Annotated in this window: 56 protein-coding genes and 1 other RNA gene (1 of these 57 only partly in view); 42 read left to right on the forward strand and 15 right to left on the reverse strand. The window is 65.7% G+C overall.

Annotated features, from left to right (window positions below):
• Positions 1–293: 293 nt before the first annotated feature.
• The 3 genes from DK874_RS06805 to csaB all read left to right on the forward strand — a co-directional run bounded on the left by DK874_RS06805 (position 294) and on the right by csaB (position 4,275).
• Positions 294–1,424: an ABC transporter ATP-binding protein gene (locus DK874_RS06805; RefSeq protein ID WP_114313276.1), complete on the forward strand. Its 1,131-nt coding sequence runs from the start codon at positions 294–296 to the stop codon at positions 1,422–1,424.
• 173 nt (positions 1,425–1,597) lie between these two features.
• Entirely contained in the window at positions 1,598–3,298 is a 1,701-nt protein-coding gene (locus DK874_RS06810; RefSeq protein ID WP_114313277.1) for a DUF5693 family protein, read from the forward strand.
• The gene (csaB, locus tag DK874_RS06815) at positions 3,283–4,275 is read left to right on the forward strand and encodes a polysaccharide pyruvyl transferase CsaB (protein WP_114313278.1); all 993 of its coding nucleotides are present in this window, start codon (positions 3,283–3,285) and stop codon (positions 4,273–4,275) included. The genes DK874_RS06810 and csaB overlap by 16 nt, the downstream gene beginning before the upstream one ends.
• On the opposite strand, the gene DK874_RS06820 is transcribed toward csaB, so the two are convergent.
• From DK874_RS06820 to miaA, 4 genes are read right to left on the reverse strand one after another with little or no spacing between them, the layout of a single operon-like run.
• Positions 4,250–5,359, reverse strand: coding sequence for a hypothetical protein (locus tag DK874_RS06820; protein WP_114313279.1), 1,110 nt, complete (start codon positions 5,357–5,359; stop codon positions 4,250–4,252). The genes csaB and DK874_RS06820 overlap by 26 nt on opposite strands.
• Before the next feature lies 1 nt (position 5,360).
• A complete protein-coding gene (locus DK874_RS06825) occupies positions 5,361–6,104 on the reverse strand; it encodes a 3'-5' exonuclease (protein ID WP_114313280.1) in 744 nt (247 codons plus the stop codon).
• Complete coding sequence (gene gatA / locus DK874_RS06830) at positions 6,104–7,519, reverse strand: Asp-tRNA(Asn)/Glu-tRNA(Gln) amidotransferase subunit GatA (RefSeq protein ID WP_114313281.1); 1,416 nt, start codon at positions 7,517–7,519, stop codon at positions 6,104–6,106. The genes DK874_RS06825 and gatA overlap by 1 nt, the downstream gene beginning before the upstream one ends.
• A 7-nt stretch (positions 7,520–7,526) precedes the next feature.
• Positions 7,527–8,435 carry a tRNA (adenosine(37)-N6)-dimethylallyltransferase MiaA gene (gene miaA, locus DK874_RS06835; protein WP_114313282.1) on the reverse strand — a complete coding sequence of 303 codons (909 nt, stop codon included), beginning with the start codon at positions 8,433–8,435 and terminating at the stop codon, positions 7,527–7,529.
• Positions 8,436–8,453: 18 nt separating this feature from the next.
• Here miaA and DK874_RS06840 point away from each other — a divergent pair, with 18 nt between their 5' ends.
• Complete coding sequence (locus DK874_RS06840) at positions 8,454–8,861, forward strand: Hsp20/alpha crystallin family protein (protein WP_114313283.1); 408 nt, start codon at positions 8,454–8,456, stop codon at positions 8,859–8,861.
• Here DK874_RS06840 and DK874_RS06845 read toward each other — a convergent pair.
• The 3 genes from DK874_RS06845 to DK874_RS06855 all read right to left on the reverse strand — a co-directional run bounded on the left by DK874_RS06845 (position 8,855) and on the right by DK874_RS06855 (position 10,225).
• Positions 8,855–9,433 carry a thymidine kinase gene (locus DK874_RS06845; protein WP_114313284.1) on the reverse strand — a complete coding sequence of 193 codons (579 nt, stop codon included), beginning with the start codon at positions 9,431–9,433 and terminating at the stop codon, positions 8,855–8,857. The genes DK874_RS06840 and DK874_RS06845 overlap by 7 nt on opposite strands.
• A 314-nt stretch (positions 9,434–9,747) precedes the next feature.
• A complete protein-coding gene (gene rpmE, locus DK874_RS06850; RefSeq protein ID WP_114313285.1) occupies positions 9,748–9,963 on the reverse strand; it encodes a 50S ribosomal protein L31 in 216 nt (71 codons plus the stop codon).
• Positions 9,964–10,042: 79 nt separating this feature from the next.
• Positions 10,043–10,225: a hypothetical protein gene (locus tag DK874_RS06855; RefSeq protein ID WP_114313286.1), complete on the reverse strand. Its 183-nt coding sequence runs from the start codon at positions 10,223–10,225 to the stop codon at positions 10,043–10,045.
• A 43-nt stretch (positions 10,226–10,268) separates the two neighbouring features.
• Between DK874_RS06855 and rnpB the strand changes: the two genes are divergently transcribed.
• From rnpB to DK874_RS06955, 20 genes are all read left to right on the forward strand, one after another.
• Positions 10,269–10,636: RNase P RNA component class A (gene rnpB / locus DK874_RS06860), an RNA gene on the forward strand.
• A 187-nt stretch (positions 10,637–10,823) separates the two neighbouring features.
• On the forward strand, positions 10,824–11,258 hold the full coding sequence (mraZ, locus tag DK874_RS06865) for a division/cell wall cluster transcriptional repressor MraZ (RefSeq protein ID WP_114313287.1): 435 nt from the start codon (positions 10,824–10,826) through the stop codon (positions 11,256–11,258).
• Between the two features lie 6 nt (positions 11,259–11,264).
• The gene (gene rsmH, locus DK874_RS06870; RefSeq protein WP_114313288.1) at positions 11,265–12,125 is read left to right on the forward strand and encodes a 16S rRNA (cytosine(1402)-N(4))-methyltransferase RsmH; all 861 of its coding nucleotides are present in this window, start codon (positions 11,265–11,267) and stop codon (positions 12,123–12,125) included.
• Complete coding sequence (locus tag DK874_RS06875; RefSeq protein WP_114313289.1) at positions 12,125–12,388, forward strand: hypothetical protein; 264 nt, start codon at positions 12,125–12,127, stop codon at positions 12,386–12,388. The genes rsmH and DK874_RS06875 overlap by 1 nt, the downstream gene beginning before the upstream one ends.
• Positions 12,385–13,704, forward strand: a complete 1,320-nt coding sequence (locus tag DK874_RS06880; protein ID WP_114313452.1) for a peptidoglycan D,D-transpeptidase FtsI family protein — start codon at positions 12,385–12,387, stop codon at positions 13,702–13,704. The genes DK874_RS06875 and DK874_RS06880 overlap by 4 nt, the downstream gene beginning before the upstream one ends.
• Before the next feature lie 7 nt (positions 13,705–13,711).
• Positions 13,712–14,998 (forward strand): UDP-N-acetylmuramoyl-tripeptide--D-alanyl-D-alanine ligase, encoded by a 1,287-nt coding sequence (locus DK874_RS06885; protein WP_114313290.1) that lies wholly within the window; start codon positions 13,712–13,714, stop codon positions 14,996–14,998.
• The gene (locus tag DK874_RS06890) at positions 14,986–15,693 is read left to right on the forward strand and encodes a hypothetical protein (RefSeq protein WP_114313291.1); all 708 of its coding nucleotides are present in this window, start codon (positions 14,986–14,988) and stop codon (positions 15,691–15,693) included. Before DK874_RS06885 ends, DK874_RS06890 begins: the two co-directional genes overlap by 13 nt.
• Entirely contained in the window at positions 15,684–16,538 is an 855-nt protein-coding gene (locus tag DK874_RS06895; protein ID WP_114313292.1) for a phospho-N-acetylmuramoyl-pentapeptide-transferase, read from the forward strand. Before DK874_RS06890 ends, DK874_RS06895 begins: the two co-directional genes overlap by 10 nt.
• On the forward strand, positions 16,535–17,788 hold the full coding sequence (locus tag DK874_RS06900) for a Mur ligase family protein (protein WP_114313293.1): 1,254 nt from the start codon (positions 16,535–16,537) through the stop codon (positions 17,786–17,788). Before DK874_RS06895 ends, DK874_RS06900 begins: the two co-directional genes overlap by 4 nt.
• On the forward strand, positions 17,767–18,825 hold the full coding sequence (locus DK874_RS06905) for an FtsW/RodA/SpoVE family cell cycle protein (protein ID WP_114313294.1): 1,059 nt from the start codon (positions 17,767–17,769) through the stop codon (positions 18,823–18,825). The genes DK874_RS06900 and DK874_RS06905 overlap by 22 nt, the downstream gene beginning before the upstream one ends.
• Positions 18,813–19,832 carry a UDP-N-acetylglucosamine--N-acetylmuramyl-(pentapeptide) pyrophosphoryl-undecaprenol N-acetylglucosamine transferase gene (locus tag DK874_RS06910; protein WP_114313295.1) on the forward strand — a complete coding sequence of 340 codons (1,020 nt, stop codon included), beginning with the start codon at positions 18,813–18,815 and terminating at the stop codon, positions 19,830–19,832. The genes DK874_RS06905 and DK874_RS06910 overlap by 13 nt, the downstream gene beginning before the upstream one ends.
• On the forward strand, positions 19,829–21,184 hold the full coding sequence (gene murC / locus DK874_RS06915) for a UDP-N-acetylmuramate--L-alanine ligase (protein WP_114313296.1): 1,356 nt from the start codon (positions 19,829–19,831) through the stop codon (positions 21,182–21,184). The genes DK874_RS06910 and murC overlap by 4 nt, the downstream gene beginning before the upstream one ends.
• Entirely contained in the window at positions 21,159–21,956 is a 798-nt protein-coding gene (locus DK874_RS06920) for a UDP-N-acetylmuramate dehydrogenase (RefSeq protein WP_114313297.1), read from the forward strand. The genes murC and DK874_RS06920 overlap by 26 nt, the downstream gene beginning before the upstream one ends.
• Positions 21,957–21,998: 42 nt before the next feature.
• A complete protein-coding gene (locus tag DK874_RS06925; RefSeq protein WP_114313298.1) occupies positions 21,999–22,583 on the forward strand; it encodes a cell division protein FtsQ/DivIB in 585 nt (194 codons plus the stop codon).
• Positions 22,580–23,824: a cell division protein FtsA gene (ftsA, locus tag DK874_RS06930; RefSeq protein WP_114313299.1), complete on the forward strand. Its 1,245-nt coding sequence runs from the start codon at positions 22,580–22,582 to the stop codon at positions 23,822–23,824. Before DK874_RS06925 ends, ftsA begins: the two co-directional genes overlap by 4 nt.
• Positions 23,825–23,850: 26 nt before the next feature.
• Positions 23,851–24,906 (forward strand): cell division protein FtsZ, encoded by a 1,056-nt coding sequence (ftsZ, locus tag DK874_RS06935; RefSeq protein WP_114313300.1) that lies wholly within the window; start codon positions 23,851–23,853, stop codon positions 24,904–24,906.
• A gap of 12 nt (positions 24,907–24,918) precedes the next feature.
• Positions 24,919–25,419, forward strand: coding sequence for a crossover junction endodeoxyribonuclease RuvC (locus tag DK874_RS06940; RefSeq protein ID WP_114313301.1), 501 nt, complete (start codon positions 24,919–24,921; stop codon positions 25,417–25,419).
• Between the two features lie 144 nt (positions 25,420–25,563).
• Positions 25,564–26,226, forward strand: a complete 663-nt coding sequence (locus DK874_RS06945; protein WP_114313302.1) for a DUF4397 domain-containing protein — start codon at positions 25,564–25,566, stop codon at positions 26,224–26,226.
• 116 nt (positions 26,227–26,342) lie between these two features.
• Positions 26,343–26,999: a class I SAM-dependent methyltransferase gene (locus DK874_RS06950; RefSeq protein ID WP_240307624.1), complete on the forward strand. Its 657-nt coding sequence runs from the start codon at positions 26,343–26,345 to the stop codon at positions 26,997–26,999.
• Positions 27,000–27,049: 50 nt separating this feature from the next.
• A complete protein-coding gene (locus tag DK874_RS06955; protein ID WP_114313304.1) occupies positions 27,050–28,300 on the forward strand; it encodes an alpha/beta hydrolase in 1,251 nt (416 codons plus the stop codon).
• On the opposite strand, the gene DK874_RS06960 is transcribed toward DK874_RS06955, so the two are convergent.
• Positions 28,233–29,648 (reverse strand): phytoene desaturase family protein, encoded by a 1,416-nt coding sequence (locus DK874_RS06960; protein ID WP_114313305.1) that lies wholly within the window; start codon positions 29,646–29,648, stop codon positions 28,233–28,235. The genes DK874_RS06955 and DK874_RS06960 overlap by 68 nt on opposite strands.
• A 122-nt stretch (positions 29,649–29,770) precedes the next feature.
• Here DK874_RS06960 and DK874_RS06965 point away from each other — a divergent pair, with 122 nt between their 5' ends.
• Complete coding sequence (locus DK874_RS06965) at positions 29,771–31,201, forward strand: SDR family oxidoreductase (RefSeq protein WP_114313306.1); 1,431 nt, start codon at positions 29,771–29,773, stop codon at positions 31,199–31,201.
• Here DK874_RS06965 and DK874_RS06970 read toward each other — a convergent pair.
• Positions 31,137–31,904, reverse strand: coding sequence for a beta-carotene 15,15'-dioxygenase, Brp/Blh family (locus DK874_RS06970; RefSeq protein ID WP_114313307.1), 768 nt, complete (start codon positions 31,902–31,904; stop codon positions 31,137–31,139). The genes DK874_RS06965 and DK874_RS06970 overlap by 65 nt on opposite strands.
• A gap of 171 nt (positions 31,905–32,075) precedes the next feature.
• Here DK874_RS06970 and DK874_RS06975 point away from each other — a divergent pair, with 171 nt between their 5' ends.
• The 6 genes from DK874_RS06975 to DK874_RS07005 all read left to right on the forward strand — a co-directional run bounded on the left by DK874_RS06975 (position 32,076) and on the right by DK874_RS07005 (position 36,823).
• Entirely contained in the window at positions 32,076–32,855 is a 780-nt protein-coding gene (locus DK874_RS06975) for a bacteriorhodopsin (protein ID WP_114313308.1), read from the forward strand.
• An 86-nt stretch (positions 32,856–32,941) separates the two neighbouring features.
• Positions 32,942–33,565, forward strand: a complete 624-nt coding sequence (locus DK874_RS06980; RefSeq protein WP_114313309.1) for an SDR family NAD(P)-dependent oxidoreductase — start codon at positions 32,942–32,944, stop codon at positions 33,563–33,565.
• Complete coding sequence (locus DK874_RS06985) at positions 33,566–34,066, forward strand: flavin reductase family protein (RefSeq protein ID WP_114313310.1); 501 nt, start codon at positions 33,566–33,568, stop codon at positions 34,064–34,066.
• A complete protein-coding gene (locus DK874_RS06990) occupies positions 34,063–34,572 on the forward strand; it encodes a YceI family protein (RefSeq protein WP_114313311.1) in 510 nt (169 codons plus the stop codon). Before DK874_RS06985 ends, DK874_RS06990 begins: the two co-directional genes overlap by 4 nt.
• Positions 34,569–35,480 carry a UV DNA damage repair endonuclease UvsE gene (uvsE, locus tag DK874_RS06995; protein ID WP_114313312.1) on the forward strand — a complete coding sequence of 304 codons (912 nt, stop codon included), beginning with the start codon at positions 34,569–34,571 and terminating at the stop codon, positions 35,478–35,480. The genes DK874_RS06990 and uvsE overlap by 4 nt, the downstream gene beginning before the upstream one ends.
• A gap of 137 nt (positions 35,481–35,617) precedes the next feature.
• Positions 35,618–36,823: a YeeE/YedE family protein gene (locus tag DK874_RS07005; protein ID WP_114313453.1), complete on the forward strand. Its 1,206-nt coding sequence runs from the start codon at positions 35,618–35,620 to the stop codon at positions 36,821–36,823.
• Here the strand turns inward: DK874_RS07005 and DK874_RS07010 are convergent.
• From DK874_RS07010 to carH, 3 genes are read right to left on the reverse strand one after another with little or no spacing between them, the layout of a single operon-like run.
• Positions 36,813–37,676, reverse strand: a complete 864-nt coding sequence (locus tag DK874_RS07010) for a complex I NDUFA9 subunit family protein (RefSeq protein WP_114313313.1) — start codon at positions 37,674–37,676, stop codon at positions 36,813–36,815. The two genes, DK874_RS07005 and DK874_RS07010, sit on opposite strands and share 11 nt — an antisense overlap.
• Entirely contained in the window at positions 37,677–38,264 is a 588-nt protein-coding gene (ldrP, locus tag DK874_RS07015; protein ID WP_114313314.1) for a transcriptional regulator LdrP, read from the reverse strand.
• Positions 38,261–39,097, reverse strand: a complete 837-nt coding sequence (gene carH, locus DK874_RS07020; RefSeq protein WP_114313315.1) for an HTH-type transcriptional repressor CarH — start codon at positions 39,095–39,097, stop codon at positions 38,261–38,263. The genes ldrP and carH overlap by 4 nt, the downstream gene beginning before the upstream one ends.
• 107 nt (positions 39,098–39,204) lie before the next feature.
• Between carH and DK874_RS07025 the strand changes: the two genes are divergently transcribed.
• From DK874_RS07025 to fni, 9 genes are read left to right on the forward strand one after another with little or no spacing between them, the layout of a single operon-like run.
• Positions 39,205–40,053: a phytoene/squalene synthase family protein gene (locus DK874_RS07025; protein ID WP_114313316.1), complete on the forward strand. Its 849-nt coding sequence runs from the start codon at positions 39,205–39,207 to the stop codon at positions 40,051–40,053.
• A 25-nt stretch (positions 40,054–40,078) separates the two neighbouring features.
• The gene (locus tag DK874_RS07030; protein ID WP_114313317.1) at positions 40,079–41,332 is read left to right on the forward strand and encodes a cryptochrome/photolyase family protein; all 1,254 of its coding nucleotides are present in this window, start codon (positions 40,079–40,081) and stop codon (positions 41,330–41,332) included.
• Positions 41,333–41,377: 45 nt separating this feature from the next.
• Positions 41,378–41,560, forward strand: coding sequence for a hypothetical protein (locus DK874_RS07035; RefSeq protein WP_114313318.1), 183 nt, complete (start codon positions 41,378–41,380; stop codon positions 41,558–41,560).
• Positions 41,557–42,720, forward strand: a complete 1,164-nt coding sequence (locus DK874_RS07040) for a cytochrome P450 (RefSeq protein ID WP_114313319.1) — start codon at positions 41,557–41,559, stop codon at positions 42,718–42,720. The genes DK874_RS07035 and DK874_RS07040 overlap by 4 nt, the downstream gene beginning before the upstream one ends.
• Positions 42,717–43,418 (forward strand): lycopene cyclase domain-containing protein, encoded by a 702-nt coding sequence (locus tag DK874_RS07045; RefSeq protein ID WP_114313320.1) that lies wholly within the window; start codon positions 42,717–42,719, stop codon positions 43,416–43,418. Before DK874_RS07040 ends, DK874_RS07045 begins: the two co-directional genes overlap by 4 nt.
• The gene (locus tag DK874_RS07050) at positions 43,415–44,083 is read left to right on the forward strand and encodes a lysophospholipid acyltransferase family protein (protein WP_114313321.1); all 669 of its coding nucleotides are present in this window, start codon (positions 43,415–43,417) and stop codon (positions 44,081–44,083) included. Before DK874_RS07045 ends, DK874_RS07050 begins: the two co-directional genes overlap by 4 nt.
• Positions 44,080–45,120, forward strand: coding sequence for a glycosyltransferase family 2 protein (locus DK874_RS07055; RefSeq protein ID WP_114313322.1), 1,041 nt, complete (start codon positions 44,080–44,082; stop codon positions 45,118–45,120). Before DK874_RS07050 ends, DK874_RS07055 begins: the two co-directional genes overlap by 4 nt.
• 45 nt (positions 45,121–45,165) lie before the next feature.
• Positions 45,166–46,734 (forward strand): phytoene desaturase family protein, encoded by a 1,569-nt coding sequence (gene crtI / locus DK874_RS07060; protein ID WP_114313323.1) that lies wholly within the window; start codon positions 45,166–45,168, stop codon positions 46,732–46,734.
• Positions 46,731–47,744, forward strand: a complete 1,014-nt coding sequence (gene fni, locus DK874_RS07065; RefSeq protein ID WP_114313324.1) for a type 2 isopentenyl-diphosphate Delta-isomerase — start codon at positions 46,731–46,733, stop codon at positions 47,742–47,744. The genes crtI and fni overlap by 4 nt, the downstream gene beginning before the upstream one ends.
• On the opposite strand, the gene DK874_RS07070 is transcribed toward fni, so the two are convergent.
• The 3 genes from DK874_RS07070 to DK874_RS07080 form a co-directional block, all read right to left on the reverse strand.
• On the reverse strand, positions 47,722–48,666 hold the full coding sequence (locus DK874_RS07070) for a YbgA family protein (RefSeq protein WP_114313325.1): 945 nt from the start codon (positions 48,664–48,666) through the stop codon (positions 47,722–47,724). The two genes, fni and DK874_RS07070, sit on opposite strands and share 23 nt — an antisense overlap.
• A gap of 229 nt (positions 48,667–48,895) precedes the next feature.
• Complete coding sequence (locus DK874_RS07075) at positions 48,896–51,481, reverse strand: arsenate reductase (azurin) large subunit (RefSeq protein WP_114313326.1); 2,586 nt, start codon at positions 51,479–51,481, stop codon at positions 48,896–48,898.
• Between the two features lie 12 nt (positions 51,482–51,493).
• A complete protein-coding gene (locus tag DK874_RS07080; protein ID WP_114313327.1) occupies positions 51,494–51,976 on the reverse strand; it encodes an arsenate reductase (azurin) small subunit in 483 nt (160 codons plus the stop codon).
• 211 nt (positions 51,977–52,187) lie between these two features.
• On the opposite strand from DK874_RS07080, the gene DK874_RS07085 reads away from it, so the two are divergent.
• Complete coding sequence (locus tag DK874_RS07085) at positions 52,188–52,532, forward strand: ArsR/SmtB family transcription factor (protein ID WP_114313328.1); 345 nt, start codon at positions 52,188–52,190, stop codon at positions 52,530–52,532.
• A gap of 106 nt (positions 52,533–52,638) precedes the next feature.
• A protein-coding gene (locus tag DK874_RS07090) for a DUF72 domain-containing protein (RefSeq protein WP_114313454.1) crosses the window boundary here: on the forward strand, positions 52,639–53,484 show its 5' portion. The gene runs 63 nt beyond the window's last position; only the first 846 of its 909 coding nucleotides appear in the window; its start codon is at positions 52,639–52,641; its stop codon lies beyond the right edge, outside the window.

The raw sequence follows: 53,484 nt of genomic DNA on the forward strand, positions 1-53,484 counted from the left end.
TTTTTCCTCCTTTGCCCCTATGCTAACACAAGATGGGCGTATAGTCTAGAGGTCGCAGGTCCGTGGTGTCAAGTAGCAAACGAAGGAATCAGAGAATCTCACCGGTCCAAGCTCGTGGACCAGCTTACAGTATACACCCGCCTGTGAAAGTTCTGTAAAAAGATGCTGGATCTCCCCCAGGGTCCGTACACGGCTCCTGGGGTGGTGTAGAATGCCCGAGGACCCCCGATGGGCCAAGGTCAGCCCGAAGGGCTACCTTGCGGGCTCAAAGCGCGGGGCCTAGGAGGTAAAGCATGGCTAAGGTTAGGCTGGAGCACGTTTGGAAGCGCTTCGGCAAGGTGGTGGCGGTGAAGGACTTCAACCTGGAAACCGAAGACGGGGAGTTCGTGGTCTTTGTGGGGCCTTCGGGCTGCGGCAAGACCACCACCTTGCGCATGATCGCCGGCCTCGAGGAGGTCTCCGAGGGCCGCATCTACATCGGCGACCGCCTGGTGAACGACGTGCCTCCCAAGGACCGGGATATCGCCATGGTCTTCCAAAACTACGCCCTTTACCCCCACATGAACGTCTACGAGAACATGGCCTTCGGTCTGCGCCTAAGGCGCTACCCCAAGGACGAGATCGACCGCCGGGTGAAGGAGGCGGCCCGCATCCTCAAGATCGAGCACCTCCTAAACCGCAAGCCCCGGGAGCTTTCCGGCGGCCAGCGGCAGCGGGTGGCCATGGGCCGGGCCATCGTGCGGGAGCCCAAGGTCTTCCTCATGGATGAACCCCTCTCCAACCTGGACGCCAAGCTCCGGGTGGAGATGCGGGCGGAGATCGCCAAGCTGCAAAGGCGGCTTGGGGTCACCACCGTCTACGTGACCCACGACCAGGTGGAGGCCATGACCCTGGGCCACCGCATCGTGGTCATGAAGGACGGGGAGATCCAGCAGGTGGACACCCCCTTAAACCTCTATGACTTCCCCGCCAACCGCTTCGTGGCGGGTTTCATCGGCAGCCCCTCCATGAACTTCATCCGGGCTGGGGTGGAGGTGCAAGGGGAGAGGGTGTATCTGGCGGCCCCGGGCTTCCGGGTCCGGGCCAATCCCGTCCTGGCCCAGGCTCTAAGGCCCTACGGGGGCAAGGAGGTTTGGATGGGCATCCGCCCCGAGCACCTGGGCCTGAAGGGCTACACGGTGATACCCGAAGAGGAAAACGTCATCCGGGGCGAGGTGGAGGTGGCCGAGCCCCTGGGTGCGGAAACAGAGATCCACGTGAGCGTGGACGGCACGGTGTTGGTGGCCAAGGTGGACGGCCACGCCCCGGTGAAACCTGGGGATCGGGTGGAGCTTCTCGCCGACACCTCCCGCCTCCACGCCTTTGACGTGGAAAGCGACGGGACCATTGGCCACGCCCAGGAAAAGGCTACCGTGGCCCGCTAGTTCTGGGAAGGAAGGGGGTGGGGAGAAACCCTCCCCGCCCTTTATCATGGAAGGGTGAGCCGACGGGATAAGCCCTTTATTGGAGGCATTACCAACGGAAACACCAGCAGCAGAACCACCTTGGCTTGCTCCCTGATCCAGGCCTGGGCCCACCAAAGATCCCTGGAGGATCTATGAAACCCCTCCTCAATGCCCTCGTCCTGCTGGCCCTCATCCCCTCCCTCCTGGCCCTAAAACCCCGGCTCCAGGCCGAGCGCCCCGGCCCCGTGGTGCTGGTGGTGGATGCGGAGGCCGTGCGGGAAGAAGCCCGAAGCCAAGGGAAAAGTCTTCGGGAGGTGCTCGCGGCTTACCGGGCCTTGGGAATCGAGGGTGTGGCCTTCCCGGAGCGTTTTGTAAAGGACTGGGTGGGCCAAGGGGCACTCCTCTACCGGGGTGGGAGAGAGCTTTTGGAGGCAGGCCTTCCCGCTAAACCCGGCTGGTTCTACCTCAAGGGGGAGCCCTGGCTCGTAAGCCATCTGGCCACAGCCTATGACCTGCCTGCCGAGCGGCTTGGCCCTTGGCTGGGATTCCCCTTGGATGTCCAGGCCTTCCCCGCCTTTTATCCCCTGGAGGAGATCCGGGCCGCCAAGGAGGCAGGCTTCTTTGTGGTGGTGCGCCCCATCAACCAGCGCTACCGGCGCCTGGACCCCTCCTTGCCCATCGTTCCCCCGCAGGCGGATGCGGTGGTCTTCGCGGGCCTCGAGGCCCTGGGCTATCCCCACCGCCTGGAGGAGGCCAAGAACCTGGTCCCGGTTCCCGTGGCCCTCATCGAGGGGACTCCCCAGCCGGGGCTTAGCGCCTACTGGGAAAAGGGCATCCTTAGGCTTTTCAGCCTCCGATACGAGTGGCAGCTCACCCTAACCCCCGAGGAGGCCGCGGACAAGTACGTGCTGGCCGCCCGGGAACGGGGCCACCAGCTCCTCTACCTTCGGCCCTACCCCTACCGCCAGGACACGGAGCGTTTCCTCAAGCGGATCCGGGAGGGCCTCGAGGCCAGCCACATCCCCCTGGGCCAGCCCCGGGTCCGTGGATTCACCCCAAGCCCCCTTCGCCATGCCGCCTGGGTGGGGGTAGCCTCGGGGCTAGGCCTCCTGGCCCTGGGGTTACCCATCTACGGGCCGTGGGTGGCCTTCCTTCTCCTTCTCCTGGCCCTGGGCTATGCGGGGAGCCAAGCGGGGGCCCTTCTCGCCGCCTTGGTCTTCCCCGTGCTGGGGTTTCTCGGCCCCAGGAACGGGCTTTGGATGTGGCTCCGTACCCTGGGTTACGCCCTGGCCGGGGCCATCTTCCTTTCCGCCTTGGGCTCCACCTCGGCCACGGTCATGGGACTTCAGGCCTTTAAGGGGGTTTCCCTCACCCTTCTGGTGCCCCCCCTCCTGGTAGCCCTAACTTTCCTGGAAAGGGATTTTAAAGGCGCCCTCACCCGCCTTTTCCTCCACCCCTTGCGCCTGGGAGAGGTGGCCTTGGCGGGGCTTGCCCTCCTTCTCCTGGCCCTGGCCCTTCTGCGCCGGGGCAATGATGCCCCCATAGTTCCCGAGCTGGAGCTCAAGCTGAGAAGCCTGCTCCAGGATGTCATGGTGCGCCCCCGCTTCAAGGAGGTCTTCGGCCACGCCCTTTTCCCCCTGGCCCTCCTCCTTCCCTGGCCCAGGTGGGTGCAAAACGGCCTCCTCTTCCTGGCCGCCCTGGGGGTGGCCTCCATCCTGAACACCTTCAGCCACTTCCACACCCCCCTTCCCATTTCCTCCTTCCGGGTGATGAACGGGGCTCTCTTGGGCCTCCTCCTAGGGCTCCTCGGGGTTATGCTGGTAAGGAGGCTTCGGGCATGGTGGTTGGGGTAGCGGGGTACTATGGGTTCAAGAACGCGGGGGACGAGGCCATCCTCGAGGCCATCGCCCGGGAGCTTAAGGCTCGGGGGCACCAGGTCCTGGCCCTTTCCGGCGACCCCAAGCAGACCGCCAAGGAGCACGGCATCCGGGCCGCCCACAGGCTCAATCCCCTAGCCCTCCTCCAGGCGAACCTCTGGCTTTTGGGCGGGGGCGGGCTTTTGCAGGACGCCACCAGCTCGCTAAGCCTTCTCTACTACCTGTCCGTGCTCCGGGCCGCGCGTTTTTTCCGCAAGAAGGTGGTGGTCTTCAACCAGTCCCTAGGCCCCCTTTCCCCTTGGGGAGAAAAGCAGGTGGTGCGGGCCCTAAGAGGGGTATCCCTGATCCTTCGCGACCAGGATTCCTTTGAATACGCGAAGCGCCTGGGCCTATCCCCCACCCTGGGTGCCGACCCCGCCCTCCTCCTTACCCCACCCCCGGTAAAGCGGGAGGAGGACCTGGTCCTCGTGATTCCCCGAGCCGGGGTGAACCCTGAGGCCCTAAGAAACCTCTACATCACCGCCAACCATCTATTCCACGAGGGGAAAAGGGTGCTGGTCCTACTTCTCCAGCCCGGCTACGACGACGAGGCAGGCAAGGTGTTCTACCCGCACCGAATCGAGGCCACCTCGGACCCCAGGCGGGTCCTTTACCTGGCCGCCCAGGCGGGGTACGTGATCTCCATGCGCCTGCACGGCCTTATCCTGGCGGCAGCCGCGGGCACCCCCTTCGCTGCCCTTTCCTACGACCCCAAGGTGGCCGCCTTCGCCAAGGAAACCGGGGCCTACTACCAGGAGCTTCCGGGTGATCCCATTAAGCTTTCCAAGGCCGCCATGTATGGCCGCTACCCCGACTGGGAAAAGGTGGCCGCCCTAAAGGAGAGGGCCCGGCAAAGCTTTGACCTGGCCTTGGGCGAGGCCAGCCCCGTCAAAAAACCCCACGGGCGCGGCTGAGCCGGCCCTTCAACCCCTCGGCGAAAGCCTGGAGGTCGGAAAGCGCTTCCTCCACCCCCTGTCTGAGCAGGAACTCCCCTGGGGAGAGGCGCTTGAGCAGGAGAAAGGGGGGCTGGGAAAGCACCTCCACCCCCTGGCGCACCACCTCGGGGATAAGGCCCTCCTCCAGGGCTTCCGCCTCCAAGTCCGCCAGCAAAAACACCTCCCCCATGGACCTGCGGGAGAGCAAAAGGAGGAAGGCGGCGAAGGCCCCGCGCTCGGAAAGCTCCGCCACCAGCCGGTCCTCCAGGGACTCCACCGCCTCGAGGTCCACGAACCCTTCCCTTAGCAGATCCTCCAGGTCCAAAGGGGAAAGGGGAAAGCGGGCCTTGAGGCGCACCAGGCGGCTCACCGCCTCCGGGGAAAGGTATCCTACCCCTTCCGGCACCCCCTCCTTTTGGGACTCCGGGGCCAGGATGGCCACGTAAGCCCCTTGCTGTCGGAAGGATTTAAGCAGGGCTGGCTCCCCTTCCCCTGAACGCAGCAGGACCAAACGCACCTCACGGCGCCCCAAGGGGGCTTTGTACACCCAAGGCGGGCCTCCCTCCAGGAGGAAGCCCAGCCGCCTTAACTCCTCGGTAACCCCTGGGGGCTCCAAGGCCCTTTGCGGCTCGTTGGGGAAAAGAACCTCTCTGGGATAGGGAGTAACCCGCACCCGCCTTTTTTCCGGCTTGGGATCCCCCATCTCCTTGGGGTCCTTCCCGGAACTGGCCGGCCTGGCTTCCCGCTTCTCGGGTGGGGCCGCTTCCCTGGACTCCGCCTGTCCCAGCCGGGGCAGGCCCCTGGGAGCGGCCTTAAGTTCCACCTCCTCCCCGCGGAAGTGGAGGAGGATGGTTTCGTTCACCGCCAGGCGGCGTTTCTGATAGTAGGGCAAAAGCCCCCGCACCACCCCCTGTTTCCAATCCACCTCCCCCTCGTACACCTCCCCATCCTCGTCCACGAAGCGCACCCGCTCCTTGCCAAGGAGGTGCTGACGGAGGGAAACGGTTAAGGCCATGGTGCCCGTTTGAATACAGGTGCTGGTCAACACATACCGTGCGGTCATATCACCTCCCGAGGTCCACCAAGGGACGGGGAATCCCTGCAGTGAGCATATAATACACCTCATAGGCCACGGCAAGGGTGCGCTCCACATCCCCCATGGCCCGGTGGGCTTCCCTAGGAGGAAGCTCCAAGACTTGGGAAAGAGCGTCCAGGCCGTAGCGCTTGAGACCGGGCATGGCCCTTTTGGCCAGGCGGATGGTGTCCACCACCGGGTTCTCCAGGGCATAGCCCATGCCCTCCAAGGCGGGCCGCAAGAATCCCAGGTCAAAGCTGGCGTTCTGGATCACCAAGGTGGCCCCTTGCAAAAGGGGGTAAGCCTGCTGCAACACCTCCTCGAGGGAAGGGGCCCCTTCCAGCTCAAAGGCGCGAATCCCGGTAAGCTTCTCAATAAAGGGGCTGGGAGGGCGGCTTGGGCGTACCAGGCTCTGAAAGCTCCTCCGCTCTCCCCCTTCCAGCCGCACCAGGCCCAGCTCGATCACCTCGTTGAGGCCAGGGGAAAGCCCCGTGGTCTCCAGGTCCAGGACCACCACCGCCTCCTTGGGATGGGGAAAAGGGTAGTGCCATTCCCAAAGCCCCACCTCCTCCCCCAAGAGGAAACGCCCGTCCAAAAGGGGCCGCACCACCGGCTCCACTGGCCCCCTGAGGCCCAGGGCCTCCCCCAGGACGGGAAGGGGCAAGGGCCTGCCCTCGGCCCGAAGCCTTCGCGCCAGGCGGGTAGCCAGGCGGTGGCGGAAGAAGGCATCCACTAGAAAGCCTCGCCTAAAGGGGTACGAAGGAAAGCCCGGTCCGTAGCCCTTTCAAAAGCCAGGGCCACCTGCAGGAGGAGCTCATCCCTACCCCGGGGGGCGAAAAGCTGGAGGCCCAGGGGAAGGCCATCCTCAAAACCCGCGGGGAAGGACAAGGCGGGAAGGCCCGTGAGGTTTGCCCCCACGGTGTAGAGGTCCTCCCGGTACATGGCCAGGGGATCGGGCCTCCCCCCCAAGGGAAAGGCCGGGTGGGGGGTAGTGGGAAGAAGGAGGAGGTCCACCTCTTGGAAAAGGGCCTGGGCCTCCGCCTTAAGCCGCCTGCGGAAGGCCTGGGCCCGGCCGTAATAGGCCTCGTAGTAGCCACTGGAGAGCACGAAGGTGCCCACCAGAATGCGGCGTTTAACCTCGAGGCCAAACCGGGCCCGGGTTTCCTCCACCACCCGCCAAAGCTCCTCCCCCTCAGCCCGGAAACCGTAAAGGGTCCCGTCGTAGCGGGCCAGGTTGGAGCTGGCCTCTGCGGGAGCCAGGATGTAGTAGGCGTTGAGGGCCAGGGGCAGGGAGGGCCAGGAAACCTCCTTGACGGAAAACCCAAGATCCTGGAAAACCGCCAAGGCCTCCTCCAAAGCTCCCTCCACCCCGGGGCTGTTCCCGGAAAGCCCCTCCCGGACCACCCCAAGCCTTAGAGGGGGCAGGGGCGCTTCCAGAGCCTCCTGGAACCGGGGCTTAAGGTCCAGGCTGGTGGCGTCCAAAGGATCCGGGCCGGAGATGGCGTCCATGAGGAGGGCCAGGTCCTGCACCGAGCGGGCCATGGGACCGATCTGGTCCAGGCTGGAGGCGTAGGCGATGAGGCCATAGCGGCTTACCCGGCCGTAGGTGGGTTTCAGGCCGTAAATCCCACAAAAGGCCGCGGGCTGACGCACGCTTCCCCCCGTGTCCGAGCCCAGGGCCAAAGGGGCCAGATCCGCCGCCACCGCCACCGCACTCCCCCCGCTGGACCCGCCGGGCACCCGGGTAGGGTCAAAGGGATTCCTGCTGGGGAAGAAGGCGGAGTGCTCGGTGGAGGAACCCATTCCGAACTCATCCAGGTTGGTCTTGCCTATGACCAGTGCGCCAAGGGCCTTTAACCGGGCCACCGCCGTGGCCTCATAAGGGGGTAGAAAACCCTCCAAAAGCCGGCTTCCCGCAGTGGTTCGCATCCCCTTGGTGACGATGTTGTCCTTGACGGCCACGGGAAGCCCGGCAAGGGGAAGGCTTGGGTCCAGGGTACGGGCCTCCTCCACTACCCCCTCGTTTACGGTAAGGAACGCTCCCAGTCCTGGGTCCAAGGAGCGGATCCGCTCCAGGTAAACCCGGGCCACCTCCAGGGGGGATACCTCCCCTTGCGCCACCTTGGCGCGGATCTCGTGGGCCAACATGCCCCTACTATAGCCGGAAGTGAAGGTTAAGCCAGTCGCGAAACCCCAGGTAGGCCTCCTCCCCACCCCTCGGCAAGTAGGTGACGTGGCCCGGCTCGTGCCGGAACCAGGTGTACTGCCTTTTGGCGTAGGCCTTCACCGCCTGGATATCCCGGGCCAGGGCTTCCTCTAGACTGTACTCCCCCCTCAGGTACCCCACCACCTCCTTGTAGCCAATGGCCTGCAGGGCGGTAGGCATGGTGGGGTACCGCTGCAAAAGGGCCTTTACCTCCTCCACCAAGCCCCGGGCGAACTGGCGCTTGGCCCTTTCCTCCAGCTTGGGGAAGAGCCAACCGCGCTCAGGCCAGAGGACCAGCTTCCTGTAGGCAAACCGGGGCGGGCGAGGGGGAAAGCGGGCAGGGGGGATTCCCGTGCGCCTCACCACCTCCAAGGCCCGCACCAGCCGCCTGGGGTTTTTATCCACCCGCAGGGCATCCTCCGGGCTAACCCGAGCAAGCTCGGCCACCAAGGCCTCCAGACCCCTTTCCGCAAGCTCCCGCCAAAGGGCTTCCTGCACCTCAGGATCCGGTGGCGGCAGGGTGGGAAGCCCCTGGGAAAGGGCCCGGATGTAGTACCCCGTCCCCCCCACCACCAAAGGGATGCCTCCCCGGGCCAGGATATCGGCGATGGCCGTTTCCGCCAGCTCCACCCACCGCACCACGCTCAGGGCCTCCGAGGGATCCAGGATGTCCACCAGGTGGTGGGGCACCCTCCGCCTCTCCTCCAGGGTGGGCTTGTCCGTGCCGATATCCAGACCCCGATAGACCATGGTGGCGTCGGCGGATACCACCTCGAGGGGAAGCTCCTCCCCCAGTTTCAACGCCAGGAGGGTCTTTCCGCTTCCCGTGGGACCCGCCAGGACGGGGATCGTCTCCACATCCCTTATGCTAAGGGCATGCTGGAGCGCCCAGACCGCCTGGAAACCCTGCGTAAGCTAAAGGAGCTGCAAGACCGCATCGCCCAGCTGGCCTACCAGCTCACCGGGGAGGAACCCGCCGCCTGGACCCCCAGGGTGGACCTCCTGGAGGACGAGGAGCACTATATCCTGTTGGTGGACCTGCCCGGCGTGCGCCCTGAGGACCTGGAGCTTCTGGAGGAGGGAAGCCGCATCACCCTGGCGGGCATCCGCCACCCCCTGCCCGGGGTCTATTTGCTGGAAGAAAGACCCATGGGCACCTTCCGCCGCACCCTGGACTTACCCGGCCCCGTGGAGGAGGGCACGGCCCAGGCCAGCCTCCGTCAGGGGGTGTTGGAGGTGCGGTTCAAGAAACGCAAAGGGGCTCCCCTACCCCTCTCTCAGTAACGAACCTGGTGGCAGGCCCGGCACCGGGGCTCGTAGTGCTCCTTGGCCCCCACCAGGATGATGGGGTCCGTGTAGCGGGCAGGCTTTCCGTCCACCAAGCGCTGGGTGCGGGTGGCGGGGGCTCCGCACTGGGCGCAGATGGCGGTGAGCTTCTCCACGAACTCCGCCCGGGCCAGAAGCTCCGGCATGAGGCCAAAGGGTTCCCCACGGAAGTCCAGGTCCAGCCCCGCCAGGATCACCCGCACCCCCTGCCGGGCCAGCCCCTCCGCCAAGGGCAAAAGGCCGGCATCCAGGAACTGCACCTCGTCCACGGCCACCACCTGGGGCAAGGGGGATAGGTACGCCTCTATTTCCCTGGCCTCGCCCACGGGGATGGCCTCCACCCGCTGGCCGTCGTGGCTCACCACTTGGCTTTCGTGGTAGCGGGTATCCAGCCTGGGCTTGAACACCAAAACCCGCTGCCGGGCGATAAGGGCCCGCTTGACCCGGCGGATGAGCTCCTCGCTCTTGCCGGAGAACATGGGCCCGGCTATAACCTCGATCCAACCTTGGCGGTGCAATACCGGCGGCATCCTGCCCCGGATTTTACCCGGGGATAGGGTAACCCCAGGCTACGCCCCTGAACCTCAGGTCAAGGTGTCCCCCAGCGCCTCTAGGGCAGGCAAAAGAAGGCCACCTTGGCCCCGGCCCAGGCCCTGGGAGGCGGGCAGTTGCCCGATGTATAGACCGTCTGCTCCCCCCAAAGGGATTGGGGGCCATTAGGACCCCTGGCCCAGCCTCCCCTGGAGGTACGCCAGGGAGAACCAAGCAAGGAAATCCTGAAGCTTTTAGGGAAGAGGAAACGAGGCCCCGAAGGGCCTCGTGTTTCCCCAACTTAGGAGTAGCCTCAGCGCCCCTTGCGGTAGGAATCCCCGTAACGGCGCTGGAAGCGCTCCACGCGGCCTTCCGTGTCCACAAAGCGTTGCTGCCCCGTGTAGAAGGGATGGCAGTGGCTGCAAACCTCCACGTGGATCTCGGGCCGGGTGGAGTAGGTGTGAATGACGTTGCCGCAACCGCAGATGATGCGGGCGGGAACCAGCTTGGGGTGGATGCCTTCCTTCACGTTTCGCCTCCTTTCGCACGGTCTTGGCCGTGCGCAAAACCGCCTTTTAGTTTAACCCTTGCCCTGGCTTGCCGCAAGCCTAAGGCGGGGGCAGACGCCGCCACCTGGGGCCGAAGAGCCTTCGGCGGAGGCGCTCCCAGGCCACCCAAGCCGCCCCGAGGCCCACGGCCAGCGCCATAAGAAGCCAGAGCACCCCCAAAACCCCAAGCCCCACCAAGGCCAAAAGAAGGAGCACCAAGGGCCAATACCAGGAAGTGCGCACCCCTTCACTTTACCCCAAAACCGGGCTAGAATGGAGGATGCCCCAGGATAGGGGGGCGGTCGCGCCCGGGAGCCGAACCTCCCGGGTGAGGAAAGTCCGGGCACCATAGGGCAGGGTGCCAGCTAACGGCTGGGCGGGGTAACCCGACGGAAAGTGCCACAGAGAAAAGACCGCCAGCGGCCAGGCTAGGCCTGGTGCGGGCAAGGGTGAAACGGTGGGGTAAGAGCCCACCGCGCCTCCTGGCAACAGGGGCGGCACGGCAAACCCCACCCGGTGCAAGGCCCAGTAGAGGGGAAGGGCTTGCCCGGCCCGCCAGAACCCCTGGGATGGGCCGCTTGAGGCCGGCGGCGACGCCGGTCCCAGAGAGATGACCGCCGAAAACAGAACCCGGCTTACGCCCTGTCCTGGGGCTCCCCAAGCTTCGGCTTGGGGTTTTTTTCTGGTGGCAAGAGTGGGACATGAGTGGGGCGGAAGTGGGAGATGGTGGAAAACTGTGGGAGGTCTATGCTATACTCCCTAACGAAAACCCTCTTGTGGGTAGGGGCCTTTTGGGTAATCCCAACCCCCAACAGCCCCAGAGGGTGGGACCAGGTGGGAAATGCCCTTCGGCGAGTACCAGTACAGCCTGGACGACAAGGGGCGGGTGGTGATCCCCGGCCCCTTCCGGGATTTCCTCGAGGACGGCCTGGTGCTCACCCGGGGGATGGAGGGGTGCCTCTATGTCTTCCCCTCCGATCGCTGGCGGAAGATCGAGGAGCAGCTGGTCAACCTTCCCCTCACCGACGCCCAGGCCCGGGCCTTCGTGCGCTTCTTCTACTCCGGAGCCTACAAGACCCGCATGGACAATGCCTCCCGGGTCCTGATCCCCCCTCCCCTCCGCCAGTTTGCCGGCCTGCAGGAAGGGGGTGAGGTGGTGATCGCCGGAGCCCCGGGGAGGCTGGAGATTTGGAGCCAGGAGCGTTGGTGGAAGACCATAGAGGAGATCATGCAAAACCCACCGGCCCCCGAGGCCTTACGAGGACTTATTGGATAGGAGATTATGAACGCCATTCCCCAGCACATTCCCGTTCTGTACGAAGAGGCTCTCTATTGGCTTCGGATTCGCCCCGGAGAAGTTTACGTGGACGCCACCTTGGGGGGAGCCGGGCACGCCAAGGGCATCCTGGAGCGGGGGGGCCTGGTCATCGGCCTGGACCAGGATCCCGAGGCCGTGGCCCGGGCAAGGACCCTGAACCTTCCTGGGCTTAGGGTCTTTCAGCGCAACTTCCGCCATCTAAAGGAGGTCCTCGAGGAGGCCGAGGTGGGCCAGGTGGCGGGCATCCTGGCGGATCTGGGGGTAAGCAGCTTCCACCTGGAAGATCCCAAGCGGGGCTTCAGCTACCAGAAGGAAGGCCCCCTGGACATGCGCATGGGGGAGGAAGGCCCCACCGCCTACGAGGTGGTGAACACCCTGCCCTTGGAAGACCTCCACCGCATCTTGCGGGACCTGGGGGAGGAGAAGCAGGCTTACCCCATCGCCAAAGCCATCGTGGAAAGAAGGCGAAAAACCCCCATCCGCACCACCTTGGAGCTGGCCGAGGTGGTGCGGCAGGCGGTGGGTTTCCGTAAGGCGGGCCACCCCGCCCGTAAGACCTTCCAAGCCATTCGCATGTACGTGAACGACGAACTGGGCGCGCTGGAGGAATTCCTCAGGCAAGCTGAGGAGGTCCTGGCCCCTGGGGGACGGCTGGTGGTCATCACCTTCCACTCCTTGGAAGACCGTCTGGTAAAGCGCTTCCTGAAGGAAAGCCACCTGAAGGTCCTCACCAAGAAGCCCATTACCCCGAGCCCCGAAGAGATAGCCGGAAACCCCCGGTCCCGCAGCGCCAAGCTCAGGGCCGCGGAAAAGGAGGTGGCCTGATGCGCCGCCAGGGAAGCCCAGCCACCGCCCTACGCTTCGGCCTCCTGTACCTCCTGGCCCTCCTTTTGGTCTTCGCCCTGGGCCACCGCAACCAGCTGGAAAAAGCCCACCTGGCCAAGATGGAGAAGGAGATGTCCGAATTGGCCAGCCAGGAGGAAGCCCTGCTCAAGGAAAGGTGGCAAGCTAACCAGCCTCACCGGGTGCTCTCCTGGGCTAGGAAAGAGGGATTCCTGCCCATGAGCGCGGGGAGGTGGGTACGGTGACCCTAGGCCTAGGCCGCGTATCCTGGGTCTTTTTAGGCTTGGCCCTTTGGCTGGTGCTTTTCGCCCTAGGGCTCTACGGCCTGGTAACCCATCCCCCCAGGATCCTCACGCCTCCACCGCCAGCCCCTGGGCTCAGGGGTACCCTCTACGCCCAGGACGGTACCCCCCTGGCCCTCAGCCTAAAGGAGGGGCGCTACTACCCCTTGGGGACAAGCGCCAGCCAGCTTTTGGGCTTTGGGGAGCGGGGCTCGGGCCGGGGCTTGGAGGGGCTGGAGCGGGACTTAAACGCGGCCCTCGAGGTGGGCCGCTCCTTCACCCTCACCCTGGACCCCTGGATCCAGGCCATGGCGGAAAGGGCGCTATGGGAAGGGTTAGCGCGAAGCCGGGGGGCCTATGGCACCCTGCTGGTGATGGACCGAAGCGGCGATCTCCAGGCCGTGGCCAACGGGCCAGCCTTTGACCCCTTAGCGCCCAGGAAGGACCCGGCAAAGGACGTCTCCTGGCGAAACCACGCCTTCCTGGTACCCCTGGAGGTGGGCTCCACCATGAAGGCCCTTACCGCCGCCATGCTGCTGGAGGAAGGAGCAGCCAGCCTCACCACCCGAGTGGAGGCCCCCATGCACCGGGTGGTGAACGGATGGACCATCCGGGACGTCGTCCCTCATCCCCCGGTCCTCACCTTGGCCGAGGTGCTCCGTTACTCCTCCAACGTGGGGATCAGCCTGCTGGCCGAGGCCCTGCCCAAGCAGGTGTTCTACCGGTATATGGAGAAGCTCCACTTCACCGATCCCTCCCCCCTCCCCGGGGTAAGGGTGGCCGCTCCGGTGGTTAACCCCCCTAACACCTGGAGCCGCGCCACCTACGCCAACCACACCTTCGGCCAGGGTTTCCTGGTAACCCCCTTGCACCTGGCAGCCGCCTTTAACGCCTTGGTTGATGGCACCTACCGCTCCCCCCGGCTCTTTACCCACCAGGAAGCGCGGTCCGAACAGGTCTTCTCCCAGGCCACGGCTCGGGCCATCCGCCAGGCCCTACAGGAGGGGCTTGCGCCCCGGGCCCAGCTTGCCGGTTATCCCCTGGCGGGTAAAACCGGCACGGCCCAGGTGGTGGTGAACGGCCGCTATTCCCGTGAGGTCTTTACCGCCTGGTTTGCCGGATTCGTACCTGGCGACCAGCCCCTGTACACCGTGGTGGTGGCCGTCCACTACCCCAAGGGGGAGGTCCACGGCAGCCAGGTGGCGGCCCCCATCTTCCGGGAGGTGGCCGCCGGACTCTTGGCATACCGCGGCGTACCCCCCTATGCTGAAGGGCGGTGAGTAGCCTGTGTATGTACATCATGTTAGGGAAATAACGCCGGAGTGGGTGGCCCGGGCCACAAAGGGAAGGCTTCACCCCGGCGGAAAACCCGTCCACGACCTCCGTTGGGACAGCCGGGAGGTCCAACCGGGAAGCCTTTTTGTGGCCCTGCCGGGAAGGCACACCCACGGCCGGATCTTTGTGGGCGAGGCCCTAGCCAAAGGAGCCCACCTGGTCCTCTCCGACCAACCCGGACCCGCCACGGTGGAGGTAAAGGACACCCACCAGGCCCTTTTGGCCCTCGGGGAAAGGTTGCGGGACCTCTTTCCGGGAACGGTGGTGGCCGTGGGGGGAAGCTCCGGTAAAACCACCACCAAGGAGGCCATCGCCCAGGCCCTCGGCCTCCCTGCGCCCCAGGGAAACCAGAACACGGCCCCTCCCCTGGCCCGTTTTTTCCTGGGGCTTGACCCAAAGGCCCCCGGGTGCGTGGTGGAGCTGGGGGTGGACCGGGTGGGGGAAATGGCCGAGCTCATGGGCCTAGCCAAGCCACACCTTGCGGTGCTTACCGCCTTAGGGGAGGAACACCTTCTGGCCTTTGGCAGCCTCGAGGGGGTGGTGCGGGAGGAAGCAGGCCTCCTCTCCGCTCCCCAGGCCCTGGTGAGCCTGCAAGCGGCTGAGGTTTTGGGCCGCTTTGGCCTGGACCAGGGCCTACCCACTTACGGCTTTGGCGAGGCCACCTTCCGGGGAAAGGACCTGCGGCTTTTCCCCACGGAAAGCCGCTTCCGCTACGGCCCCTGGGAGGTGCGGGTGCCCTATCCCGGCATAGGCCCGGCCCTGGCCGCCTTGGCTGCCTTGGGGGTGGCGGAGGTCCTGGGCCAGGATACGAAGGAGGTGGCCGAGCGCCTTGCCCACCTGGTCCTCCCCCCTGGACGGATGGAGCGGCGGGAGAAGGAGGGGGTGGTGTTTTTGAACGACGCCTACAACGCCAACCCCCTGTCGGTGCGGGCGGGGCTGGCCTGGCTTGCCGCCCAGCCCGGGCGCAAGTGGGCGGTGCTGGGGGAGATGCTGGAGCTGGGTGAACAAGCCCTGAAGCTCCACCTGGAAGTGGCCGAGGAAGCCTCGCGGCTTGGCCTTAGCCCCCTTTACGTGGGAAGCTTCGCCAAGGCCCAGGCGGCCCTGGGCGGCGAGGCGGTGGGAACCCTGGAGGAGGCCCTTCGGTGGCTCAAGGAGAGGGTACAGCCCGGCGACCTGGTCTATCTGAAGGCCTCAAGAGGTGTGGGCTTGGAAAGGCTTTTGGAACTATGGGAAGGTTGACGGCCTTGCTTCCCCTAACCCTGCTTCCCGCCTGTGCCCCCTTGCAGGCCCCACCCCCGGTGTTGCCGTACCCAGGAGGGTTTGTCCAAGGAGGGCTGGTCACGGGCCGGTTCCAGGTGGCCCTGCCGGGACCTCCCCTCTTCCTGGATGCCGATGCCTCTAGCCTCTATGCCGCCTACCCCTACCAGCTTCTCGTCTACCGGGATGGCCAGTGGGAAAGCCTACCCCTGCCCGGCGTCCCCCAGTTTCTCAGGGCCTCGGGGGGGAAGGGGGTAGTGGGTCTGGGGGAAGCGGTGTATGCGGAGGGAAACCTCCTTCCCTATCCCGCAAGGGATGGGGTCTGGACGCAAGAAGGGCTCTTCTGGGTGGGAAAAAGCGGCCTCTTTCGGGAAGGGGAGCTCCTCAGGCAAGGCGCCTTCCAGCAAGTGGTGGTCTGGGAGAAACGGGTGGTGGCCCTGGGAGAGGAAGCCTACTTCTATCCTGACGGGCAAAGGCTTCCCCTCCCCCATCCTGCTCGTAAGGCTCAGGCGGGCAGCTGCGGGGTGGTGGCCCTCATGGGAAACCGGGTCTATGTGGTACGGCCCGAGGGGGCGAAACCGGTGGCGGAAGCCCAAGATGTCGCCGCCTGGGAGGAAACCCTCTACCTGGTCCCCGGCATGCGGACGGCCTCCTGCAAGGAGGTGGTATGGCCCTAGCCCTCCTCCTCTCCTGGTTCTTCACGGCAGCTTGGATTGTATTCATGAGAAGCCTGGACCTGGGCAAAAAGGTGCGTGCCGATGGTCCAAAGACTCACCTGGCCAAGGAGGGTACCCCCAGCATGGGAGGGGTAGCCTTCCTCCTGGCCGCCTTTCTGGCCTACTGGCTTCTGGGAAGGGATGGGTTCTTTGGCCTTTGGCTTTTGGGTTTGGGCTTCGCCCTTCTCGGACTGCTGGACGACCTAGGGGGAAGCCTGGCCCGCCCCCTAAGGGCGCGGGAAAAGCTGGCCTTCCAAAGCCTCATGGCCCTGGTCTTCGCCCTTTGGGCGGTGCGGCAGGTGGCCTACACCCCTTGGCCCATCCTGGACGTGCTCCTCATCCTCCTGGCCGTGGTGGGTGCAGCCAACGCCTTCAACTTCACCGATGGCCTGGACGGGCTCTTGGCCAGCGTCACCGCCCTCCTCCTCCTTCCCTTCTACCCCTATCCTTTCGCCCAAACCCTCCTGGGGAGCCTCTTGGGCTTCCTCTGGCACAACGCCCCAAGGGCCAAGGTCTTCATGGGGGACACGGGAAGCCAGGCCCTGGGGGGGATGGTGGCGGGGCTCTTCGCCCTCACGGGCAAGCTTTGGCTCCTGCCCTTGGCGGCCATCGTCCCCGTGCTGGAGGTGCTCTCGGTGGTGATCCAGGTCCTCTACTTTCGCAAGACGGGAAGGCGGCTTCTGCGCATGAGCCCCCTGCACCACCACCTGGAGCTATCCGGCTGGGAGGAGGCCAAGATCGTCTTCCGCTTCGCCATCCTCACCGCCTTGGCCACCGCCTTGGCCTTCGTGGGAGGTGGGGCATGATCCTGGTCTTTGGCCTTGGGCGAAGCGGGCTTGGGGTGCTGCGTTTCCTGAAAAGACGGGGCCTTTCCGCCCGCTTTTACGACGACCACCCAAAGGCAGAGGAGGTCCAAGAGGCCATGGCCTTGGGTTTCACCCCCGACTGGGAGTTGGCAGGGGATTACCGCGAGGTGGTGGCCGCCCCCGGGGTACCCCTTTCCCATCCCCGGCTGAGGGCCTTGGGAGAACGCAAAGCCCGGATCCTGGGGGAGGCGGAGCTGGCCTACCGCCTTTCCCCTACCCCCATCCTGGGCATCACCGGCACCGCCGGAAAAACCTCCACCACGCTTTTCACCGCCCACCTCCTAAGGGGGCAAGGGCTGAAGGCCCTCGAGGGCGGCAACGTGGACCCCCCCCTGGTGAGCGTGGTGGACGAAGCCGAGGTGGCGGTGGCCGAGCTTTCCAGTTTCCAACTGGAAAGGATCCATGCCTTTCGCCCCCGGGTGGCGGTCCTCCTCAACCTGGGGGTGGACCACCTGGACCGGCACGGGAGCCTGGAAGCCTACCACCGGGCCAAGCTCAACCTCCTCAAGAACCTGACCCAAGAGGACGCCTTGGTATACAACCAGGAAGACCCCCGCATACGCCAGGCAGCCGAGGCTTCTCCTGCCCGGCCCTATCCTTTCCAGCCCAGGGGAAACCCCCGGGAAACCAACCTGCAAGCGGCCCTCACCGCCACCCGGGCCTACCTGGAGCTACTGGGAAAGCCCGTGGACGAGGAGGCCCTGGAGGCTAGCCTAAGGACCCTTCCCTCCCCTCCCCACCGCTTCCAGGCCTTCGCCCGCAAAGGGGAGGTGGTCTTTATCGATGACTCCATCGCCACCCGCACCCCCGCCGTCCAGGCTGCCCTGGAAGCCGCCCCCCCGCCCATTGCCTGGATCCTGGGGGGGGAGGACAAGGGGGCGGACCTTGGCCCCTTGCGCCCCCTGCTTTCCCGGGTACGGGTGGTGCTGGCCATCGGCCGGGATGGTCCTAAGATGGCGCAAGCCTTGGGGGACGGGGTGGAGGTGGTGGCCATCCTCGAGGCGGATGGCCGCAAGGCTATGGAACAGGCGGTGGCGGAAGCCCTCAAGCGCCTGGACAAAGGGAGCGTTCTCCTAGCCCCCTTAGCGGCCAGCTTTGACCAGTTCAAGGACTACAAGGACCGCGCCCAGGCTTTCCGGGAGGCCGTCTATGCTCTGGGAGGTGAGCCATGGACCCCATCCTCCTCCTGAGCACCCTTCTCCTTATGGCCTTCGGCCTCCTGGGCGTGGGGGTTGCCGAGCCTGGCCTTCTCCTGAACCATCTTCTGCGCATCGCCGTGGCCCTTGCCGCCCTGTTCCTGGGCCTTCTCCTACCCCCCGAAAGGCTCCTTCGCCACGCCCGCCTCATCCTCCTGGCCACCTTGGGCCTTCTCCTCCTGGTCCTTTTCGTGGGCAACGGGCCGGGCGGGGTGCGGCGCTGGCTGGACCTGGGGCCTTTGAACCTCCAGCCCTCGGAACTGGCCAAGGTGGCCCTGGTCTTCTACCTGGCCTCCTTTGTGGGGCGGAAGGGAAACGACTACCCCATCGTGGGGGCCGCAGCCCTGGTGGGCCTCACCGCAGGCCTGGTGTTGGTGGAACCCGATTTTGCCACCGCCCTTTTCCTGGTCACCTTGGGGACCCTCCTCTTCGTCCTGGCGGGGGTGCCCTGGCGGCGGCTCATCATGGTAAGCCTGGCAGGGGCCCTGGCCCTGGCCCCCTTTTCTGGGGTTTACCTAGCCCGCTTTCGCTACGTCTCCGAACGCTTCACCAGCTTCCTGGATTATCTTCAGGGAGAAGCCAATCCCGCCCAGACCGCCTACCAGGTCCTCCAGGCCCAGAAGGCCTTGGTCCTGGCCGGCCCCTTTGGCCAGGGTCCCTCGGGCAACCTGCCCCACCTGCCCGAGGCCCACAACGACATGGTCTTCGCCAGCGTGGTCTTCACCACCGGCTGGCTGGGAGGGCTCATGGTCCTCTTGCTTTACTTCCTCCTCTTCGCCCGGGGCCTTTCCCTGGCCCTTAGGCTCCCCGGACCCTTGGGGTTGGTGGCCCTGGGCCTTACCCTCTACCTCACCCTGCAGGCTGCCCTCAACATCGGGGTTACCGTGGGCTTTCTGCCGGTCACGGGCGTTCCTCTGCCCCTGGTGTCGTATGGGGGAAGCTCCCTTTTGGTTTCCGGCTTCGCCGTGGGCGTTTTGATGCGCTTGGCCCGGGAAGCGCAAAGGAAGGGGGTGCAGCCGTGGTCCTCCTGACCGGGGGTGGGACCGGGGGACACCTTTTCCCCGCCTTGGCGGTGGCGGAGGAGCTCCGGAAACGGGGCCGGGAGGTCTTCTACCTGGGAAGCCAAGGGGGCCTCGAGGCCCGCCTCCTCCCCGAAACCCCCATCCCCCACGCCCTAATCCCCACAGGCAAGCTGGACCGCAGCGCCCTTCGCGCCCAGGAAGCCGGGAAACTCCTCCAAGGCCTCAGGGCCTCCTGGCGGCTTTTGGGCGAGAAGAAACCCCAAGCCATCCTCTCCACGGGGGGGTACGCGGGGTTTCCCGGGGCCATGGTGGGGGAAATCAGGGGAATTCCCGTCCTCCTTCACGAGCAAAACGCCAAGCTGGGTCTGGCCATCCGCCTCCTTACGCCCCTGGCCCGGGGGCTGGCCCTATCCGTGCCCGTGCCCCTGGACTCGAGGCTGGCCCACAAGGCCCGGGTCACGGGCTACCCCGTGCGGGAGGTGCGCTACCCCAAGGCCGAGGCCAGGGCCCGGCTAGGCTTTCCCCAGGACCAACCCCTCCTCCTGGTCCTGGGGGGAAGCCAAGGGAGCCTGGAACTCAACGAAAAACTTCCGCCCCTCTTGAAACCCCTGGGCCTTCCCGTGCTCCACCAGGTGGGCGAGCGCTGGGTGGAGCGCTACCGGCACCTGGAAGCAGAGGGCTATCGGATCGCGGGTTTCGTGGACGCTCCCCTGGCCATGAGCGCCGCCGACCTCCTCCTCGCCCGGGCCGGGGCGGGCACCCTGGCGGAGGCCGCTTACCACCGACTGCCCGCCTTGCTCTTTCCCCTTTCCCCCAGCCTGGACGGGGGTGCCCAGGTGGCCAACGCCCAAGCCTACCAGAAGGCAGGGGGGGCGGAGCTTGGGGAGCTGGCCGAGCTGGGCAAGCAGGTGGAAAGGATCCTGGCCCACCCCGAACCCTACCGGGAGGGCATGGCCCGGCTTTCCCCTGAGGGCGCGGCGGCTAGGCTGGCGGATTGGTTGGAGGAGTTCCTATGAAGCGGGTACACATCATGGGCCTCGAGGGGGTGGGCATGAGCGCCTTAGCCCGCCTCTTGCTGGGGGAAGGCATAGAGGTAACCGGGTGCGACCTGGCTCCCGGCCGGCGGGCGGAGAGCCTGGGGATCCCGGTCCATAGGGGCCATGATCCTGCCCACCTCCAGGGGGAGGATACCCTGGTGGTCCCCACCCCCATTCCCCTGGACCATCCGGAGGTGGCCGAGGCCCGGCGCAGGGGGATGGGGGTGTTGCGCAGGATGGAACTTCTGGCCCATCTCCTTGGGCAAAAACCCTCCTTGGGCGTCACCGGCACCCACGGCAAGACCACCACCACGGGGATGCTGGCCAGCATCCTCCTGGCTGCGGGGCTGGACCCCTGGGTGCTCCTTGGGGGTGAGCTTTCCCTCCTTCCCGGAAACGCCCGATATGGCCATGGCCCCCGCCTGGCGGAGGTGGACGAGTCCGACCCCCTTTTCCAGGAGGTGCGGGTGGATATCGCGGTGGCCACCAACCTGGAGGCGGACCACATCGCCCCCGCCGGGCAAAGGGCCCCCAACTACCACGCAAGCCTGGAGGAGTTGGAGAAGGCCATGCGGGGCTATCTGGAGGGGGCCCGCCTGGCCGTCCTTCCCAGTTTTGACCCCAGGCTACGCCGGCTTTCCCAGGGGCTTCCCCGAAGGCTTTTCGGGGAAGGAGGGGATCTTTGGGCCGAGGGGCTGGAGCTTGGCCCCAAGGGGAGCCACTTCCTCTTGGTCTACCGGGGAGAGGCCTTGGGGGAAGCCCGCCTGCAGGTTCCCGGCCAGCACAACGTGAACAATGCCCTGGCCGCCGCCTTGGCCGCCTTGGCCTTCGGGGTGGAACCGGGGGCCATCCTCGAGGGCCTGGCCCGCTTTCCGGGGGTGGAACGGCGCTTCCAAAAGGTGGGCGAGGTGGGGGGAGCCTGGGTGGTGGACGACTATGCCCACCATCCCACGGAGGTACGGGCCACCTTGGAAGCGGCCAGGCTTTTGGGCCGGCGGGTGCGGGTCCTCTTCCAACCCCACCGCCTTCTTCGCACCCTGGAGCTTTGGCAGGACTTCGCCGAGGCCCTGGCCCTGGCGGAGGAGGTGGTGGTGCTTCCCGTGTACACCGCCGGGGAAAGGGTGGGCCTCTCCCCCGAGGAACTTGCCCAAAGGATCGTCCAGCACCTCCACCTTTTGGGAAAGGAAGCCCGCTTCTTGGAAAAGGAGGAGGCCCTGGCCTACGCCAAAGCCAGCGCCACCCCAAAGGACCTTTGGCTTACCTTGGGGGCAGGGGATGTGACGGAGCTGGCCTGGAGGCTTGCGCATGAGGGTGGAACGGGTTCTTCTTAAGGATTACACCACCCTGGGCATCGGGGGACCCGCGGAGCTTTGGACCGTGGAGACCCGCGAGGACCTCCTAAAGGCCACGGAAGCCCCTTACCGGATTCTAGGCAATGGCTCCAATCTGCTGGTAATGGACGAAGGGGTCCCGGAAAGGGTCATCCGCCTCGCTGGGGAGTTTGCCACCTACGACCTAAAGGGCTGGGTGGGGGCGGGGGTCCTCCTTCCCCTCTTGGTGCAGGAGGCGGCCCGCCAAGGGCTTTCCGGCCTGGAGGGCCTCCTGGGCATCCCCGCCCAGGTGGGGGGTGCGGTCAAGATGAATGCGGGGACCCGGTTCGGGGAGATGGCGGAGGCTCTGGAAGCGGTGGAGATCTACCACGAGGGCCGCTTCCACATCTATCTCCCCGAGGAGCTGGGCTTCGGCTACCGGCAAAGCCGCCTTCCTCAGGGAGGCATCGTGACCCGGGTGCGCCTGAGGCTCAAGGACCGCCCCTTGGAGGAGATAAGGCGGCGCATGGCCGAGGTGGACGCCGCCAGAAAAGGCCAACCCAAGCGCAAAAGCGCCGGCTGCGCCTTTAAAAACCCACCGGGCCACTCCGCGGGCCGGCTCATCGACGAGAGGGGGCTCAAGGGCTTAAGGGTGGGCGACGCCATGGTATCCCTAGAACATGGAAACTTTATCGTTAACCTCGGGCAAGCCACCGCCAGGGACGTGCTGGATCTCCTTAAGCGCATCCAGGAGGAACTGCCCCTGGAGCTGGAGTGGGAGGTATGGCCTTGAGGCTTATGAGGCTTAGTCGTTTTTTCACAGGGGAGGATTAAGATGGGTGGGATGAGACTTTTGCTGGCCTCCCTTTTCGCCGCCACCCTCTACGTGGCCAGCCTGGTGCTCTTCCCCGTGGACAAGGTGGTGGTGGAAGGCAACCGCCACCTCCAAAAAGAGGAGATTCTGGCCCGCACCCGGCTCTATGCCGGCGAACCCTGGCTTTGGGTGGGGAATGGCCGCCTGGAGGCCCTCCGTCAGGACCCCTGGGTGGCGGAAGCCCGGCTGGAGAAGCCCCGGATAGGGGAGGTCCGCCTGGTCCTGAGGGAGCGGGAACCCCTCCTCCCCCTGGCGGACGGCAACGCCCTGGCCACCGACGGGACGGTGCTTCCCGGAGGGGCCCACCTGGCCAAGGGTCCCCGGGTGGAGGGCCAAGGCCCCCTGCCCGTCCAGGACCTTCTGGCCCTGGCCCGCGCCTACCCCGAGGCCACCCGGCTGCGCTACACGCCCGCCGGGTTTTGGGTGGAAACGCCGCAGGGCGTGGCCTTTGCCCCAGAGGCTCAACTTCTAGTAGAGTATGCCCAGGCGGGCGGACCAAAGGGCAGGATTTACCTGTATTCTTGGGGGGTGAGTGAAAGCCCATGATTATCGCTGGATTGGACGTCGGCACCAGCAAGGTCACCACCGTGATCGGGGAACTGGCCCCCGATGGCGTTTTGGACATCATCGGCGAGGGCACCGTGCCCTCCCAGGGCTTGAAGCGGGGCGTGGTGGTCAACCTGGAGCGCACCACGGAGGCCATCCGCCAAAGCGTGCACCAGGCAGAGCGGGTGGCGGGGGTCAAGGTGGAGCGGGTCATCCTGGGGGTGGGGGGCCCCCACCTGAAAAGCGTGACCAGCCATGGCCTAGCCGCCATCCGCCGGGGCCAGAGCATCAGCACGGCCGATGTGGAGCGGGCCATTGAACAGGCCAAGGCCTACCCCTTTGACAGCGAGCTGGAGCTCCTCCATGCCCTTCCCCTGGAGTTCAAGGTGGACGGCCAGGAGGGGATCCGGGATCCCGTGGGCATGGCGGGGGTGCGCCTCGAGGTGGATGTCCACCTGGTGGCCGCAGGCCGGGGGCCCTTGGCCAACCTGCGCCGGGCGGTGGAGGATGCTGGGCTGGAGATCGAGGCCCTGGTGGCCCAACCCCTGGCCAGCGGCCTCGGGGTGCTAGGCCCCGAGGAGGAGCACATGACCGTCCTCCTCCTGGATGTGGGCGGGGGCACCACCGAGGTGGCCGTCTTCCGCGAAGGCCGCCTGGCCCACTCCTCCGTTTTGCCCTTGGGTGGGGACCACGTGACCCAGGACATTGCCCAGCTCCTGAAGATCCCCTTTGAGGAGGCGGAAAGGGTAAAGCGCAAGTACGGGGCCGCCCTACCCGAGCTTGCGGATCCCGAGTTGGTCCTGGAGATCAATCAGGAAGGTGGGTCCTTGGGGGAGGTACCCGCTCCTGAACTGGCCCGGATCATCCGTCCCCGTTTGCGGGAGATCCTGCACCTGGCCCGCCAGTCGGTGGACGAGGCCCTAGGGCCCTTGGAGATCAAGGTGAATCGGGTCATCCTCACCGGAGGTAGCGCTCTCCTTAAGGGCTTTGACCTGCTGGCAAGGCAGCAGTATAGCCTTCCCGTACGGGTGGGCAAGCCCCATGGGGTCTCCGGCCTTACCGACGTGGTGGCCACCCCTGGCCATGCCACCGCCGTGGGCCTGGTTCGCTACGCCACCACCTTGCCCATGCCCGCACCCGAGCCCCGAAGGGCCAGGGAAAGAAGGGAAAGGCGCGAGGAGAAGGCGAAGGGTGAGGGCCTTTGGGCGCGGATCAAGGAGATTCTTAATAACCTATTCTGATTTCGGTTTGGGAAGAGGAGGCAGAGATGGAAGGAGCCATCATCAAGGTCATCGGTCTCGGGGGAGCGGGGAACAATGCGGTAAACCGCATGATTGAGGCGGGGCTCGTGGGGGTGGAGTTCATTGCCGCCAACACCGACGCCCAGGTGCTGGCCAGAAGCCTGGCGGACGTGCGCATCCAGCTGGGGGAGAAGCTCACCCGGGGCCTTGGGGCTGGAGCCAATCCCGAGATCGGGGAGAAGGCGGCCCTCGAGGCCGAGGACCTTATCGCCGAAGCCCTGGACGGGGCTGACCTGGTCTTTCTCACCGCGGGCATGGGGGGCGGAACGGGAACAGGAAGCGCCCCCGTAGTGGCGGATATCGCCAAAAGGCTTGGGGCCCTCACCGTGGCCGTGGTCACCCGGCCCTTCAGCTTTGAGGGCCCCAAGCGCCTAAAAGCCGCCGAGGAGGGTATCCGGCGCCTTAGGGAACGGGTGGACGCCATGGTGGTGGTGCAAAACGACCGCCTCCTCGCCGCCGTGGACAAAAAGGTGACCCTAAGGGATGCCTTCCTCATCGCCGACCGGGTGCTCTACCACGGGGTCAAGGGCATCACCGACGTCATCAACCTCCCGGGCCTCATCAACGTGGACTTCGCCGATGTGAAAACCCTTTTGGAGGGAGCGGGCCAGGTGCTCATGGGCATTGGGGCGGGACGGGGGGAAAACCGGGTGGAGGAGGCCGCCAAGACCGCCACCCACAGCCCCCTTTTGGAGCGCTCCATCGAGGGAGCCAGGCGGCTCCTCCTCAACGTGGTGGGCTCAGAGGACCTCTCCCTTATGGAGGCCGCAGAGGTGGTGGAGCGGGTGCGGGAGGCCACGGGCCATGAGGACGTGGACATCCTCTACGGGGTCACCTACGATGAACGGGCCCAGGATGAGCTGAGGGTGATCCTGATCGCCGCAGGCTTTGGCGAAAGCACCGTGGTACCCAAACCCCTCAGGCCGGTGGACTTCCCCAGCCACGCCGACCCCTACAACTTTGACATCCCCGCCTTTATCCGCTACGGGGACGCGGATTACCCTCCCAGAAAGGGCAACTAGGGCCCCTAGGGCATGGTGGTTTTGGGCATAGACCCCGGCATCACCCATCTGGGCCTGGGGGTGGTGGAGGTGGAGCCCAAGGGAAGCCTCAAGGCCCGTCTCCTCCACGGGGAGGTGGTGAAGACCTCCCATAAGGAACCCCCCCAGGAACGGGTGGGGCGCATCCACGCCCGGGTAAAGGAGGCCCTCCTTCGCTTCCACCCCCAAGCCTTGGCGGTGGAGGAGCAGTACTTCTACCGGCAAAACGAGCTGGCCTACAAGGTGGGCTGGGCTTTGGGGGCGGTGTTGGTGGCGGCCTTTGAGGCCGGGGTTCCCGTCTACGCCTATGGCCCCATGCAGGTGAAGCAGGCCCTGGCCGGACATGGGCATGCGGGCAAGGAGGAGGTGGCCCTGATGGTGCGGGGCATCCTAGGCCTCAAGGAGGCCCCCAAACCCAGCCACCTGGCGGATGCCCTGGCCATCGCCTTAACCCATGCCTTTTACGCCAGGATGGGAGCCGCTAAATCCCTTTAATACCCCACATCCGAAGAATCATAGCAACAGAGAATCATATCGGGCACCGAGATGCCAAGGTGCACCCGAGACAACAAATCCTCTGTAGCTTGGACCCACTTGACCCTTGCCGCCAGGAACTAAGCTGCCTGGCGAGGTGAAAGCATGAAAAGGTTTTTCTTGTTGTTGGCGGCAGTGGTAGGTAGCCTGGGCTTGGCCCAGGGGGCTATGGTGCGGGTGGCCCACCTCTCCCCAGACGCCCCAGCGGTGGATGTGCTGGTGAACGGCCAGCGGGCCATCACCAACCTGGCCTTTAAAGAGGTGACCCCCTACCTTCCCCTGCCCGCAGCCCGGGTCCGGGTCCAGGTGGTCCCCGCAGGACAGGATGCCCCTGTGGTAATAGACGCCGAGCTGGACCTCCGGGAGGGCATCTACTACACCGTGGCGGCCACGGGCTTCTTGGCCAACCTCCGCCCCCAGGTGTACACCGACGCCCTGGCCGGTCTCTTCCCCCGGGCCGGCTTTGCCCGGGTACGGGTGGTTCACACCTCGCCTGACGCCCCTGCGGTGGACGTAGCGGTCAAGGGAGGACCCGTCCTTTTCCCCAACCTGCCCTTCCCCCGGGCCAGCCAGTACCTGGTGGTGGCCGCCGGCAGCTATGACCTCGAGGTCCGGGTAGCCGGCACCGACACCGTGGCCTTGGCCCTCCCTGGGGTCGTCCTGGAAAGCGGGAAAACCTACACCGTCTTCGCCGTGGGTAGCGTAGGGGCAGGCACCCTCACCGTGGTTCCGGTGGTGGACGTGGCCGCCCTTGGGGGGAACCGCTAGCTAGGTTATGGCCGCCGCCCCCTCTTTTGGGGGCGGGCCTTTTCCCATCCATGGCCGCACCCCCTCTTCCCGCTTGGGTTTTCCCCCTCCTGGCCTGTCCCCGATGCCAAAGCCCTTTGGAGCCAGGCCCCCGGGTAGCTTGCCCCGGCTGCGGAAAGATCTTCCCCTATCGCCACGGCTTCCTAGACCTGAGAGAGGGTCGGGAAAGACCCCACCTCCAGGCCGTCAACCGGCTTCGCCTCACCGCAGAGCTCTACGACCTCTGGCGGATGCAGTCCACAGGGTTTCTCTCCCGGGGCAGGCTCTCCCTAGAGGAGGAGCTTGAGCGGCTAAGGGGGTGGCTCTTGCCCACGGGGGGGCCCTTCCTGGACGTGGGCACCGGGACGGGCCTCTACCGGGAGGCCCTGGGCGAAGAGGCCATAGGCCTGGACCCCTCCCCTGCCTTCCTGCAGGTGGCCCAAAGGAGGCGCCCTGGGCCCTATCTGCTGGCCCACGGCGAGGCTTTGCCCTTTCGTACAGGGGCCTTTGGTGGGGTTGCCATCGGTCCCACCTGGAACGAGTTTTACGACCCCCAAAAGGCCCTTTCCCAAACCCGCCGGGTCCTCCGGCCAGGGGGAAGGCTATTGGGCATGCTCCTTTTGGGTCCCGGGCCCTCCCTTGGGCTCTGGAGACCACCTCCAGAAGACTTTTTGCGCTTCTTACGCAAAGAAGGCTTTCACGGCCAGTTGGAAACCCATGGCGCCCTCGGGGTGGTCTTGGCCGAGGCCCCTTGACCTGTGGCCCAGGGTTCTGTGGCCTTCCGTTCTAAGGGGAAAATAGGGTTGTGCGCACGCTTTCCCTTCTTCTTGCCTTTTCCTTGGCCCTGGCCCAGGAGTACATCCCCCTCCCCGGGGCGGACACGGGCCATGGGCCCTTGGACCGAAGCTATGCCCTGGTCTACCGGGCGGAAAGGCCCCAGGCGGTCCTCCTCCTGGTGCCCGGCCTCCTTGGGGGAAGCACCAACTTCGCCCTTCTGGCCGAGCGCCTTCGCGGGCTTCAGCCGGGCCTCGAGGTCTGGGCCTGGGAGAGGCGGGCCAACGGCCTGGAGGACCGGCGGGGTTTCCTCCAGGAGGACCCGCTGGCCTACTACCGGTCCTTGGCCGAGCCCGACCTGAGCCCCTTGCGCCACTGGGGCTTGGAGGTCCACCTGAAGGACCTGGATCTGGCGGTGGAGGCGGCCCGCAAGCGGGCCCCCGTGGTCCTGGCGGGCCACTCCCTGGGGGCCAGCCTGGCCACCCTTTACGCCTGGGCCCACGGGGAGAAGCTCTCGGGCTTGGTGCTTCTGGACGGCAGTCTGACCCCTACCCCTCTTTCCCAAGAGGCCTTCTGGGAGGGAACCACCACCCCCTTTGGCCCCCTGCCAGGCCTGAAGGCTCTCCTCTCGGGCCAGGCGGACCCGGCCTTCCGCCTCCCCTTCCTCTCCCCCAAGGACCTAGCCCTGGCGGAGGCCGAAGCCTTTTTGGCCGCCCGAAACCCCCTGGAACCCGTCCCCTTAGGACCCTACCGGGCCACCCGGGAGGCAAGGGCGCTCTTACGGGTGGACGACCACTATAGCCTCTTCCCCATCTTCAGCGTTAGCGCGGGCCGGGCCTGGGCCCGGGAAGGCCTAAGCCTCCTGGGGCTCCTCCAGGGAAGGGTGGTCTACACGGTGCGGGGGCCCAGGGGCAGGGTAGTGGAGTGGCGGGACACGGGGGAGGCCACGGACCCCCAGGAGTTCCTCAGGAACTTCGCCTTCCCCGAAACGGGCTTTTCCGAGTGGTACTTCCCCTACCGCCTCCTCCTGGAAATCGCAGGGTACCCCCATACGGGCCTGGGCCTAGCCCCCAGGCCCGTACCCTACCCCATTCTGGCCCTGGGGGCAGGGAGGGGGCTCGTCCCTAAGGCCCAGGATTTCCCCCTGGAGGAACACTTCCCTGGAACCCAGGGGGAGGCGGCCATTTTGGAGGGGCTCACCCACCTGGACCTTCTCACGGAGCGGGAAGGCCGCACGGCCAGGGCCCTCCTGGCCTACTTAAGGAGGCTAGGGCTTCCCTAAGCCCAAGGTAGGCCAAGGCCAGGCGGGCAGCCCGCAGGCCAGAAAGGGCCACCCCGGGGATCCCCTGCCCCGGGAATACCCCTTCCCCTACCCGGAAGGCGTTCTCTAGGACCCGCACCCGGGGAAACCGGAAGGGATGGGTCTGGGGATGGCCTCCCACCCAGGCCCGCCCAGCGAAGCGGCGGTAGGTGAGGGGGGTAGCGGCGAAGAGGAGTTCGGCCTCCCCAAGCCCCTCCAACAGGGCCTCCCCCAAGGCCAGGGCCCTCCTTTGCCAGCGGGCCTTAAGCCTTTGGTACTCCTCCCGGGAAAGCCCCTGCCAAAGGGCTAAGGGGGTGTGCAAGGAGAGGGAAAAGACCGTCTTTTCCCCTTCTGGACGCAAGGAGAGGAAGGCAAAGGGCTTTTCCCGGGCGTTTTGCCGATAAAAGGGCGGGCCTGCCCTAAAGGGAAGGACCCCATAGAGCACAAACGCCCCCCAACCGTCCTGGGGTATGCGCTCTGGCAAACCCAAAAGGGGCTCCGGGGGGAGGTTTAACAGGAAAACATCCCCCCTCACCACCTCCTTTTCCCCCTTGCGCCGACCCCCGTAGGCCACCTCCACCCCCACCGCCTTGCCGCCCTCCCGTTGCAGCCTCTGGACCCGGGCTCGGTAGCGCACCTCGAGGCCCTCCGCCAAGGCCTCCGCCACCCGGCCAAGGCCCCCAGGCACCAGGGCCGGACCCAGGTGGGGCAGGTCCAGGGCCATGGCGGCATAGAGGGCATAGGCATCAGCTGTCTGGGCGCTGATGAGAAGCTGGGCCTCGAGGAAGCGCCGAAAACCGGGGTGGCCAGGCGCCCGCCTGGAGGCCTTTAGGAAGAGATCGGCAATCAGGGGAAGGAGCCCCGGAATCCGCCCCGCCAAGGCCAGGACCTCCTCCCGCTCCGGCGGCCAGGGGAGCCACGGGGCAAGGGCAAGAAGCCTCCTCGCCCGGTCCTCCTGCCACGCCCAAAAGGCCAGAACCTCGCGGCCAAAGGCCTCGGCCTGAACCGCCCTCTCCTCCTCCCGTCCCACGGGGCGCACCACCCTTCCCTGGGGCAAAAGGACCTCCAGGAGGGGAAAACCCTGGAGCACGGGTTCCACTGGCCACCTGATCCCCAAAAGGCGGCCTAACCCATCCAAGGGGGCTCCCGGGGCCAGGCCGGTAAGCAGGGTGGCTCCCGCCTCAAAACGGTGGCCCCGGTGGTAAAAGCTTCCCGCCAGGCCCCCAGGGTAGGTGTGGGCCTCCAGGACCACCACCTCGAGGCCCGCCCTCTGGAGAAGCCGGGCGGCCACCAGACCACCAATCCCTGCGCCCACCACCACAGCCCGCATGCCCTAAAGCCTAGGGTCTAGTCCGCAGAAACACCTTGGTCCAGCTCATGGTGAACGCTTCTCTGGCGCCCATTCCCTTCCGGCATACACCTTCCTGGGAACAGCCCCCGTAAACTCAGCCCATGACCGTGCTAGTTACCGGCGCTACGGGGTACGTGGGCGGTAGGCTGGTGCCCCGGCTCTTGGAAGGGGGGTGCCGGGTAAGGGTTTTGGTCCGTAACCCCTCCCGCCTTCTAGGCCGGGCCTGGGCGGAAAGGGTGGAGGTGGTGCGGGGGGATTTAGGGAACCTCGAGGACCTCCGCCGGGCCCTTCGCGGCGTAGACACCGCCTACTACTTGGTGCACGCCATGCTCTCGGAGGAGCCCTTTGGCCAGGCGGAGGAACGCCAGGCCTTGGCCTTTGCCCAGGTGGCCAAGGAAGAGGGCCTGGCCCACGTGGTCTACCTAGGGGGCCTCCTGCCTCGAGGGGGCCAGCCCTCCCCCCATCTGCGGAGCCGGGCCCGGGTGGGTGAAATCCTTAGGGCGCACATACCCACCACGGAGTTTCGCGCAGGTCCCATCGTGGGCTCGGGCTCCGCCAGCTTTGAGATGGTCCGCTACCTTACGGAGCGCCTACCGGTGATGGTGGCACCCCGCTGGATCCTAAACCCCGTCAGCCCCATCGCCATCCGGGATGTCCTTTCCTACCTGGTGCTTGCCCTTAGGCGGGAACCCATGGGGGTGGTGGAGATCGGGGCCCCCCCCTTGAGCTTCAAGGGGATGATGGAAACCTACGCTATGGTGCGGGGCCTTAGGCGGCTGATCCTGCCCATACCGGTTCTGACCCCTAGACTGGCTGCCCTTTGGGTGGGCCTGGTCACCCCCATCCCCAACCGCTTGGCCCTTCCCTTAGTGGAAGGGATTCTCTACCCCTTGGTGGCGGACACCCGCAGGGCGCAGGACCTTTTCCCCGAGGTAAAGCCCCTCCCCTACCGGAAGGCGGTGGAGCTGGCCCTGGAGCGCACCACCCTGGGGGAGGTGGAGACCCGGTGGTCGGGGGCCCTTTTCGGCCAGGAGTTCCTCCTTGAGGACCGCGAAGGGATCATCCGGGAGGTGCGAAGCCTCTCCGGCAGGGCCAGCCCCGAACTGCTCTTCCAAACCTTCTCCGGACTAGGAGGTGAGAGGGGATGGCTCGTCTGGAACTGGGCCTGGGCAGTTCGGGGGCTTTTGGATCGCCTTTTGGGAGGGCCTGGCCTCCGCCGTGGCCGCCGCCATCCCCAACAGCTTCTCCCCGGGGACGCGGTGGACTTCTGGCGGGTGGAGCGGCTAGAACCCCCTCGGCTTTTGCGCCTGCGGGCGGAGATGCGCCTGCCGGGAAGGGCCTGGTTGGAGTGGCAGGCCCTGGAGGAGGATGGGGGAAGCTGCCTGGTCCAGACCGCCTACTTTGAGCCCTTGGGCCTCACGGGATTCCTCTACTGGTGGCTGCTCTACCCCATCCATGCCCGCATGTTCAGCGACCTGGCACGGGCCATCGTTCGGGAAGCCGAGGCCGCCTCAGCCAAGCCTCCATGGTGAGGGCATGGGGCAGGGTAAGGGCGTACACCGCGGCCATATAGACGGCCAGGGGGTCTTGGAACCGAGGATAAAGGGCCAAGGCTAATAGGAGCCCTCCCAGGGTAGCCACGTACACCGCCAGCCAATCTTTTCCATGCACCCCCACCAGGCGCAGGCTGTCCCAACTGTGCTGGAGGAGGAAGTAACCCGCCAGGGCAGCATAAGGATGCGCCAGGAAGGCCACCAGGCATAGGAGAAGGGTATCGGCCGCCTGGGGCCAGGGGGGACGGCGCCAAAGGGCCCCTAGACCCAAAAGGGCCCACAGGGCGAGGGCCAGGCCCGGAGGCATGGCAAAACCCGGGGCAAACGCCTGCAGGAAGGGGAGTATCCTCTCCTGATGGAAGAGGAAGGGGAAGAGGAGCACCGTCCCCGCCCGCCAGTAGCCCAAGGGCCCCTTAGCCTCCACCCTACCCCAGTGGAAAAGGGCCAGGGTCAGGAAAACCGCCAAGCCCAAAGGGGGTAGGAAGAGAAGGAGGCCCAGGGCAAGCCCCGCCACCAAGAGGTAGAGGGCCAGGAAACCGCCCAGGGGCCACCTTAGCCTATGGGCCACCAGCACGTCGGCTGCGCCGTGGGGAAGGCCCAACACCACCGCCGAAAGGAGCAATAGCCCTAGGGCCCACCCCTCGGGCAGGAAAACCAGGGGCAGGAGAAAGGCCGAACGCATGGTACCACCTCCCTAACCCCTCCACTTTCCCACCGCCCTTCCCCTGGGGGTGTAGCCAGCTGAACAGTTCCTGTCCAAGTGTTGTCTAGGGAAAGGTCAGGTCCGGGACGGGGTGTTTAAGTGAAACTGGCTAGCCCCAGGTGGGTGGGCTTTCAGAGAGGAGGTTACCCTATGGTTCAGCCAGACCTCACATTCGGGCAGTACTGGTTGGTGTTCAACACCCTCTCCCTCACCATCGCCGCGATGGGCGCGGCGGCCGCGTTCTTCATCCTGGCCCGTAGTTACGTGGCCCCCAGGTACCACATCGCCCTTTACCTTTCCACACTGATTACCCTCGTCGCCGGTTACCATTACCTGCGCATCTTCGAGAGCTGGGTAGGGGCGTACCAGCTGGTGGATGGGGTCTACCGGTTTTCCGGGAAACCCTTTAATGACTTCTACCGCTACGCCGACTGGCTCGTCACCGTTCCCCTGCTCCTTTTGGAGCTCATCCTGGTCCTGGGGCTTTCGGCCGCCCGCACCTGGAACTTGAGCATCAAGCTGGTGGTGGCCTCCGTGCTGATGCTGGGGCTGGGCTATGTGGGCGAGGTAAACACGGAGCTCGGGCCCAGGACCCTTTGGGGAGCCCTGTCCTCCATCCCCTTCTTCTACATCCTCTACGTGCTCTGGGTAGAGCTGTCCCAGGCCATTAAGGAGGGTAAGTACGGGCCCCGGGTGCTGGAGCTCCTGAACGCCACCCGCTTCGTCCTTCTGATGTCCTGGGGCTTCTACCCCATTGCCTATGCCCTGGGCACCTGGCTTCCGGGCGGGGCCGGGCAGGAGGTGGCCATCCAGGTGGGCTACAGCCTGGCGGACCTCATCGCTAAGCCCATTTACGGCCTCCTGGTCTTCGCCATAGCCCGGGCCAAGAGCCTGGAGGAGGGCTTCGAGGTAGGGGCCAAGGCTGCATAGCCATTCCGACCCAACCCACCTGGGGGCCTTGGCCCCGTTTCTTTTTCAGGGAAACACGCCGCACAGAAAGGTCAGGTGAAAAGAGCATGCGCACCCTCATCCTGGGAGCTACAGGCGGGTTGGGAAGCGCCTTGGCCCTGGCCCTAAAGGGGCAGGAACTCCTCCTCTCGGGGCGTAGGGCGGCGGAGCTAAGGGCCTTGGCGGAGAAGGTGGGGGGCCAGGCCCTGCCTGCAGACCTGAAAGACGAGCTGGAGGCCAAGGCCCTCCTGGAGGAGGCGGGCGAGCTGGACCTAGCCTTCCACGCCGTGGGCTCGGTGGCCCGGGGATCCCTGCGGGAGGCCGAACGGAAGGCGGTGGAAAGCCTCCTGGAGGACCACCTCCTCTCCGCCCTTTTCCTCCTCAAGTACGGCCGCTTCCGCCCGGGGGCCCGGCTGGTCTTCTTCGGGGCCTATCCCCGCTACGTCCAGGTACCCGGGTTTGCCGCCTACGCCGCCGCCAAAGGGGCCTTGGAATGGTATCTGGAGGCGGCGCGGAAGGAGCTCAGGCGGGAGGGGGTCCGGCTGGTCCTGGTGCGGCTTCCCGCGGTGGCCACAGGTCTTTGGGCCCCCTTGGGTGGTCCTCCGAAGGGTGCCCTGTCCCCAGAGGAAGCTGCCCGTAAGGTGCTGGAGGGGGTCCTTCAGGAACCGCCTCCGGAGGTCCTGGAGGTCTAGATGGCAAAGGCGCCCTACCGGTCCTTCTTCTACCCCATGCACCTGGCCCTCCTTTCCGTGGGGGAAAACTTCATGCCCCTTGCCTGGTGGACCCCGGTTTCCAAAGAACCTTTCCGCTTCCTCTTCGCCATGGACCGCAAAAACCACACCCTCTCCCTGCTCAGGGAGCTCGAGGAAGCGGCCCTCTCCTTCCTCCCTTGGGAGGAACGGGAATGGGTGGTGCGCTCTGGCTACCTCTCAGGCCGCAGGGTGCGCAAGGCGGATAGGCTCTGCGTGGCCCTGCGAAAGGCCCGGAGGCTGGAGCGCACTTGGGTTCCGGAAAAGGCCTTGGCCGTTTACGAGATGAAGGTGCAGGAGTGGCCCTTGGAGGGGGACCATGCCCTCTTCCTGGGAGATGTGCTCCACGTGGAGGGGAGCCCCAAGGCCAAGGGGAGGCCCATCCTCTTCCTGGGCTTTCGGGACTACGCCACCACGGGGGAAACCTGGAGGTTTAGACCATGAGGAGGCTTTTGCCCTTTCTCCTACCCCTTCTCGCCTGGGCACAGGCACCCTATGGGGTGATGGGAGAGGTACGTTACCGGGGGTACTACCCTTTGGGAAGCTGGGAGGGGAGGAACCCCACCGCTAGGGGTGAGGTGCTTTGGGATGGGGAGCAGGCTAAGGGACAGGTCTGCCTGGAGCAAAGGGCCTGGGATTCGGGAAACGAGGAGAGGGACAAGAAGGCCCGGGAGATCCTAAGGGCTGAGGCCTTTCCCCTAGCCTGCCTCTACCCGAAACGGGCGGGCTTCCAGGGAGCCCGTTTTGTGGTGGAGGGGGAACTGGAGATGGTAGGCAAAAGGCTTCCCGTGCGCCTGGAGGGGGTCTTGGAGGGGAGGCCAGAAAACGGGAAGTTCCAGGGGGCCTTCCGCACCCGTTTCTCCGACTGGGGCTTGGAAAGGCCCCGTTTCCTCTTCCTGGAGGTGCGGGACGAGGTGGAGGTCTTCGTGGAGGCTAGGGTAAAGCGATGATCGGCCTCGGCTACCCTTGCGAGAACCTGACCCTGAAGGCCAGCACCAACCACACCCTGCGCCTGGCCTCCTTGGAAGAGGACCGGGTGCGGGCCAAGGTGGCCCAAAACCTAGAGGACCTGGAGCGCATCCTGCGCTGGAACTATCAGAAGGGCTTCCGCCTCTTCCGCATTGGGCAGCACCTCATCCCCTTTGCCTCGCACCCCCGCTTCCCCTACAACTGGGAAAGGGTCCATGGAGAAGCGCTTACCCGCCTGGGAAGCCTCGCCAGGGCCTTGGGCCAACGCCTCTCCTTCCACCCCGGACAGTACGTGAACCTGGGAAGCCCAGATCCAAGGGTGGTAGAGCGCTCCCTGGCGGAACTCCGCTACTCGGCCCAGGTCCTAGACCTCCTCCAGGCCCGCGATGGGGTATTGGTGGTTCACCTGGGCGGGGTCTACGGGGACCGGGAGGGCACCCTGCGCCGCTTTGTGGAAAACCTTAAGGGGGAAAGGGAAATCCTTGGCTTTTTGGCCTTGGAAAACGACGAACGGTTTTGGGGGATAGAGGAAGCCTTGCGGGCGGCCGAGGCCCTGGGGGTGTCGGTGGTGGTGGACACCCTCCACCACGCCCTAAATCCGGGGCGGCTTTCCCTGGAGGAAGCCCTGCGGCTAGCCTTCGCCACCTGGAAGGGGAGGCCCAAGGTTCACCTCTCCAGCCAGGACCCCAAAAAGCGCCCGGGGGCCCACGCCTTTCAGGTAGAGGAGGAGGATTGGGAAAGGCTCCTCCAAGCCCTTCCCCAGCCCGCCCACGTGATGGTGGAGGCCAAGGGCAAGGAGCAGGGCCTCCCTCCCGGGGCAGAGGCCTTTCTTCGGGGCAAGGCGCCAGAGCTATCCCCGCAACCAACCCCTTTTGACCGCATACCGTAGGAGGTCGCTTCGGCTTTTCAGCCCCAGCTTCTCCATGCCTCGCTCGCGGTAGGTGGCCACGGTTTTCTCTGGGAAGTCACGGGTGAAAGTCAGTATATACCCTTGACTTTTATAGGCTCATGGGTACCATAAAAGGCATGAACCGCACCCAACCCGCCCAACCCCTGTACCTGGGCCTTTTTCTCCTACCCGCCTTGGGCCTTTCCTACGCCATTTGGCTGGCCTCCGGCTCCAGGCTGGTCCTGGCCTTCTGGGTAGCCATCCTCCTCGGCCTGGCCCTCTTCCACGCCAAGTTCGGCTTCGCCTCGGGGTTCCGCCGCTTCCTCCTCACGGGGGAAAGCAGATTGTTACGGGCCCACTTCCTCCTCTTTGCCCTAACAAGCCTCCTCTTCTTCCCCTTCCTGGTTCGGGGGGAGGCCTTCGGCCAGGCGGTACAGGGCTTCCTGGTACCCTTGGGGGTGGGCCTGGCGGTGGGGGCCTTTCTCTTTGGCCTTGGTATGCAGTTGGGGGATGGCTGCGCCTCCGGTACCCTCTACCACACGGGAAGCGGGGACACGCGTGGGATCTTGGTTCTGCTGGGCTTTATGGTTGGTTCCTTGCTGGGGGTGTACCATCTTCCCTACTGGCAGACCCTGCCCGCCTGGAACCCAGGTAGCGCCCTCAACTGGTTTCCTTCCCCCTACATGGGCCTTTTCCTCTGGATCGGCCTTTTGGCCTTCCTCTACCTCCTGGTTTCCGGGGTGGAAAGGAGGCGCACGGGCCAGGTGGTACCCCTCTGGCAACGGGAAGCCACCCACCCCCTCTTCGGCCCCTGGAGCCTGGTGGCGGGTGCGGCGGTTCTGGCCCTGGGGAGCCTCCTCATCCTCCTCCTTTTGGGCCGACCCTGGGGGGTAACGGCGGCCTTCGCCCTTTGGGGAGGCAAGCTAGCCCAAGGATTGGGTATACCGGTTCTGGACTGGGCCCTTTTCCACAACCCCGTCTTCGCGGAAAAGCTTCAGCAGAGCATCCTTCAGGACCCCACCAGCGTAACCAACCTCGGGGTCTTCTTGGGGGCTTTCCTGGGAGCGGCCTTGGGTGGCGCCTTTAGCCTTCGGGACCTTCGCCAGGTGCCCTGGACCACCCACCTGGGGGTCTTCCTGGGCGGGGTACTTATGGGCTACGGGGCCCGGCTGGCCGGGGGTTGCAACATCGGGGCCTACCTGGGGGGCACCGCCTCTTTCAGCCTCCACGGTCCCCTCTGGGGCCTCTTTGCCCTCCTGGGCACGGCCCTTGGGGTGCGGCTGAGGCCGGCCTGCCGCCTGGAGAACGAGGGCGGAGCTGGAAAGAGCCTGCCTAGCACCTGAGGTACGTGGGCAGGACCTCCTCCAGGGCCTTGGGGGCCGGAAGGAGCTCCCTTAAGGCTTCGGGAAAGGGGGCGGTGTTCCCCTCCTTTAGCATCAGGTACTGGTCCAGGGTAAGGGGGGCAAAAGGGAGGCGGGATAGAAGGGGTACGGTTAGGTCCGTAAGCCACAGGGGTACGGGAAGGAAGGGCTTTTTCCGCCCCAGGACCCCCAGGCAAAGCTCCAAAAGCTCCCGGAAGGTGTACTCCTTCGGCCCCACCAGGTCAAAGGTGCCCTCGAGGCCCCCTTCCAATGCCTGGGCGAAGACCCCGGCCACATCCCCCACGTACACGGGGCGGAAGGGGAAACGGCCATCCCCAATCAGGGGCACAAAGGGTAAGGGCCCACAGATGAGGCCCCTAAGCACCTGGCCGAAGAACTCATCCCCTGGACCGAAGATCAGGCTTGGGCGGAAGATGGCGTAGCTTAGGCCGCTTTCCCGCACCAGCTCCTCCGCCTCAGCCTTGGTTTCGTAGTAGCGGCTACCCGTCCCCCGCCTGGCCCCTAGGGCCGACATGTGGAGAACCCGGTTCACCCCAGCTTGCTGCAAACCTTGCAGGAGGTTTCTTACCCCCTCCACATGGACCTGGCGGAAGGTCTGGCCCCTTTCCCGGATGATCCCCGCCAGGTAGATGGCGGCCTCTACCCCTTCTAGGTCCGGCACCTGCCGGGTAATGTCCCCCGGGAGGTGCACCGCCCCAGGGGGAAGGTGCCGGGAGGTGCGGGAGAGGACCAGGGGGGTGTGGCCCCTTTGCAGAAGGAGGGCCACCAGGTGGCGGCCCACAAATCCTGTACCCCCCACCACCAGGACCCGCATCTAGGCCGCCTCGAGGATCCCCTGGGCCTCCTGCTCCAAGGCCTTCAGGTTCAGGAGGTAAACCTTGCGGTACGCGGTGCTGATCAAGCCCTCCTGCCGCAGGTCGGAGAGAATCTTGGATACCGACTCCCGGGTGGAAGCGGTGGCATCGGCGATCTCCTCGTGGGAGGCGGTGACGAAAAGGCCCTGTTCGTCCCGGAAGGAGGCAGGAGTGTCCGCCAGAAACAGAAGGTAGCGGGCAATCCGGGCCCTGAGCTCCCCCGACTGTAGGTGGGCCTCGTAGGCCTGCACCCGCCGCATCTGCCGGGCCAGGTTGCGGGCCACCTGGTGCAGGGCTTCATGGTCCATGCCCCTGGGGTCCAATCCCTCCACCACCGCCTCGGTCATGGCCTCGGCAGCGTAGCGGTAACGCTTCCCCTCCAGGGCCTCCTCGCCAAAGTAGTCGCCGGGAAGAACGTGGCGCAGGGTAAGGGTGCGCCCGTCAGGCAAAAGCTCCACAATGCGCACCAGACCCGACTGTAGCCGATAAAGGGTATCCGCCCGGTCGCCTGCCAAAAACACCACTTCCTTACGGTTAAGCCTCTTCATGCTGCCTCCTCCAACACCTGGGGCAAGGCCTCCAGGTCCGGCACATACTGGGCCCCCAAATGCCTGGCTATCCACTCGTCTGCCCCTTGGCCTCCCAAGAACACCTTGGGGGCCAGATCCGCAAGGGCCCCTGGGGGAAGGGCCTTGAGGGGCTCCGCAAGGGAGGCGGAAAGCACCACCGCCCTAGCCCCAAGCTCCCGGGACAGGCGCTCCAGGTCGGAAAGGGGGGTATCGGGACCCAGGTACAAGGCGGGAAACCCCCGCCGCCTAAGGTAATAGGCCGCCAACATAGCCCCCAGCTCGTGCCGCTCCCCCGGGGGCGTGGTCACCAGGATGGGAGCACCCCGGGGATACCCCACCAGGTCCAAAAGCTCCTGGAGCCTAGAACGGAGGAACTGGGTGGCCAGGTGCTCCTGGGCCACGTTCACCTCCCCCCGGTGCCAACCCTCCCCCACCTCCTTAAGCACGGGCACCAAAAGCCCCCTTAGGGCCCCTTCCGGCCCCAGGAGCTTGACCCCTCGGCGGAAAAGAGCCTCAGCCCGCGGGAGGTCCGCCTGCAAAAGGGCCCCAAGAAGCTCCTTGGGGAGCCCATCGGGCCGGGACTCCTGGGCCAGGTAGCGGCGGATGGCCGCCTGGGGGGTGGCCCCCTCCTCCAGGTAACGGCGGATCACCAAAAGCGCCTCCACGTCCTCTGGCCGGTACAGGCGGTGGCCGCCTGGGGTCCTTTCCGGCTTGGGGAAGCCATACCGCCTCTCCCACTGCCGCAACACCTCTGCGGAAAGGCCGGTCATGGCCTCCACCTCGGCGATGGTGTACACCCCAGGATGGGTCATGCCCCTATCCTACCCCCTTGTACGGGTTATGTCAAGCTTATGTCTAACTCCCAACTGTAACAGGGGCAAAAGTCCCCCAAGGTTCCCGGGGAAAGGATGGAGTAGTTATGGAACCGGATTGGAAAAGCCTGGCCCGCATCCTGCGGCGCCATTCCGCCACCTTCTACTGGGGAAGCCTCCTCTTCCCCCCGGTAGAAAGGAAAGGGGCCTGGGCGGTCTATGCCGCCTGCCGGCTCGGGGATGAGGCGGTGGACGGGCCTAAAGCAGGCGAGGAGGCCCTAGAAGCCTGGTGGCAGGGGGTGGAAAGGGCCTATGGGGGAAGGCCCCGGGCCGAGTGGGAAAGGGGCCTGGCCTGGGCCCTGGAGCGCTGGCCCATTCCCTTGGAGGCCTTCTGGCACATGCGGGAGGGCTTCGCCTTGGACTTGGGGCCCGTGCGCCTGGGGACGGAGGAGGAGCTTTTACGCTACTGCTACCAGGTGGCGGGGACCGTGGGCCGGATGATGGCCCCCATCGCCGGAGGCGGCCCAGAGGTGGAGGAAAGGGCCATCCTCCTGGGCCAGGCCATGCAGCTCACCAACATCCTGCGGGACGTGGGGGAAGACCTGAGGCGGGATAGGGTCTATCTGCCAGCCGAGCTCTTAAAGCGCTTTGGCGTATCCCTGGCCCACCTGGAGGAAGGCCGGATCACCCCCGAGTACCAGAACCTGATGGCCCATCTGGAGAGCCAGGCCCGCCTCCTTTACCGGGAAGGCCTAAAGGGCCTAGGGGGTCTAAGGGTGGGCAGGGCGGCCATCGCCCTCGCCGCCTTGCAATACCAGGCCATCCTGGACAAGCTCCGGCTTTCTGGGTATGACAACCTCCGCCAAAGGGCCCACCTGGAGCCCTGGGAACGGCTTTGGCTTCTGCCCAAGGCCTTAAGGATCTCCCGCAACGGTCCGCTGACTACAGTCAGCTAGCCCCTCCCATAGGTAACTTGGCGCCATGCTCCTCGTGTGGCACCGTGCCGACCTGAGGCTTGCCGACCACCCCGCCCTTTGGGAAGCCCTAACCCAAGGACCCGTGGTGGGCCTGGTGGTCCTGGACCCCAACAACCTAAAGACCTCGCCCCGCCGCCGGGCCTGGTTTTTGGAAAACGTCCGCGCCCTCAGGGAGGGGTACCAGGGGCGGGGAGGAAGCCTTTGGGTTATGGAGGGCTACCCTTGGGAGCGGGTACCGGAGGCGGTGAAAAAGCTTCGGGCCAAGGGAGTCTACGCCCTCAAGGCCTACACCCCCTACGGCCGGTACCGGGATGGGCGGGTAAAGGAGGCCCTCCCCGTCCCCTTGCACCTTCTGCCCGCTCCCCACCTGGTCCCCCCAGACATGCCCAGGCCCTACCGGGTCTACACTCCCTTCAGCCGCCAGTTCCGAGGGACAGACCCTCCCTTGCCGGCCCCCGACGCCCTGCCCCAGGCCCCAGAGGAGGGGGAGATTCCCAAGGAGGAGGCGGGCATCCCCCTTCCCGAACCCGGGGAAGAAGCCGCCTGGCAGAGGTTGCGCCTCTTCTTGGAGAAAGGGATTGCGGAGTACCACCTGAAGCGGGACCGGCTGGATGGGGAGGGGGGCTCGAGGCTCTCCCCCTACTTTACCCTGGGGGTCCTCTCCCCCCGGCAGGCCGCCTGGGAAGCCTTGAGGATAGGCGGAGAGGGGGCGAAAACGTGGGTTTCCGAGCTCCTTTGGCGGGACTTCTCCTACCACCTCCTCTACCACTTTCCCCAGATGCAGGAAAAGCCCCTAGACCCCCGGTTCGCCGCCTTCCCTTGGCAGGAGGACGAGGGGCTTTTCCAAGCCTGGCTTTTGGGAAAGACCGGGGTGCCCTTGGTGGACGCCGCCATGCGGGAGCTATGGGCCACGGGCTTCCTCTCCAACCGGGCGCGGATGTGCGTGGCCCAGTTCGCCGTGAAGTACCTCCTTCTCCCCTGGAAACGGGCCGAAAGGGCCTTTAAGGAACTCCTTCTGGATGGGGATACCCCGCAAAACCTCCAGGGATGGCAGTGGGCGGGGGGCTTAGGGGTGGACGCGGCCCCCTATTTCCGGGTCTTCAACCTGGTGGAGCAGGGAAAGCGGCACGACCCCGAGGGAAGCTGGCTGAAGGGTTTTGCCCCCGAGTACCCCTCTTACGAGCCAAAGGACCCCGTGGTGGACCTGGTGGAGGCGCGAAGGCGGTACCTGGCCCTCGCCCAGGGCGCACCAAGGTAGCCAGGGCCACAGGACGGGGCCCCTTGCCCGTGGTAACCTCAGCCCATGTTCAAGGTAAGCCACCCGGAAAAGGCCCTTAGGGCGATACGCATCCTCCGCTACGGCCTTTCCCTGTTGTTTTTGGCCTTGGCCCTGGTCCGCCCCGAAACCCTCCTCTTCCTGGGCCTGGCCCTTTTGGCCTTCCTCATGGCCCGCACGGACTACTGCCCCCTCATCCGCCGCCCATGACCGCCACCCTGGACCTAAGGCGGTCCCTTCCCGACCTCAGGGGGCTTCGGGATGACCCCCTAGGCACCCTCCTCCGCTGGGGCCGGGAGCACTCTAGGCTCCGCCTTCCCCTACCGGGGATGCCCCTCCATCTGGTGTTCGATCCGGAAGGGGTGGAGAGGGTCCTTCACGGCACCGACAACAAGGCCACCTTCCAGTACCAGGAGCTTGCCCGCCTCACGGGAAAGGGCCTCCTCACCGACTGGGGGGAGGCGTACAGGGAGGCACGAAGGGCGCTCAAAGACCCCTTCCTCCCCCGAAGCGTAGCGGGGTACCGGCCCCTCCTGGAGGAGGAGGCGGAAGCCTTTTTCGCCTCCTGGCGGGCAGGGGAAAGGCGGGAGCTGGACCATGAAATGCTGGCCCTCTCCTTGCGCTTTTTGGGCCGGGCCCTTTGGGGAAGGCCCCTTCCCGAGAGGATCGCCACCCTGGCCCTCTCTGCCTTGGAGCGCATCATAGAGCGCATGCAAAACCCCCTTGCCCGCCTCAATCCCCTGGCGGAGTGGCGCTTCCAAAGGGTGCGCCAGGCCCTGTTGGCGGAGGCGGAGGGGCTCATCGCCGAACCCCCCCTCAGCGCCCTCCCCCGAACGAGGGCCCTGGCGGAGGCCGTCACCCTCCTGGTGGCCGGCCACGAGACCACGGCCAGCGCCCTCACCTGGAGCCTTTACCTCCTCTCCCAAAGGCCCGACTGGCAGGAAAAGGTGGCCCAAAGCGAGGCCCACGCCCTGGCGGCCTTCCAGGAGGCCTTGCGCCTATACCCGCCCGCATGGATCCTCACCCGCAAGGTGGAGGCCCCCCTGGACCTGGGAGAGGAGGCCATCCCTACAGGAAGCACCGCCCTCCTCTCCCCCTATGTGACCCACCACCTCTACTTCCCAGACGGCGAGGCCTTCTTGCCCGAGCGCTTCCTCCAGGAAAAGGGCCTTCCCAGCGGGCGCTACTTCCCCTTCGGCCTGGGGAGGAGGCTTTGCCTGGGGCGGGATTTCGCCCTCTTGGAAGGCCCCGTGGCCCTTATGGCCTTTTTCCGGCGCTTTCGCCTCCGCCCTCTTCCCGAACCCCCCGTGCACGCCGGGGTCACCCTGAGGCCCAAGGGGGGGCTTTGGGTTACCTTGGAAGGGGTATGACCTACCTCCAGTTCCACCTGGCCTTCCTCCTCCCGCCCCTCCTCATCCTCCTCCTTCTTGCTAGACCTAGACCCCCGAGGCTTTGGGCCTACCTCCTCATGCCCCTCATCGCCTTGGTCTACACCACCCCTTGGGACAACTACCTGGTGTGGAAGGGGGTATGGGGGTACCCCGAGGGGCGGGTCCTCCTGCACATCGGCTACGTTCCCCTCGAGGAATACCTCTTCTTCCTCCTCCAGCCCCTCCTGACCGGGGCCCTGCTCCTCAGGCTGGCCGGGGCACCCCCCCCGGCGGGGCCGGGGCTTGCCCGGGTGGTGGGCGGAGGGGTCTGGCTCCTGGTGACCGCCTTAGGGGTGCTCCTCCTGGCCTTGGGAGGGAAGTTTCTCTATCTGGGCCTCATCTTGGCCTACTTCTCCCCCGTCTTCCTCCTGCAGTGGGCCTTTGCAGGGGATCTCCTGGTGGCTTGGTGGAAACCCCTTGGGCTTGGGGTGGCCTTACCCACCCTTTACCTTTGGGGAGCGGACCACTTCGCCATCGCCCAGGAAGGGATATGGTGGATTTCCGAGGCCTATATCCTAGGGCTAAAGGCCTGGGGCCTGCCCCTGGAGGAGATGATCTTCTTCCTCTTCACCAACCTGGCCGTGGTCCAAGGGCTTCTGCTGGCCTGGCACCCCGAGGCCTTAAGGCGCCTGCGATGAGGCTAGAACCAGAGCGCCCCTTCGCCCGCCTCCTCAAGGGGGTGGTGGAAGCCCTCCTCCTCCAAAGCCTCAAGGGAAGCCTCAGGGGGGTATACCTCCAAGGGGAGCTCCCCTCCTCTCCCCTGGTCCTGGCCATGAACCACCACAGCTTCTACGACGGGCACCTGGTCTGGCTCCTGGGGCGGCTTGCGGGGAAGCCCGCTAGCCTTCTGGTGGCGGAGGAAAACCTAAAGGCCTTCCCCATCCTCTCCCTGGTGGGGGCCTTGGAGGCCAGCCGGGTGCGGGAGGCTCTTAGGCGGCTTAGGCGGGGGGAGTGGGTGGCGGTCTTTCCCGAGGGGGTTATGCGCTACCCTGGCCCTCTGGGCCCCGTGCTCCCCGGAGCCTGTTGGTTGGCAGAGAGGGCCCAGGTGCCCCTCCTCCCCGTGGCGGCCCGGGTGGTCCTCCGGGGCTTTGAGCACCCTGAGGCCTTTCTCTGGGTGGGGGAGCCTCTGCCTTTGGATGCCCGCCTCGAGGAGGGTCTCGGCCTCCTCCTCCACCGGTTGGACCAGCTTTTGGGGAGCACCCACCCCCGCCAGGTGCCGGAGGGATTCCGGGAGGTGCTCAAGGGGCGGAGGAGCCTGGAGGAAAGGGTGCGCCCCTGGGTGGAGGCCCTGAAGCGGCTATGAGCCCTTTCCAGGCCTTTGACTTTTTCTTCGGCGTCCTCCTCTTCCTCCTCCTGCGCTGGCTGGCCCTCCTCCACAACCTCCTATCCTTCCCCCGCCTTAAGCCCCTTCCTACCCCCCATAGGCCCACCGCCTCCATCCTGGTTCCGGCCCGCAACGAGGCGGAAAACCTCCGCCGTAGCCTCCCAAGCCTCCTTAGGCAGGGAGCCCTCGAGGTCCTGGTCCTAGACGACCTCTCCCAAGACGGCACCCCCCAGGTGGCGCAGGCCCTAGGCCAGGGCCACCCCTCCTTCCGCCTCCTCCCTGGCACCCCCCCACCCCCCGGCTGGAAGGGGAAGAACTGGGCCTGCTGGCAACTGGCAAAGGAGGCCAAGGGGGAGGTGCTGGTCTTCACCGACGCCGACGTGGTCTGGGAGGAGGGGGCCTTGGGGGGGCTCTTGGCGGGCCTTTCTGACAGGCCCCTCCTCTCCGCCCTGCCCCGGCAGGAGGTGGAGGGCCTAGGCGCGGGGATCCTGGTCCCCTTCGTCATGGGGGGGCTTTTCTCCTTCCTCCCCCATCCCCTCCTGGAGCGCCTCCGGGTGGCCAACGGCCAGGTTTTGGCCTTCCGCCGGGAGGCCTACTTCGCCTTTGGCGGGCACGAGGCGGTGAAGGGCGAGGTGCTGGAGGACGTGGCCTTGGCCCGGAAGGCCAAAGCCTACCGCCTGGCCTTGGGCACAGGGCTATTCCGGGTGCGCATGTACCAAAGTTACCGGGAGGTGCTGGAGGGTTTTGGCAAGAACTTCCTGGACATCCACCTGAAAAACCCCGCCATCCTCCTGGGCTCCGCCTTCTACCACCTGGCCCTCTACACCTTTCCCTGGCTCTGGGGCCGGCCCGACCTGGGGCTTTTGGGCCTAGGGGAGAGGCTTCTCCTTCAGGTGGCCCTAGGTGGGCCCCTCTGGCCCGCCTTCCTCGCCCCCTTGGCCCCGGTGCTGCTCCTTCCCGTGTATCTAAAGGCCCTCCTCCCAGGAAAGCGCTGGAAAGGGAGGCCCATAGTGTAGGCGAAAACCCAGGTTTTCCCGGGGAAAACGATTAGACTCCTAGTTATGCGCGCTCTTGTGATCGGAAGCGGCGTGGGAGGGCTTTCCGCCGCCATCCGCCTGGCGGCCATGGGCCTCGAGGTCCTGGTCCTGGAGAAGCTGGAGGGCCCAGGAGGCCGGGCCCGGGTTCACCGGGCGGAGGGTTTCACCTTCGACATGGGGCCCACGGTGATCACCGTACCCCCTTTCCTGGAGGACCTCTTCGCCACCCGCCCGGGAGACCCCAGGCTCTACCCCGACTTCCCAAAGGAAGAGGGCCTTACCCACACCGCCCGCTACGTGAAGCTGGTCCCCCTGGACCCCTTCTACCGCATCCACTTCCCCGACGGCACCTACTTTGACTACAACAACGATCGCGAGCACCTCCTCTCCGAGATCGGACGCCTGGCCCCCGAGGACCTGGAGGGCTACCTCCGCTTTGAACGGGACGCCAGGGCCATCTTCCATAGGGGCTTTTTGGAACTGGGCTTCACCCATTTCGGAAGCCTCCGGGACCTCCTCCGGGTAGCCCCGGACCTCATCCGTCTGGATGCGGTCCGCCCCCTCTTCTCCTTCGTGAGGAAATACTTTAAAAACCCCAAGATGCAGCGGGTCTTCTCCTTTGAGAGCCTCCTGGTGGGGGGCAACCCCCTTTCCGTGCCCGCCATCTACGCCATGATCCACTTCGTGGAGCGGAACTGGGGGGTGCACTTCGCCCTGGGGGGCACCGGGGCCTTGGTGGGGGGCCTGGTGCGGAAGCTGGAAGAGCTGGGAGGAAGGATCCGCTACCAGGCGCCCGTGCGCCGGATCCTCACGCAAAACCGCCGGGTGAAGGGCGTGGTCCTGGAGAACGGGGAAAAGCTGGAAGCAGACCTGGTGGTCTCCAACGCCGACTACATCCACACCTACGCTGAGCTTCTCGCCCCTGAAGACCGCCGCTGGCACGGGGACTGGCGGCTAAAGCGCACCCGGCTTTCCATGAGCCTCTTCGTGGCCTACTTCGGCTTTAGGGCCCAAGGGGATGAGGGAACGAGGCTTCGCCACCACAACGTGCTCCTCTCCGAACGTTACGAAGGGCTTCTAAAGGACATCTTTCAGCGCAAGGTCCTCCCTGAGGACTTCGCCCACTACCTCCACCTCCCCACCCTCACCGACCCCAGCCTGGCCCCCGAAGGCCACCACGCCGCCTACACCCTGGTGCCTGTGCCCCACAACGGAAGCGGCCTGGACTGGGAAAAGCTTGGGCCCCAATATCTGGAAAAGGCCCTGGCCTACCTGGATGAGGCCGGCTATCTCCCTGGCCTCAGGAACCGCCTGGTCTACACCCACTTCATCACCCCCGACTACTTCCAGTGGACCCTCAATAGCCACCTGGGCAACGCCTTCGGCCCCGAGCCCGTGCTTTGGCAGACGGCCAGCCTCCGCCCCCACAACCGCTCCGAGGACGTGCGGGGGCTTTACCTGGTGGGGCAAAGCTACCAACCCGGAGCGGGGCTTCCCAGCGTGATGATGTCCGCCAAGATGACGGCCCGGCTCATCGCCCACGACCTGGGGCTGGAGAGGGCCCCCAAGGCCCTGCTGGAGGCCACCCCTTGAACACGGCGGAAAGGAAACGGAAGCACCTCGAGGCCTGCCTGGAAGGAGAGGTGGCCTACCAAAGGGTCACCACCGGCCTGGAAGGCTACCGCCTCCGCTACCACCCTTTGGCGGGCCTAAGCCTTGGAGAGGTGGACCTCACCACCCCCTTTCTGGGCAAGGAGCTAAAGGCCCCCTTCCTCATCGGGGCCATGACCGGGGGAGAGGCCCTAGGGGAAGGCATCAACCTGGCCCTGGCGGAGGCCGCCGAGGCCTTGGGGGTGGGGATGATGCTGGGCTCTGGCAGGGTGGTGCTGGAACGCCCCGAGGCCCTGAGGAGCTTCAGGGTGCGCCGGGTGGCGCCCAAGGCCCTCCTCATCGCCAACCTGGGCCTAGCCCAGCTCAGGCGGTACGGGCGGGAGGACCTGATCCGGCTGGTGGAGCTCCTTCAGGCGGATGCCCTGGCCTTCCACGTGAACCCCCTTCAGGAAGCCGTGCAGAAGGGGGATACCGACTTCCGCGGGCTCCTTGGCCTTCTGGAAGGGCTCCTTCCCCTTCCCTTTCCCGTCTTGGTGAAGGAGGTGGGGCATGGCCTGGGCCGTGAGGCCGCCATGGCCCTAAAGGGGCTTCCCCTGGCCGCCCTGGATGTGGCCGGGGCTGGGGGGACCAGCTGGGCCCGGGTGGAGGAATGGGTGCGCTTTGGGGAGGTGCGCCACCCCGAGCTATGCGAGATAGGCATCCCCACCGCCCAAGCCATCCAGGAGGTGCGGGAGATCCTCCCCCAGATCCCCCTCATCGCCTCCGGGGGGGTGTACACGGGAACGGATGCGGTGAAGACCTTGGCCCTGGGAGCCGACCTGGTGGCGGTGGCCAGGCCCCTCCTTAGACCGGCCCTGGAGGGACCTGGGGCCGTGCAGGCTTTCCTGGAGGATTACCTTCAGGAGATGCGCACCGCCCTCTTCGCCATCGGGGCCAAGGGCCCAAAGGAAGCCCGGGGACGCATTGAGCCTAGGAGCTCCTCAGGTCCATGAGGGCTTTCGGGTAGGGCTCAAAAAGGGCCTGGGCCTCCAGGTAATCCTCCCCAAAGCGCAAGGCCCAGGAACGGAGGAGGGCCAAGGGGGCCTCGAGGGGTACCCGCTCCTCGCGAAAGTCCGCCAAGAGGTCCAGGAAATGGGCCTTCTCCTTGGGGGAAAGGGCCTTTTTGAAGTACCCAAAGGCATGGAGCAGGGCGTCGGCCATGGCCGGAAGGCGGAAGGGAAGGCGGGTAGCCCGCAGGAAGCCTTCCTCGTAGGCCTGGCGCACTTGGGCAAAGGGTTTTCCCTTGGCCTCTGCCAAAAGCCTCCCCAGGCTCCGGGTCTCGGCCTGGTGGTGGGCATGGAGCAGGAGCTTATACCGGGCATGGAACGCCCTAAGGCCTCCCAGGTCCCGTACCCCCCTAAGCCGGGCCAAAGCGAAAATCCTGGCCAGAAAGTGGGACCGGATCCGGGCACTGGTTAGCCGCCCCTCGTCCTCCTTGGGCAGGAGGGGAAAGGCCTCCTCCACCCTCCGGGCGAAAAGTCCCGGCCCCCTGGCCACCGCCCCACCCCGGTCCGCATAGGCATACACCTTGGCGTCCTTAAGGGCACAGGAAGGGGAGCGGTTCTTGAGGATGAACCCCTCCACCTGGCCCAGGGAGGCGAGAAACCCCTGGCTGAAGACCCCCATCCTCTCGGTGAGGTCCTCCCCCGTGAGGGGTTGGACCATGCGTACCCCTTCTCCCATCCGCACCAGGCGCACCGTGGGCCTCGGCACCCCCAGGCCGATCTCCACCTCCGGGCACACGGGAATGAAGTCCACATGCTCCCGCAAGGCGGCCACAATCCGATCCGGTATCAGCTCCCCCGAATAGCGCACGGCGGCAAACCCCAAACAGGCGCTCACCACCACCCTGGGCCTTGGCCAACGAGGCTCCATGGACCCATTCTCCCACGGCTTCCCCGGGTAATACCCTCTCCTCTTTCGTTCTCTAAGCCGCAACGAGATGATGCCTACCGGAGGCCCTTTCCGGGGCCCCCACCCTGGCGCAAGCCAGGGTGGGGTGGTATAAAACGTAGCCCTGGCCCTGGGGAAATCCTCGGGGGCAAGGAGCCCAAAAAGGAGGCCCCCGCCCCCCAAGGGGGCGGGGATAGGCGAGCGTTAGGACTTAGTCAAACTTGTTTTGCTGCAGGAGGCTTGCCGTTTGCTGCACCGAGGGGATAGCCCCCGCCACCTTGCGCAAGGCCGCCCGGGTGCCCTTGTACCAGGGGATGGTGGTCTTGGGGTCGGTGTAGCCGGAGACCAAGGAGTTGGAGGTGCCCCGCCAGTGGTACATGACCAGGAAGATCAGGCCGGGCGTCACGGCATCCGTCACATAGACCATGAAGGTGCCGTTACCCTCCTCGTTGTAGACCTCCACCAGGTCCCCGGACTGCAGGCCAAGCCGCTTGGCGTCCTCGGGGTTGACCTCCACGTAGGGCAGGGGCAGGGCCACCGCCTTTTCCGGCAAGTGGCGGTCGTGGTAGGCGGTCTGCCAGATGGTCTGGGCCCGCCCCGTGGTGACCCAGAAGGGGTACTGCTTGGCCTTTTCCCCTTCCAGGTACTTGGCCACCTCAGCGGGGTAGCCCTCCCAGTCGTCGGTGCCGTACCACTTGAACTTGCCGTCGGAGGTGCCGAACTTGTGGGTGTAGCGGCGCACCGTACCCACCAGCTTCCCGGTCTTGGGGTCGCGGCGGACGGGGGTTTGGATGCCCTGCTGGCCCACCTCCTTCAGGAACTCGTAGGTGACCCCCTTGTAGTTCTCCGGCTCCAGCTTGGCCTCGTCCTCCTCGCTCACCCGGTTGTCGCCAAACTCCTCGGCCCCGGCCAGGAAAACATCCTCGTCCGTCTTCCAGTTCTTGCCGAACTCAAACTTGGCCGCCTCCTGGGCCTTGCCCTCAGCCCGGTAGAGCTCGGCGATGCGGAGCCCCACCCACTTGAAGATCTCCCAGTCGGGCTTGGCCTCGCCGGGCGGGTCCATGAACTTCTCGTAGAGGCGGAGCAGGCGGCTATTGCAGTTGATGGAGGTGTCGTTGGCCTCGCCCCAAGCCGCCCCAGGGAGAATCAGGTGGGCGTTGCGGGCGGTTTCCGTCATGTAGATGTCCTGGACCACCATGAAGAGGGCATCGGGATCGGAGTAGAGCACATCCAGGATCTTCTGCACCCGCTCCTGGATGGTGCCCGGCTCCCCACCCTGGCCCAAGGCCTTGGTGAGCTTCTCCGTGCGTTCGTGGATGCGCTTGCGGAACACCTGGGCGTTGGGGGTGGAGAGGTAGGGGTCGGTGGCGATCACCCAGTAGAACTTGCCCTTGCCGTCCGTGAGGAACTTGTCCACGTTGACAGGGGGGCCACCCCGGTAGATGGAGCCCGGGGTGGGCGCCGGAGGCCGCACGTAGCCCTCCTGGTGCCCGCCTTGGCGGCCGCAACCCGTGCCCGGGCGGCCAATGTTGTGGGTGAGGACCGCCAGCTGCACGATGGCCGCCACCTGGTCGTAGTTCTTCATGTTCCAGATGATGCCCTTCTCGTAGATGGTGAGGGTGCGGCGCTTGAACTTGCCCGCCTTGGGCTTGGCGATCCAGTCGGCGGCCTTCTCGATCTGGGCCCGGGGCACCCCGGTGATCCGCTCCACCTGGGCCATGAACTCGGCGTAGGGCACCTGGAGCTTGAGGCTCTTTTGCTTGTACTCCTCAAAGAGGCCCATGTCGGTGCGGGCCTGGAGGTAGGCCATATCGTAGTAGCCCCGCTCCCAGACCACCCGAGCGATGGCGTTGGCCAGGACGTAGTCGGTACCCAGGTTGGGCCGAAGGAGGAGCACCCGGTCCTTGGCCACGGACTCGGCGATGGTGTAAGAGGAAATTTTCCTGGGATCGATGACGATCAGGTAGCCGGGCTCAGCGGGCTCACCGCGGTCAAAAACCTGCTCCTTCTCCGCCACCGTGTTCCCCTGGATGTTGGGGAGCATGTGCTCGGCGTAGAAGACCGTACCGGTTTCGTACGTGTTGGCCCCCCAGAGGACGATGGTGTCCGCCAGCCGCGCGTCCTCGTAGGTGTAGTTGAGCTCGTGCACCCCCCGCTCGCGGCTACCCCAGACCTCGGAGTTGTACGCAGGGCGGTTGTGGATGGCGATGTGCTTCACGGAAAGGGCGGTAAAGAAGAGCTTACCCGCCCCGTAGTTGTCCTCAAACCCCTGGCCCGAGCCCCCGTGGTCGTAGGCCTTCACCGCGATGTTGTCGTCGTTGCCGTCCCGGTCGCGGATGCCCTTGATCACCCCGGCCACCAGGGTAAGGGCATCCTGCCAGGTGATGGCCTGGAACTGGTCGCCCACACGGAGGAGGGGATACTCAAGACGGTCTTGGGTACCCCGGTCCAGGCTCCATACCGTGAGGGCGTTGGTACCGCCACGGATGGAGTAGTTGCCCCGGTTGATGGGGCTATCCTTGGCGGGCACGATCACCACGTGGTACTGACGGCCATCCTTGCCCACGGTGACGGCATGCATGGTCTCCGTGTAGCTCTGGCCGGCCAAGGGCGGCTGGGCCTGGGAAAGATCCAGGCCGAAGGCGTTCTGGTTGGGCTTCAAGCCGCCCTGCTCGCCCACGGGCCAAACGTACACCTTGTAGCCGCACCCCACGTTGCAGTACTGGCACACCGTGTTGTGCACCCGGGCGTTCTTGGGGGGGATGGGAAGCTGGTCCCTTCTAGGAATAAGCGCCATACTCTACACCTCCTAAACGTTTTTCACACGGCCCCAGATGAGGCCGGCCACGGCCACCGCATAGATATCGCCCTTGCCGTCTATACGCAGAGGAATCTGGGGAAGCCAGGAGCTGGCCAGACCCTGATAGGTCTGCCCGGCCTTGGCGGGGTCAAACATGGAGTAGTGGCACCGGCAGAGGAACCTATCCCCCTCGTACTGGACAGGGCAGCCCATATGGGTGCAAAGGGCCGAGAAGGCCACGATGTCCCGCCCCGAACCCACGCCACCGATGGCCGGCTTGCCCAGCTTGACCAAGATGGCGGGCGCCGAGGCATCGGGGTAGTTGAAGGTGATGGGCTGGCCCGTCTTGACCTGGGATACATTGGCCACCTTAACCGCCGGATAGGTGAGGCTGGGAGCGTACCCCAGTTGCGCCTTGCCCCCTGCGGTAAAGAGGGCGGTGGCCGCCGCTGTAAGCTTTACAAACCGCCTACGGGAAAGGGTTTGTGTCATACCTACACCTCCTTGGGTGCGATTGAAGGCTATCAAATCCCAGGGACATTTGTCAATCCCATTCGCAAACCTTTACAAATACCCCTCTAGGGTATCAAGGCATCAGAGCCATCCCCAAGGGCTTTTTCTACCCATAAGGATATGACCCTGGTATTCATAAACCTGCGACCCTTTACCGCGTCAAAGAAGCCCGTTTGCTAAACTGGAAACCATGAAGCATGACCTGGTGCAAGGCCGCCTCGAGGCCCTGGCCCACCCCGCCCGGATCACCATCGTCCGGCTGCTGGCGGAGTTGCCCGACGAGCATACGGCCTTTGACCCCCGGTGTGGCAGCGCCTATGGGGTCTGCTTCTGCCACTTAAAGGAGAAGACGGGTCTATCCGGCCCCACCGTAAGCCATCACCTGCGGATCCTCCGCGAAGCGGGGCTGGTGGAAGGGGTGCGGGTGGGACGCTGGACCTACTTCCGTCTGAAGCCCGGGGCCTTAGAAGCCCTGGCCCACGAGCTCCTCCGACTGGCCCGTCAGGCGGAAGGGGCTTTCGCCAAGGCGGTTTAGACGGCCTCGGAAAAGGCCTTCGGGGATGGGCTCGGTGAGCCTGGCCATCACCGGAAACGCCAGGCACCTCTTGCCCCTTCTCCCTCGCCTTTGCCACCATGGGGGCATGGCGGAAATCCGGGTGGGCACCGCCAGCTGGACGGATGAAACCCTCCTGGCCTCGGGCTGGTACCCTCCTGAGGTGCGCCATCACCCGGAAAAACGCCTCCGCTACTACGCCCGCCACTTTGACACCGTGGAGGTGGACAGCACCTTCTACGCCCTTCCCCGGCGGGAGGTGGTGGAGAAATGGGCGGAGAGGACCCCGGCGGGCTTCCTCTTCCACGTGAAGGCCTTTTCTGCCTTCACGGGGCACGGCCTCGAGGCCAGCGCCCTCCCCAAGGACCTCCGCTCCCTCCTCCCTAGGCAGGAAGGCCACCTGGCCCAGCGGGAGATCCCCAAAGAGGTGCTAGAGGAAACCTGGAACCGGTTCTTTTCGGCCATCGCTCCCTTAAGGGAGGCGGGAAAGCTGGGGTACCTGCACTTTGGCCTCCCTCCCTGGACCGAACCCAAGCCCCGAAGCTTCCAGTACCTGGAACACCTGGCGGAAAGGACCCAAGGCTACCGGGTAGCGGTGGAGTTTCGCAACCCCAGGTGGTACGTGGCCTGGGGATTCGTGCGGCGGGAACTTGAGCGGCTTGGCCTCATCCACGTGAGCGTGGACGCGCCACCCCTCCCCGAGGCCCCCCCTCGAGTCCTGGAGCCCACCCATCCCGTGGCGGTGCTCCGATGCCACGGAAGAAATGCAGATTCCTGGAAAGGCCCCCACCAGAAACCCTACGAACGCTTCAACTGGCGTTACTCGGAAGAGGAGCTACAGGACCTCGCCCAGGCCACCCGCACCCTGGCGGAGAAGGCGGATACGGTCTTCGTCATCTTCAACAACAACTACGGCACCCAGGGGGTGGAGGCC

Source organism: Thermus caldifontis (assembly GCF_003336745.1).
GTDB lineage: Bacteria > Deinococcota > Deinococci > Deinococcales > Thermaceae > Thermus > Thermus caldifontis.

Bases quoted from the DNA above. Each gene is read 5' to 3' on its own strand.
- DK874_RS06890 (WP_114313291.1), top strand. From the start codon at position 14,986: ATGGGAAGGTTGACGGCCTTGCTTCCCCTAACCCTGCTTCCCGCCTGT.
- DK874_RS06900 (WP_114313293.1), top strand. From the start codon at position 16,535: ATGATCCTGGTCTTTGGCCTTGGGCGAAGCGGGCTTGGGGTGCTGCGT.
- DK874_RS06875 (WP_114313289.1), top strand. From the start codon at position 12,125: ATGCGCCGCCAGGGAAGCCCAGCCACCGCCCTACGCTTCGGCCTCCTG.
- ftsA (WP_114313299.1), top strand. From the start codon at position 22,580: ATGATTATCGCTGGATTGGACGTCGGCACCAGCAAGGTCACCACCGTG.
- DK874_RS06895 (WP_114313292.1), top strand. From the start codon at position 15,684: ATGGCCCTAGCCCTCCTCCTCTCCTGGTTCTTCACGGCAGCTTGGATT.
- DK874_RS06925 (WP_114313298.1), top strand. From the start codon at position 21,999: ATGGGTGGGATGAGACTTTTGCTGGCCTCCCTTTTCGCCGCCACCCTC.
- DK874_RS07055 (WP_114313322.1), top strand. From the start codon at position 44,080: ATGAGCCCTTTCCAGGCCTTTGACTTTTTCTTCGGCGTCCTCCTCTTC.
- ldrP (WP_114313314.1), bottom strand. From the start codon at position 38,264: ATGAAGAGGCTTAACCGTAAGGAAGTGGTGTTTTTGGCAGGCGACCGG.
- mraZ (WP_114313287.1), top strand. From the start codon at position 10,824: ATGCCCTTCGGCGAGTACCAGTACAGCCTGGACGACAAGGGGCGGGTG.
- DK874_RS06975 (WP_114313308.1), top strand. From the start codon at position 32,076: ATGGTTCAGCCAGACCTCACATTCGGGCAGTACTGGTTGGTGTTCAAC.
- DK874_RS06845 (WP_114313284.1), bottom strand. From the start codon at position 9,433: ATGCCGCCGGTATTGCACCGCCAAGGTTGGATCGAGGTTATAGCCGGG.
- DK874_RS06940 (WP_114313301.1), top strand. From the start codon at position 24,919: ATGGTGGTTTTGGGCATAGACCCCGGCATCACCCATCTGGGCCTGGGG.
- DK874_RS07035 (WP_114313318.1), top strand. From the start codon at position 41,378: ATGTTCAAGGTAAGCCACCCGGAAAAGGCCCTTAGGGCGATACGCATC.
- DK874_RS07030 (WP_114313317.1), top strand. From the start codon at position 40,079: ATGCTCCTCGTGTGGCACCGTGCCGACCTGAGGCTTGCCGACCACCCC.
- DK874_RS06965 (WP_114313306.1), top strand. From the start codon at position 29,771: ATGACCGTGCTAGTTACCGGCGCTACGGGGTACGTGGGCGGTAGGCTG.
- DK874_RS07025 (WP_114313316.1), top strand. From the start codon at position 39,205: ATGGAACCGGATTGGAAAAGCCTGGCCCGCATCCTGCGGCGCCATTCC.
- DK874_RS07040 (WP_114313319.1), top strand. From the start codon at position 41,557: ATGACCGCCACCCTGGACCTAAGGCGGTCCCTTCCCGACCTCAGGGGG.
- DK874_RS07045 (WP_114313320.1), top strand. From the start codon at position 42,717: ATGACCTACCTCCAGTTCCACCTGGCCTTCCTCCTCCCGCCCCTCCTC.
- DK874_RS07075 (WP_114313326.1), bottom strand. From the start codon at position 51,481: ATGGCGCTTATTCCTAGAAGGGACCAGCTTCCCATCCCCCCCAAGAAC.
- crtI (WP_114313323.1), top strand. From the start codon at position 45,166: ATGCGCGCTCTTGTGATCGGAAGCGGCGTGGGAGGGCTTTCCGCCGCC.
- DK874_RS06960 (WP_114313305.1), bottom strand. From the start codon at position 29,648: ATGCGGGCTGTGGTGGTGGGCGCAGGGATTGGTGGTCTGGTGGCCGCC.
- DK874_RS06810 (WP_114313277.1), top strand. From the start codon at position 1,598: ATGAAACCCCTCCTCAATGCCCTCGTCCTGCTGGCCCTCATCCCCTCC.
- murC (WP_114313296.1), top strand. From the start codon at position 19,829: ATGAAGCGGGTACACATCATGGGCCTCGAGGGGGTGGGCATGAGCGCC.
- DK874_RS06905 (WP_114313294.1), top strand. From the start codon at position 17,767: ATGGACCCCATCCTCCTCCTGAGCACCCTTCTCCTTATGGCCTTCGGC.
- csaB (WP_114313278.1), top strand. From the start codon at position 3,283: ATGGTGGTTGGGGTAGCGGGGTACTATGGGTTCAAGAACGCGGGGGAC.
- ftsZ (WP_114313300.1), top strand. From the start codon at position 23,851: ATGGAAGGAGCCATCATCAAGGTCATCGGTCTCGGGGGAGCGGGGAAC.
- DK874_RS07070 (WP_114313325.1), bottom strand. From the start codon at position 48,666: ATGGAGCCTCGTTGGCCAAGGCCCAGGGTGGTGGTGAGCGCCTGTTTG.
- DK874_RS07080 (WP_114313327.1), bottom strand. From the start codon at position 51,976: ATGACACAAACCCTTTCCCGTAGGCGGTTTGTAAAGCTTACAGCGGCG.
- DK874_RS06985 (WP_114313310.1), top strand. From the start codon at position 33,566: ATGGCAAAGGCGCCCTACCGGTCCTTCTTCTACCCCATGCACCTGGCC.
- DK874_RS06980 (WP_114313309.1), top strand. From the start codon at position 32,942: ATGCGCACCCTCATCCTGGGAGCTACAGGCGGGTTGGGAAGCGCCTTG.
- DK874_RS06840 (WP_114313283.1), top strand. From the start codon at position 8,454: ATGCTGGAGCGCCCAGACCGCCTGGAAACCCTGCGTAAGCTAAAGGAG.
- rsmH (WP_114313288.1), top strand. From the start codon at position 11,265: ATGAACGCCATTCCCCAGCACATTCCCGTTCTGTACGAAGAGGCTCTC.
- DK874_RS06820 (WP_114313279.1), bottom strand. From the start codon at position 5,359: ATGACCGCACGGTATGTGTTGACCAGCACCTGTATTCAAACGGGCACC.
- DK874_RS06990 (WP_114313311.1), top strand. From the start codon at position 34,063: ATGAGGAGGCTTTTGCCCTTTCTCCTACCCCTTCTCGCCTGGGCACAG.
- carH (WP_114313315.1), bottom strand. From the start codon at position 39,097: ATGACCCATCCTGGGGTGTACACCATCGCCGAGGTGGAGGCCATGACC.
- DK874_RS06970 (WP_114313307.1), bottom strand. From the start codon at position 31,904: ATGCGTTCGGCCTTTCTCCTGCCCCTGGTTTTCCTGCCCGAGGGGTGG.
- DK874_RS07010 (WP_114313313.1), bottom strand. From the start codon at position 37,676: ATGCGGGTCCTGGTGGTGGGGGGTACAGGATTTGTGGGCCGCCACCTG.
- DK874_RS06945 (WP_114313302.1), top strand. From the start codon at position 25,564: ATGAAAAGGTTTTTCTTGTTGTTGGCGGCAGTGGTAGGTAGCCTGGGC.
- gatA (WP_114313281.1), bottom strand. From the start codon at position 7,519: ATGTTGGCCCACGAGATCCGCGCCAAGGTGGCGCAAGGGGAGGTATCC.
- uvsE (WP_114313312.1), top strand. From the start codon at position 34,569: ATGATCGGCCTCGGCTACCCTTGCGAGAACCTGACCCTGAAGGCCAGC.
- DK874_RS06805 (WP_114313276.1), top strand. From the start codon at position 294: ATGGCTAAGGTTAGGCTGGAGCACGTTTGGAAGCGCTTCGGCAAGGTG.
- DK874_RS07005 (WP_114313453.1), top strand. From the start codon at position 35,618: ATGAACCGCACCCAACCCGCCCAACCCCTGTACCTGGGCCTTTTTCTC.
- DK874_RS07085 (WP_114313328.1), top strand. From the start codon at position 52,188: ATGAAGCATGACCTGGTGCAAGGCCGCCTCGAGGCCCTGGCCCACCCC.
- DK874_RS07050 (WP_114313321.1), top strand. From the start codon at position 43,415: ATGAGGCTAGAACCAGAGCGCCCCTTCGCCCGCCTCCTCAAGGGGGTG.
- DK874_RS06920 (WP_114313297.1), top strand. From the start codon at position 21,159: ATGAGGGTGGAACGGGTTCTTCTTAAGGATTACACCACCCTGGGCATC.